General features: G+C 36.9%; 42 protein-coding genes (1 of these 42 running past the window's edge). 26 read left to right on the top strand and 16 right to left on the bottom strand.

Translation table 11 applies throughout. The features are described from left to right. The 3 genes from DFQ08_RS11780 to DFQ08_RS11770 all read right to left on the bottom strand — a co-directional run. Positions 1-959 carry the 5' portion of a DEAD/DEAH box helicase gene (locus tag DFQ08_RS11780; RefSeq protein ID WP_114310232.1) on the bottom strand. It extends 352 nt beyond the left edge of the window, so the window shows 959 of its 1,311 coding nt (coding positions 1-959); the start codon lies at positions 957-959; the stop codon falls past the left edge of the window. Positions 960-961: 2 nt separating this feature from the next. Continuing rightward, entirely contained in the window at positions 962-2,302 is a 1,341-nt protein-coding gene (locus tag DFQ08_RS11775; protein WP_114310231.1) for a DEAD/DEAH box helicase, read from the bottom strand. A 191-nt stretch (positions 2,303-2,493) separates the two neighbouring features. Then, positions 2,494-2,745: a cold-shock protein gene (locus DFQ08_RS11770; RefSeq protein WP_114310230.1), complete on the bottom strand. Its 252-nt coding sequence runs from the start codon at positions 2,743-2,745 to the stop codon at positions 2,494-2,496. A 190-nt stretch (positions 2,746-2,935) separates the two neighbouring features. On the opposite strand from DFQ08_RS11770, the gene DFQ08_RS11765 reads away from it, so the two are divergent. After that, positions 2,936-3,505: a Crp/Fnr family transcriptional regulator gene (locus DFQ08_RS11765; RefSeq protein WP_114310229.1), complete on the top strand. Its 570-nt coding sequence runs from the start codon at positions 2,936-2,938 to the stop codon at positions 3,503-3,505. A gap of 68 nt (positions 3,506-3,573) precedes the next feature. Next, on the top strand, positions 3,574-4,314 hold the full coding sequence (locus DFQ08_RS11760; RefSeq protein WP_114310228.1) for an acyl-CoA desaturase: 741 nt from the start codon (positions 3,574-3,576) through the stop codon (positions 4,312-4,314). A gap of 37 nt (positions 4,315-4,351) precedes the next feature. Here the strand turns inward: DFQ08_RS11760 and DFQ08_RS11755 are convergent, their stop codons facing one another. Further along, entirely contained in the window at positions 4,352-5,269 is a 918-nt protein-coding gene (locus DFQ08_RS11755; RefSeq protein WP_114310227.1) for a mechanosensitive ion channel family protein, read from the bottom strand. 177 nt (positions 5,270-5,446) lie between these two features. Beyond that, a complete protein-coding gene (locus tag DFQ08_RS11750; RefSeq protein ID WP_114310226.1) occupies positions 5,447-6,055 on the bottom strand; it encodes a peptidase associated/transthyretin-like domain-containing protein in 609 nt (202 codons plus the stop codon). 558 nt (positions 6,056-6,613) lie between these two features. Here DFQ08_RS11750 and DFQ08_RS11745 point away from each other — a divergent pair. From DFQ08_RS11745 to DFQ08_RS11695, 11 genes are all read left to right on the top strand, one after another. After that, entirely contained in the window at positions 6,614-7,066 is a 453-nt protein-coding gene (locus DFQ08_RS11745) for a hypothetical protein (RefSeq protein ID WP_114310225.1), read from the top strand. A gap of 267 nt (positions 7,067-7,333) precedes the next feature. After that, positions 7,334-8,650 (top strand): hypothetical protein, encoded by a 1,317-nt coding sequence (locus tag DFQ08_RS11740; RefSeq protein ID WP_114310224.1) that lies wholly within the window; start codon positions 7,334-7,336, stop codon positions 8,648-8,650. A gap of 100 nt (positions 8,651-8,750) precedes the next feature. Further along, entirely contained in the window at positions 8,751-10,211 is a 1,461-nt protein-coding gene (locus DFQ08_RS11735) for a T9SS type B sorting domain-containing protein (RefSeq protein ID WP_114310223.1), read from the top strand. Position 10,212: 1 nt separating this feature from the next. After that, positions 10,213-12,687 (top strand): PorP/SprF family type IX secretion system membrane protein, encoded by a 2,475-nt coding sequence (locus DFQ08_RS11730; protein WP_114310222.1) that lies wholly within the window; start codon positions 10,213-10,215, stop codon positions 12,685-12,687. A gap of 69 nt (positions 12,688-12,756) precedes the next feature. Then, on the top strand, positions 12,757-20,970 hold the full coding sequence (locus DFQ08_RS11725) for a T9SS type B sorting domain-containing protein (RefSeq protein ID WP_114310496.1): 8,214 nt from the start codon (positions 12,757-12,759) through the stop codon (positions 20,968-20,970). 28 nt (positions 20,971-20,998) lie between these two features. Beyond that, positions 20,999-21,982 (top strand): PorP/SprF family type IX secretion system membrane protein, encoded by a 984-nt coding sequence (locus DFQ08_RS11720; RefSeq protein ID WP_114310221.1) that lies wholly within the window; start codon positions 20,999-21,001, stop codon positions 21,980-21,982. Positions 21,983-22,136: 154 nt separating this feature from the next. Then, on the top strand, positions 22,137-27,026 hold the full coding sequence (locus DFQ08_RS11715; RefSeq protein ID WP_114310220.1) for a PQQ-dependent sugar dehydrogenase: 4,890 nt from the start codon (positions 22,137-22,139) through the stop codon (positions 27,024-27,026). 196 nt (positions 27,027-27,222) lie between these two features. After that, a complete protein-coding gene (gene hpf, locus DFQ08_RS11710; protein WP_114310219.1) occupies positions 27,223-27,525 on the top strand; it encodes a ribosome hibernation-promoting factor, HPF/YfiA family in 303 nt (100 codons plus the stop codon). A gap of 12 nt (positions 27,526-27,537) precedes the next feature. After that, positions 27,538-27,984: a hypothetical protein gene (locus DFQ08_RS11705; RefSeq protein ID WP_114310218.1), complete on the top strand. Its 447-nt coding sequence runs from the start codon at positions 27,538-27,540 to the stop codon at positions 27,982-27,984. Between the two features lie 23 nt (positions 27,985-28,007). After that, positions 28,008-28,817 (top strand): DUF1853 family protein, encoded by an 810-nt coding sequence (locus DFQ08_RS11700; RefSeq protein WP_114310217.1) that lies wholly within the window; start codon positions 28,008-28,010, stop codon positions 28,815-28,817. A 3-nt stretch (positions 28,818-28,820) separates the two neighbouring features. Then, positions 28,821-29,390: a pseudouridine synthase gene (locus DFQ08_RS11695; protein WP_114310216.1), complete on the top strand. Its 570-nt coding sequence runs from the start codon at positions 28,821-28,823 to the stop codon at positions 29,388-29,390. On the opposite strand, the gene DFQ08_RS11690 is transcribed toward DFQ08_RS11695, so the two are convergent. Together DFQ08_RS11690 and DFQ08_RS11685 are read right to left on the bottom strand one after the other, a co-directional pair. Then, on the bottom strand, positions 29,374-30,096 hold the full coding sequence (locus tag DFQ08_RS11690; RefSeq protein WP_147269471.1) for a hypothetical protein: 723 nt from the start codon (positions 30,094-30,096) through the stop codon (positions 29,374-29,376). The genes DFQ08_RS11695 and DFQ08_RS11690 overlap by 17 nt on opposite strands. A 111-nt stretch (positions 30,097-30,207) precedes the next feature. Next, positions 30,208-31,722, bottom strand: a complete 1,515-nt coding sequence (locus DFQ08_RS11685) for a DEAD/DEAH box helicase (protein ID WP_114310214.1) — start codon at positions 31,720-31,722, stop codon at positions 30,208-30,210. A 140-nt stretch (positions 31,723-31,862) separates the two neighbouring features. Between DFQ08_RS11685 and DFQ08_RS11680 the strand changes: the two genes are divergently transcribed. Further along, positions 31,863-32,429, top strand: a complete 567-nt coding sequence (locus DFQ08_RS11680) for an ExbD/TolR family protein (RefSeq protein WP_114310213.1) — start codon at positions 31,863-31,865, stop codon at positions 32,427-32,429. On the opposite strand, the gene DFQ08_RS11675 is transcribed toward DFQ08_RS11680, so the two are convergent. The 3 genes from DFQ08_RS11675 to DFQ08_RS11665 form a co-directional block, all read right to left on the bottom strand. Continuing rightward, complete coding sequence (locus DFQ08_RS11675) at positions 32,392-32,838, bottom strand: 3D domain-containing protein (RefSeq protein WP_181858406.1); 447 nt, start codon at positions 32,836-32,838, stop codon at positions 32,392-32,394. The two genes, DFQ08_RS11680 and DFQ08_RS11675, sit on opposite strands and share 38 nt — an antisense overlap. Positions 32,839-33,012: 174 nt before the next feature. Next, positions 33,013-35,325 (bottom strand): T9SS type A sorting domain-containing protein, encoded by a 2,313-nt coding sequence (locus tag DFQ08_RS11670; RefSeq protein WP_114310212.1) that lies wholly within the window; start codon positions 35,323-35,325, stop codon positions 33,013-33,015. Between the two features lie 212 nt (positions 35,326-35,537). After that, entirely contained in the window at positions 35,538-37,538 is a 2,001-nt protein-coding gene (locus DFQ08_RS11665) for an alpha-ketoacid dehydrogenase subunit alpha/beta (RefSeq protein ID WP_114310211.1), read from the bottom strand. A gap of 146 nt (positions 37,539-37,684) precedes the next feature. Here DFQ08_RS11665 and DFQ08_RS11660 point away from each other — a divergent pair, with 146 nt between their 5' ends. The 5 genes from DFQ08_RS11660 to DFQ08_RS11640 all read left to right on the top strand — a co-directional run bounded on the left by DFQ08_RS11660 (position 37,685) and on the right by DFQ08_RS11640 (position 41,768). Then, the gene (locus DFQ08_RS11660; protein WP_114310210.1) at positions 37,685-38,635 is read left to right on the top strand and encodes an isopenicillin N synthase family dioxygenase; all 951 of its coding nucleotides are present in this window, start codon (positions 37,685-37,687) and stop codon (positions 38,633-38,635) included. A 79-nt stretch (positions 38,636-38,714) separates the two neighbouring features. After that, a complete protein-coding gene (locus tag DFQ08_RS11655) occupies positions 38,715-39,044 on the top strand; it encodes a translation initiation factor (protein ID WP_114310209.1) in 330 nt (109 codons plus the stop codon). A 2-nt stretch (positions 39,045-39,046) separates the two neighbouring features. Beyond that, positions 39,047-39,988 (top strand): DUF1835 domain-containing protein, encoded by a 942-nt coding sequence (locus tag DFQ08_RS11650; RefSeq protein ID WP_114310208.1) that lies wholly within the window; start codon positions 39,047-39,049, stop codon positions 39,986-39,988. Continuing rightward, positions 39,978-40,850, top strand: a complete 873-nt coding sequence (locus DFQ08_RS11645; RefSeq protein ID WP_114310207.1) for a nucleoside phosphorylase — start codon at positions 39,978-39,980, stop codon at positions 40,848-40,850. The genes DFQ08_RS11650 and DFQ08_RS11645 overlap by 11 nt, the downstream gene beginning before the upstream one ends. Before the next feature lie 63 nt (positions 40,851-40,913). Beyond that, a complete protein-coding gene (locus DFQ08_RS11640; RefSeq protein WP_114310206.1) occupies positions 40,914-41,768 on the top strand; it encodes a substrate-binding domain-containing protein in 855 nt (284 codons plus the stop codon). Between the two features lie 321 nt (positions 41,769-42,089). Here the strand turns inward: DFQ08_RS11640 and DFQ08_RS11635 are convergent, their stop codons facing one another. Further along, positions 42,090-42,764 carry a uracil-DNA glycosylase gene (locus DFQ08_RS11635; protein ID WP_114310205.1) on the bottom strand — a complete coding sequence of 225 codons (675 nt, stop codon included), beginning with the start codon at positions 42,762-42,764 and terminating at the stop codon, positions 42,090-42,092. Positions 42,765-42,820: 56 nt separating this feature from the next. On the opposite strand from DFQ08_RS11635, the gene DFQ08_RS11630 reads away from it, so the two are divergent. Genes DFQ08_RS11630 through DFQ08_RS11620 form a run of 3 tightly spaced genes read left to right on the top strand, consistent with a single transcriptional unit; the run spans position 42,821 to position 46,980 of the window. Then, on the top strand, positions 42,821-44,314 hold the full coding sequence (locus tag DFQ08_RS11630) for a YfcC family protein (RefSeq protein ID WP_114310204.1): 1,494 nt from the start codon (positions 42,821-42,823) through the stop codon (positions 44,312-44,314). A gap of 48 nt (positions 44,315-44,362) precedes the next feature. Continuing rightward, positions 44,363-46,531, top strand: a complete 2,169-nt coding sequence (locus DFQ08_RS11625; protein ID WP_114310203.1) for an endonuclease MutS2 — start codon at positions 44,363-44,365, stop codon at positions 46,529-46,531. 29 nt (positions 46,532-46,560) lie between these two features. Further along, on the top strand, positions 46,561-46,980 hold the full coding sequence (locus tag DFQ08_RS11620) for a thiol-disulfide oxidoreductase DCC family protein (RefSeq protein WP_114310202.1): 420 nt from the start codon (positions 46,561-46,563) through the stop codon (positions 46,978-46,980). 548 nt (positions 46,981-47,528) lie between these two features. Here DFQ08_RS11620 and DFQ08_RS11615 read toward each other — a convergent pair. The 4 genes from DFQ08_RS11615 to aroC form a co-directional block, all read right to left on the bottom strand. After that, positions 47,529-47,864 carry a TerB family tellurite resistance protein gene (locus DFQ08_RS11615; protein WP_114310201.1) on the bottom strand — a complete coding sequence of 112 codons (336 nt, stop codon included), beginning with the start codon at positions 47,862-47,864 and terminating at the stop codon, positions 47,529-47,531. Between the two features lie 6 nt (positions 47,865-47,870). Beyond that, positions 47,871-48,692: a sulfurtransferase gene (locus DFQ08_RS11610; protein ID WP_245935428.1), complete on the bottom strand. Its 822-nt coding sequence runs from the start codon at positions 48,690-48,692 to the stop codon at positions 47,871-47,873. A 246-nt stretch (positions 48,693-48,938) separates the two neighbouring features. Next, a complete protein-coding gene (locus DFQ08_RS11605) occupies positions 48,939-50,384 on the bottom strand; it encodes a dicarboxylate/amino acid:cation symporter (RefSeq protein WP_114310200.1) in 1,446 nt (481 codons plus the stop codon). Positions 50,385-50,488: 104 nt separating this feature from the next. Beyond that, positions 50,489-51,559 carry a chorismate synthase gene (aroC, locus tag DFQ08_RS11600; RefSeq protein WP_114310199.1) on the bottom strand — a complete coding sequence of 357 codons (1,071 nt, stop codon included), beginning with the start codon at positions 51,557-51,559 and terminating at the stop codon, positions 50,489-50,491. A gap of 212 nt (positions 51,560-51,771) precedes the next feature. Between aroC and DFQ08_RS11595 the strand changes: the two genes are divergently transcribed. Further along, positions 51,772-52,623: a UDP-2,3-diacylglucosamine diphosphatase gene (locus DFQ08_RS11595; RefSeq protein ID WP_114310198.1), complete on the top strand. Its 852-nt coding sequence runs from the start codon at positions 51,772-51,774 to the stop codon at positions 52,621-52,623. Here DFQ08_RS11595 and DFQ08_RS11590 read toward each other — a convergent pair. Beyond that, the gene (locus tag DFQ08_RS11590; protein WP_114310197.1) at positions 52,615-55,542 is read right to left on the bottom strand and encodes an FAD-binding and (Fe-S)-binding domain-containing protein; all 2,928 of its coding nucleotides are present in this window, start codon (positions 55,540-55,542) and stop codon (positions 52,615-52,617) included. The two genes, DFQ08_RS11595 and DFQ08_RS11590, sit on opposite strands and share 9 nt — an antisense overlap. A 140-nt stretch (positions 55,543-55,682) precedes the next feature. Between DFQ08_RS11590 and DFQ08_RS11585 the strand changes: the two genes are divergently transcribed. From DFQ08_RS11585 to DFQ08_RS11575, 3 genes are all read left to right on the top strand, one after another. After that, complete coding sequence (locus DFQ08_RS11585; RefSeq protein WP_114310196.1) at positions 55,683-56,153, top strand: hypothetical protein; 471 nt, start codon at positions 55,683-55,685, stop codon at positions 56,151-56,153. Between the two features lie 65 nt (positions 56,154-56,218). Then, on the top strand, positions 56,219-57,241 hold the full coding sequence (locus tag DFQ08_RS11580) for an FAD/NAD(P)-binding protein (protein ID WP_114310195.1): 1,023 nt from the start codon (positions 56,219-56,221) through the stop codon (positions 57,239-57,241). A 41-nt stretch (positions 57,242-57,282) separates the two neighbouring features. Continuing rightward, positions 57,283-57,671 (top strand): helix-turn-helix domain-containing protein (locus DFQ08_RS11575; RefSeq protein WP_114310194.1); only part of this gene is annotated, 389 nt, incomplete at its 3' end.

The raw sequence follows: 57,671 nt of genomic DNA, 5'->3' as shown, positions 1-57,671 counted from the left end.
GTTCGTCCATTTCTATGAATAAATTCTTCTTTATGGAGCGGAAGCTCATAGTGGATAATGAATTCCATTTCGGGAACATCAATACCACGTGCGGCCAAATCTGTAGCAATCAGTAGTTGGTGGGTGCCATTTCTAAATTTAATAAGGGCACGTTCCCGATCTTTCTGTTCCATACCCCCATTAAAACAACCATGGGTTATACGATGCTTGTTTAGAAAATCGCTAACAGTCTGTATGCTATCTTTTAAATTACAAAAAATAATACCTTGGGCATTCCCAATATGCTGTAATAAACCTAACAGTGTGGTTAGTTTACTTTTATCTGGAGATATAACCAATTTTAAGGCTAATTTAGAAACTTTAGTCCCTAAATAATCTATGACTTTAGGCGCATTAAGTCCAACAAAATTAGGAATATCCACACCTTGAGTCGCAGAGGTTAATACACGTTTGTTTAAATAGGTTAAATCCTTAATGATGGCCCGCATTTCATATTCAAAACCAACCTCTAAAGACTTGTCAAATTCATCGAGAATTAAGGTTTTTATGTGCGCTTTTGTGAAGCGTTCATTTGAGAAATGATCCTCAATACGCCCCGGAGTTCCTACTAAAATAGCAGGAGTGTGTTTCAGGTCAATCTTATCCTTAGACATCGCCCTTCCACCGTAAACAGCATTAACTTTATAGCCAGAGCCCATAGAGCGAATCACTTGTTCTATTTGAATGGCTAATTCTCGTGATGGTACTAACACCAAAGCTTGAATATGCTCACAATCGGGATCTAAACTCTGAATAAGAGGTAATGCAAAAGCCAAGGTTTTACCAGTTCCTGTAGGAGAAAGTAAAATGGTATTGGGATGATTAGGGATAAGTCTTAAAGCTTCCTCTTGCATAGGATTAAGAGCCGAAATGTTTAATTTCTCTAAAATCTCTGCCTGTGTTTTTATAGGTTCTGCCATAATTATTTCTTTTTCTTAGCTTTAGAGTCCGCTGTTGTAGAGGTGGTTTTGCTATTTTGCATTAAATAATTTGCGAGAATTTTATCGACTAACTCTTCCTTAGTTAAATGATGAAATATGGTTTTTACTTTCGCTTTTAAATCTTCAGAAACCTCGCGATTAGGCTTTGTTTTAAAGATTTTTTTAGCCCAAAGTAAGGTGTTATTGTCTTCTAGACTTTGTGCGTCTGCTTTTTGTATTTCGGTAAATGTAATTCCTAATTCGTCTTCAAAATCATCAATATCAATAACTTCTTCTTCCTGGAGTACCGTTAAAGATAGACCTTTCGCTCCTGCCCTAGCCGTTCGTCCACTTCGATGCACATAAGCTTCATAGGTATCTGGGAGGTGATAGTTAACAACATAAGAGATGTCTTTAACATCAATACCTCTTGCGGCTAAATCCGTGGCCACTAAAATAGAAATATGACCTTCTCTAAATTGCCCCATAATACGATCTCTAATCCCTTGAGATAAACTTCCATGAAGTGCTCCAGACGAGAATTTATGAATGGCTAGATTCTTAGCTAATTTATTAACGGCAGCTTTCGTCTTACAAAAAATGATACCACGTTCTCCTTCTCTAGAATTTAAAAAATGCATGAGCACTTCTAATTTTTCTATAGGTTCTACAACCATAAATTGGTGGTCAATGCCTTGATGTCCTTTGGTTTCGGTCTGAGCCTCAATTTGTACTACTTTTTTAGACATGTAATTCTGCACCAATTGTTTAATGGCACCCGATAAGGTTGCGGTAAACAATAAAGTCCGTCTTGTTTTAGGAAGCGCTTTTATAATTTGATCGACGTCCGTTTTTAGAGCGCTTAGCATTTCATCGGCTTCATCTAAAACCAAATAGCGAAGTTGCGTTAAATCTATGGCGTTTCGCTCTATTAAATCTACTAAACGTCCTGGTGTAGCAACAACAAGATGTGTCGGTTGCGTTAATTGTTCTATTTGTGGTTTTACGGGTTGCCCACCAAAAGCGGCAACCATAGAAATTGAAGGGTTATGTTTTGAGAAATCTTGTAGATTAGAATAAATCTGCTGTCCTAACTCACGCGTTGGCGCTAAAATAACCGTCTGAACATTAGTGTTATCGGCATCGATAAGCTGAAGTAAAGGAAGACCGAAGGCTGCCGTTTTTCCCGTACCGGTTTGTGCAATAGCAACCACATCCTCTTTCTGATTCAGTAGAATTGGGATGGCTTTTTGCTGAATATCTGTAGGGACAGAAATTTGTAATTCGGCTAAACTCTGGATAAGTTCAGTTTGGATTCCTAAATCGGAAAAATGCTTAGACATAAATAATAATTTTGGTAAAGATACGCATACCGTTCTCGGTATTATGAAAAATAAAAACAGCCGGCGTTAGATGCTGTATTTTGAACGTGTAAAAGCTATATGTATTAGTCTACTTAGCTTCACACTTCTGAGTGATAACAATTGGGCATAAAAAAACCATTAATTAAAATGGTTAAGAATTTTATCAGGGATTAAGATTTTTTTATCACACGAACATTTGTTGCGATAGGACCTTTTTTACCTTTTTCGATATTAAATGATACCTTATTCTTTTCCCTAATCTTATCCACAAGGTTTGTAGTGTGTACAAAGATCTCTTCGTTAGAATCGTTAATGATAATAAATCCAAATCCTTTTTTAGCATTAAAAAATTTCACGACACCTTCTTTCGTTTCTAACTCCTTATTACTATTAAACAATTTATTTATTAAATTTTTAATCATCTTTTCTATTGTGTATTAGATTTAAAAATGCAAAAAGCAATGGTTTACTTTTAATTGATATGCTGCAAAAATAATATAAATAATAGAGTTAGTAAGAAACATTCTAAAGATATCATGGAATATTATCTAAATTCATTCTAAAAATAGCACGAATATGTATCTTTACGGTTTTAACCGTTAGTAAAAAAGAGTGGAACAAATAAAAGCGTATTTAGACCAGTTAGCGACGATCTCACAGCCGGACTGGGAATATTTTACTTCAAGATTACAGCGTAGAGTTATAAAAAAGAAAACGGTCTTTTTAAAAACTGACGCTATAGAGAATCATATTTCTTTTATAGAATCTGGTGTGGTGCGTTTATTTATTCCGAAAGAAAACCCGAGTAAAGAAATTACCTTTGGTTTTAGTTTTAAAAATCAGTTTGTAAGTGCTTACGATTCTTTTTTAACCCAAACCCCTTCAGCCTACCAGTTACAAGCCCTTACAGATACGACGTTGTTAAGTATGACTTATGACGACTTGCAAGACGTGTATCAGCATACACAAATAGGAAATTTAATTGGCAGACTTACCGCTGAGCGTTTGTTTTTACTCAAATCAAAACGCGAACAAAACCTCTTAAATCTCACAGCGGAAGAACGTTATTTAAAATTATTTAAAGAACGTCCAGAACTTTTAAAGGTGATTCCTCTAAAATATATTAGCTCTTATATAGGAGTAACAGCCCAAGCTTTAAGCCGAATTAGAAAACGATTGTAATTGCATTTAATTGATTTAGGTTCATTGTTTGGCGCAAGACATCAATTTATCTTTGCAAAAAAAATGTTATGATTATTATTTTGTTTGTGCTTGTGCTTTGGTATGGCGGACTCTTTTTCCAGTCTTTTTTTCTTCATCGTTACGCCGCGCACCAAGTGTTTACCATGTCTAAGCCTGTAGAGCGTCTTACTTTTATTCTAACCTGGATTTTTCAAGGCTCTAGTTATTTGAGTGCTTATGGTTATGGTATAATGCACCGTATGCATCATGCGTATACGGATACAGAACAGGATCCGCACTCCCCGTCTTATGACGCCAATGTGTTTGCAATGATGTGGAAAACAAAAACAATCTACCAAGATATTAATCAACAACGTATTGCTGTAGACGAGCGTTTTACTAAAAATGTTCCGCAATGGAAATCTTTTGACGCCTTTGCTAGTTCTCGCTTTTCTAGACTTTTATGGATGGCTTTATATGTTGTGGTTTTTGCTGTTTTTGCTACAGCTTGGTGGCAGTGGTTATTATTACCTGTTACGTTTTTAATGGCGCCTATTCACGGGGTGATTATCAATTGGTTTGGTCATATTTATGGTTATGTCAACTTTAAAATGAAGAATACCAGTAAAAATTTATTTCGTTTCGATTTTTTAATGATGGGCGAAGGCTACCATAATAACCATCACAAGCATGCGAGCCGTGCTAATTTTGGTGTCAATTGGTATGAAATTGATGTCACCTATGTGATTATTAAAATTTTAAACGCTTTAGGTATTATAAAGTTGAAAGCCGTTCCGGTTAAGAAATAAAAATAATGGAAGGTGTTTAGATTTCAGGATTTATAATTTATTCTGAAGCACGATCTCTAGGATCTTTACGGACACGTAAAGGAATATCCTCCTCGTTACCATAGAGTTTTAATTCTTTAATATCCGCTGGAAGATTAAAGCCTTCCTTAGCTAGGACTTCTTTGACTTGTTTAATAACGAGACCTCTTAGAATGCGAGATGATTTTCTATAATCTAAAGTTTCAACCCAAAAGAAGACTTTAAGGTTCACGGTACTTGCCGCGAGTTCGTTTTCTATAACGAAGTTATCGTGGATATCATCATGAACAATATCAGGATGCGAATTTAAAATATGGTCAATGATGGTTTTGGCCGCTTCAATATCATCTTCATAAGAAATTCCGACTATAAATTCATTCCTATAGTAGCCATCGGCTGTGTAGTTTTCTACCGCTTTAGTGAGGACGTCACTATTGGGAATAAAAATATCTCGGCCATCTGGTGTTTTTATATGGGTATATCTAAAATTTAATGCCTTTACTTTTCCAAACAGATCGGCCACCAAGATGGTGTCGTTAACATTAAAAGGACGATTAAAGGCAAGTATAATTCCTGCTAAAAAGTTTTTTCCAATATCCTGAAAAGCAAAACCTAAAACAATAGCCGCACCTCCAGCGGCGGTGAGTATCCCGGCAGCTACTCCACTTAAGCCGGTAACTTGTAAGGCAAGTAATATGGCCATTAAAATAAGGATGGTTTTTATGGCTTGCGCTAGAAAGCGTGCCATCAGGGGGTCTTCAGCTTTTTTTAAGATTCGTTTCTTATAAATATCTGTCAAAAATTTAGCGATAAGAACTCCTAAAATAATGACAAGGATTCCTAAGGCAATACGAGGTAAAACTTCTAAAAAGCGATCGTAATAATCTAAAACGGAATTTTTAACGGTTTCTGAAGGATCCTGGGTGCTTATGAGCATAATCTCGGTTTTATATTAAGATGAGAAAGATCGCAAAAAACCGTCTTGTGCTTTAACCCATTAAATGAGAATTGTAACCCTAATACTTTTAGAATTCATACGTCTTATATTAAGCATAAAAAAAACGCTCTATAGGTGTAGAGCGTTTTTAAAATATGAAATTGTGGTTTATAGAGATTAGCGCATGGCCATAGTATCCGATTTTAAGATGATGTCGTATTCTGCCACTAATAAACCATCTTCAGTTTGAGGTTTTAAGATGCGTGACGTATCTCCGTTTTTCTTCATACGCTTTCTGCAAGATTGCGTTAATAAAGGATCATTATCAAATAATAAGGTGTCTTCCATATACTTTGGCGTTGCCGGTGCTTTTATAGAAGGAAATATTTGTTGTGGTTGGTTATAACGTCGGTCCCCTCCTGGTACAAATGTATATAAGGTATATTGTCCGTTCGCATCCGTTTTAACCCAACTGCGGTGAAACACATAACGTTCATCTCCAGATTTTCTTAAATCAAAATTACCATCTTCATCAGGTTGTTCTATAAATAGAATAACATCCTTTGCTGGTGTTACACCATCGCTTTGATAAATTGTTCCCGTTAATTTAAGCTTGTTTTCTTTTGAATGATATTCAGGAATAGTGTCAACAGATCTTAATTGCTTTATGACATTAGGCGCAATAAGTTGTTCTATATCCGTTTCTAAGTCGGCATCTTGTGCAACAACAGTATTGAACATGAAACATACACTAAGGATCGAAAGGAAGGCGCTAAAATTTTTCATACAAATGGGATTTAATACCTTCAAAGTTGTCAATTAAATATGGTAAAACCTTAAAAATCACATTAATGCAGTTTTTATCCGATAAAGTGAAATTAGAGGTTAAAAAATCCGACGAAAAGCACGAATAGTATTTGATATTGAGTGGTTTAGTTGTGTTGTCTCTTTTAATTAGGTATTACAATGATGAAATTATAGGGTTTGATAAACCTTAAATGAGGGGTATTTTGAACGATGCGAAAGTAGATTAGAAAAGATGATTTTACAGTTTGCTTTTTGTTGTAAAATAACTAGCTTTTAAGAGGCTGTAAAATGAAATTTCATATGGTTTTTTTCGACCACTTTTAGGGTGAAAAATGAATTAAGGCGTGACTAATCTTGAAAAAACCGAAAAAGTATTTCATCGATAAAATATGCGTTTTGTCAAGCGTATTAGCCGTTTATCTGCTAAAACGTGCATTTCATGTGTAGACTTTCTTTTGTAAAATCTTTGAAATAAAGTTGTTTTATTTAATAAATTGTATAGATTTGTGTCCCTAACATGATCTAAAAAGCGTGAATATGAAAACCAAATCTACTTTTTTTTGTGCTCTATTTTTACTCCTTACGAGCCTTACATTTGCCCAGAAAAAAGACCATTCCCAGAGTATTATCAGTGGTAAAGTCAATATAAAGAAATACCACAGTCGTGAGGATTTAAAAAAGATGAAAAAAGGAGAGCTACTGGATCTCTATATCGAACGAATTGAAGTTATCGTAAATATTCTTCCTAATATTGCCTTTGCAACGAAACCGGGAGTAACAATGGAGTCTTTAGGGATTCCGGATACTAAGGACAATAAAAAAGCGCTTGAGGAAAACATAGAGGCTTCTAGCTCGTATTTTGATAGTACTATTGAGTTTCAGAAAAAGATTTTACCTTATTCTGATACTGTAGATTTAATAGCAGCAATCTTGTTCTATGAATCTACATTAAAAGCACTACATACTTATGACGATTTTAAAAAAGAATAATAAGAGATTTAAATTCTAAATCTTGTATGAAAACCTTGACTTTGCGGTCAAGGTTTTTTTTTAGTCTTAAAATGAGCTTCAAATGTTAAAATTATACTTTTATCCGTTCTTTAGTCCGATAAAGAGTTTTTTACTGTATGCTTTTACTTACAATTAGGTTTAATTTATGCATTTCGTCGATATTATTTGTGTTTCATAGATAAAGTTTATATGTTTGATCTTAATTGTATGAAAAGCCTTTATAATCAACATCAAAAGACCCTATTTATGAAAAATATTACACTCACTTCACTTTTCTTCTTGGTTGCTTTTAGTTCGTTGTTAGCACAACAGGAAAAAGGAATTACGGGATATAATAATTGGTTGGACAGCTGGACTGATTTTCAGCCAAATAAAGCTAACTATGATGAGCCTAATCAAATTCTTTCAGGTAACATCACGGAAGACATTACGTTATCTAAAAGAAATACCTATTTATTATTAGGTGATGTTTTTGTTACGGATAGCACTACATTAACTATAGAACCCGGAACCGTAATCTTAGGCGACTCCAAAAGTAAAGGCGCTTTAATTATTACCAATGGATCTCAAATTATAGCAGAAGGGACGGCGACAGACCCTATTGTGTTTACCTCTAATAAAACGGATAAGAAACCTGGTGATTGGGGTGGCTTGTTTTTATTAGGTGATGCACCTACAAATGTATTTGGAAATGTAACCGCACTTAATTATGGGTTTAGACCTACTGAAACCAACCATATTAGTTATGGTGGAGAGCACTTGGAGGCTAATTCAGGTTCTCTTAATTATGTTAGAATTGAATACGCGGGTAAGAAAACTAAAGACTTTGGGAACTTTAGTGGTTTAACCTTAGCAGGCGTTGGTAACCAAACCGCGATTAAAAATGTTATGGTGAGTTATAGTGATGGTCATGCTTATAATGTTTTAGGTGGGGAAATTGCATTATCCAAAGTGGTTTCTTATAGAGCGCGTAAAAATGATTTCAACTTTAACTTCGGGACACAGAGTCGAATTGAAAACTCTATAGCTATTCGTTCTCCATATATTTCAAGCGCAGATGGCTCACGTTGTATGGCTATAAAGTCTTATGATAATAAAGAGAATTCAGATAGTACCAAGAAAGAAACTTTTGTAGATGCTTCTAACCTTACACTTATTAATGTGAGTAACGATCTTAAAACCGATATGCAAATGAGCTTGGTGCAAGAGGCTATTTTTATTGGAGCTGATGCGACTTTTCATATTAATAAAAGTGTGATTTCTGGATTTCAACCTGCGGTAATCTTAGATGATAAAATTCAGATTAATAATGAAAATCTTATTAAAATTAGATTTACACGCTCTTACTTTAATAATTGCAAAGGCAATATTTTTAGAAAAGGCTACACAAATAACGACGATTTAGAAAGTTGGTACGGCTCTAGAGCTTTTGATAATGTATACTCTAAAGGACCAGATGAGGAAACCTTTATAGATTCTGATCATAGCAAGTATCCTGATTTTAGATTGCGAATTAATAAAATTATTGCGTCTAACGATTTATTTGACGATGAAGACAAATAGGCTTAGTGCTGCTAAGGCATTAAGCGCTTAATTATCCTGTTGATACGTTTCATGAAATCCCAAACAAGCTTATAGATTAAAAAACTACAATTCTTCCTCAATGCTTAAACCAACCTACCTCACTCAATTCTTATGCGGAATTTGCTTTTTTATAGTAGCAATATTCAGTGAAGCCAAGGCGCAAATTGTAATTGGGACACCAAACCTCGGATTTACGCAGGCTTGTGCGAGTGCCGATTTTAATACCTACTACGCAACCTTTATCTTTTCAACGGCTGATGATTTATCTACAAATCAATTTAGTGTAGAATTATCGGATGCTGATGGTGAATTTGAAACCACTACCGTGGTATATACCTCTGCTGAAGGTGAAATTACGTCATCGCCGGCGACGGTTGGATTTTCTATTCCTGAAACTACAGCGGGAGAAAACTATAAGATTCGTATTAAGAGTTCTTCGCCGGCAGGGACAAGTTCAAGATCTGTGGGCTTTGCCGCCTATTATAAAGTTCAAGATGAACCCTTCACTATTAATAATTTGGTTTCAACAGGCGCATTTTGTGCCGGAGGTAGTTATTTATTAACAATCGATAATCCTGGAAGCGGTTCAAACAATTCTCCATTACAATATCCAAATCTTACCTATAAATGGTATAAAGAAACAAGTCCGACAACATCGGCTTTTGTCGCAGATGGTGCTACCCTATCTGTGGATACTGAAGGAACCTATTTTGTAAAAACGAATTACGGAAGCTGTACCTCAGATTCATTTTCAAATCGTGTCACTATAAGTGAGGCGGCCTCAGGTGAAGCTAATGCTACTATTGCTTCTAGTTTAGGAAATCCTTTTTGTCCGGAGCAAGGTTATACAACTTTAAGTACTATAGGTGGTGTAAGTTATCAATGGTATAAAGATGGAAACATAATTCCAGATGCTACGTCTCAAATGTATCAAACTGATGCGTCAGGACTGTACTCTGTGATTGTTGATTTAGGCGCTTGTTTAACTTCGGGATCTATTGAGTTGGTCAGCGAATTGTTTGACAGTTCTATTAATGTTCCTGAATTTAATGAGATGTTAGACGGCGAGTCTTTAACAGTAACAGTGACGGATACTGCTTTAGATCCTATATATGAATGGTATTTAAACGGAACGCTTATCACTTCAGCAATAGATGAGACGTTTGAAGCTATAGCCTTTGGAGATTACGAAGTGGTGATCACAGAGACAGCTGGTTGTAATGCTTCAGTAGCTTATACCTTTTATATTGAAGAAACCTTAGATCTTTTTCCTGAAGTGGCTAATATTCCAAATGTAATTAGTCCTAATGGCGATCAAATTAATGATACTTGGATTATTCCAGCGCAATACGTAAGTGGTACAGATACGGAAATTATCATCATGACCAATCGTGGTAAAGTGGTATTTAAAACCAATGATTATCAGAATAATTGGCCAGAAACCGATTTAAATTTAACCAGTGTTAGTCAAGTGTATTATTACGTCATCACGACAGCCGATAACGAAACAAAAAAAGGATCGATTACGGTCGTGAAATAGCATGAAAAGATATTTTCTACTTCTCATATTATGTATCTGCTCATCAGGGCACTTCTATGCGCAAGAAGATGATGGCGTGGTGGCTTTTGATTTGCCAACACGTAATTCTTTAACCTTTAATCGTTTTACTATAAACCCAACGTTTAGTTTTGTAAGAGAACAAACTAAATACATCAGTTTCTATAACAAAAGAGAATGGGTACAATTTGAGAATGCTCCTCTCACCTATTTAGCAAGTTATTCAGGACGTTTTGGCGAAAATATTGGTGCCGGCATTGGGTTGTTTCAGCAAAACTATGGTGTACTTACTACTTTTGGTGGGATTCTTAATTTTGCCTACAATGCCCAGTTGGGATATGATAGCAATCTAACCTTCGGACTTAATATTGGAGCCTATAAAAGCGGTGTAAATACAGCTAATGTTATTACCAATTTTCAAGATCCGTCATTACAAAACATTCCTGATAATTTCTTATTAACCGTTAATCCAGGAATCAATTATGGTACGGAATTTTTAGATTTCGGACTTGCCGTTAAAAATTTAGCTTTATATAATGTAAAGACTTCTACGCTTATTGAGGAGAATCCTAAGCAAAGTTTACAAGCGCATATGTTATACACGGGCTATATACGTAGCCGTGATTTTTTTGATCGTAGTAAATTCACAGGTTTAATCCAATCTGAATTCCAAGAGGAAGAAACTATTCTGTCGGGTGTCGCTATGGTAACGGTGCCAAAAGGAATATGGGCACAAGTGGGCTACAATACGTTATACGGTGTTTCAGGAGGACTAGGTTTGCATATCACGGATCACATTGCGCTAGAGTATAATTATGAAACGGCGTTCGGTGATCTTAATCAATTTGGACCTTCGCATGAAATAACACTGGCTTACCGTTTTAAGAATAATAAGTATTACGATTACAGTCGAGAAGATGAAATAAGTAGTATTCTGTCTTCAGGAAATAAGCGTCGTTATAAAAAGACTAGAAAATCTAAAGTGGCGCGTACCACGAGTTCTAAAAAGAAAGCTCATGAAACAAAGGAGACGGTTTCAAAAATAGAGTCTGAAAAAGAATCTACAGAAACGGTGGTTGTTGCTCAAAATACTAAGGATGATAAAACGGATGAACAAGAAGCACAAGCCGCTGCTGAAGCTGAAGCCAAACGCTTAGCGGAACAACAAGCACAAGCTGCTGCCGAAGCTGAAGCCAAACGATTAGCAGAAGAACAGGCACAAGCCGCTGCTGAAGCTGAAGCCAAACGTTTAGCGGAACAACAAGCACAAGCCGTTGCCGAAGCTGAAGCCAAACGATTAGCAGAAGAACAGGCACAAGCCGCTGCTGAAGCTGAAGCCAAACGCTTAGCGGAACAACAAGCACAAGCCGTTGCCGAAGCTGAAGCTAAACGCTTAGCGGAAGAACAAGCACAAGCCGCTGCCGAAGCTGAAGCCAAACGATTAGCAGAAGAACAAGCACAAGCTGCTGCAGAATCAGAAGCCCAAAGACTAGAGGAAGAACAAGCGCAAGCCGCTGTAGAAGCTGAGGCGCAAACTGTAGTAAATGAAGGTGTTGAAATCCCAGAAGTAGACACTGTGCAAGCGACAGATCAGTTAGGTATGCAGATGCAAGAGCTTGCTGAAATAACGACCGACGCTGAGGCAGTTCAAAATGATTTATTAGCGCAATTAAGTGCCATCATTGACATCAAAGATCAGGACTTAAAAGACCTTAAAAAGGAAAATGATTTAAGTGATCAAGGAATAACCGTTGCGCCTAAAGCTTTTAAAAGTGTAACCGCTGAAAACAATAAATTAAAAGCGGTTAAATTCGATTTAGATAAGGTTATTGCTGAAAGACAAGAGAATATCGATGCCTTAACAAAACTGTACGATACACGTAGTGAGAATAGTGAGTTTGCTATGGATGAAGTTAATCTCTTTTACAAGAAAGAGATTAAGCGATTAAAGTCTGAGCAATTAAAAGCCAATAATCTTCTCGCACAATTAGATGTTAAGCTTGAAGCGATAAAAGTGGCTACTGAATTTGAAAAACGTAGACGTATTAAACGTGCGGCTTATAGCAGTGAAAAAGACCGCTACAGTCAAGATCGTGCCATGTTAAAAAGCATTAGAGAAACCACAAGCTTAAGTGAAACACCATTAAAAGAAGAGGATTTTGATTTTGGAGAGCTTCAAGGCAATAGCATTAAAATATTAAAAAACATCGAGAATATTGAGAGTGGTTATTACCTTATTATTGCGGTGCATAGCGATACGGATCGTAGAAATAAATTTTTAAAGAATGTGGTGGCCTCAGGAAGAACCGATGTCGATTTCTTCCACGATGTTAACACGAGTAAATATTATATTTTCTATGAAAAATTTGAGGATATCGGAAGTGCAACCAACGCTTTATCAGCAAAAGGAAATAGACCATATAATGGAAAAATGTCTATCGTAAAAATTGAAAACTAATTAGAATTAAGCCAACCCTTACCGGAAGCTTTGCCCCAAGTCAACGGTAAAAACCTAAAATAAATGATCATGAAAAAACCTACTTTTTCTAGAATAGCTATTGTGCTTCTCTTATGTCTTATCGGACAACTATCATTTGCCCAAAACTATGTGCCCTTTCAACCGCGGTTCAATGAAGATTTAAAAGGAGATATTGTGCTTATTGGTAACAATATATTAGGTCCGGATAATAATGCCTTCAACAATAATTCCATGTACAACCACTTGGTAGACATGACTTATATTGATATTGATGGCGATAGTTCTACCTTCAGTTCATCAAGTGCAGACTTAGATATCGAAAACCCTAACTGTTACCGTATTATTTATGCCGGCTTGTATTGGGGCGCTGTAAATCCAGGGGATGCGCCTATAACAGATGTGAAATTTAAAGGTCCAGTAGGAGACTATAATGATATTGAAGGAACGGTTATTTATGATGCCGGAACCAACTCTACCGATGGTGGTGATAGTTTTTCATACGCCTGTTTTGCCGATGTAACCTCAATTGTAACCAGTTATGGATCGGGGGTAGATTTAGGAACCTATACCGTTGCTAATGTATCTTCTGCTGAAGGTAGAACGGCCTCTTATAGTCCTTACAATGGTACTGGGCAATCTGCGGGTTGGTCGCTTTTTATTGTTTATGAAGACCCTACCCTACCTGGGAAATCGATTACTAGTTTTGATGGATTTAGTGCCATTAGTATTGCTGGAGGAAATCCTAATGTCGATATTCCTGTTGATGGTTTTAGAACCATCCCTGCTCCTGCTCCAGTTAGAGCAAATTTTGCTTTTGCAACCTTAGAAGGTGATAGTCCTATTTTAGGAGACCGTTTAAAATTGAATGGCGTTAGTTTATCTACAGCAGACCGTCCAGCGTCTAACTTTTTTAATAGTTCGGTAACCCAATTAGATGCAACACCAGTTAACGATCGTGTTCCTAATAGCACCAATACTTTAGGGTTTGACACGGGAACTATTGCTGTACCTAACCCCGGAAATTCGGTTATAGCCAATGATGCCACTTCAGGAACAATTCGTTTAGAAACCAGTGGGGATACTTATTTCCCTTATTTCTTCGCCTTTGCTGTGGAAATTATAGAACCTCATATTGTACTAACAAAAATTGTAGAAGATGATGCCGGAAATAATATTGGTGATGATTACGTAGGTTTAGGATCCTCTTTAAATTATGTTATCGGTTTTCAGAATACAGGAAACGATAATGCAACAAGTTTTCAAATAAGGGATATTTTACCCGTGAATATTATTTTTAATTATCCTGAAGATTTAGTATTGCCACCAGGAGTCACCGTATCTAGCTATGATCCAGCGACAAGAGAGATTATTTTTGCTATTGATGATGCTTTAGTTGAAGAAAATGATCCGGTTTATGAAATTCGTATTGAGGTTGAAGTCGTAGAATCCTGTAATCTTTTAATAGATGCTTGTACGAATATCATTAGTAATCAAGCCTTTGCGAGTTATAACGGATATTATAATCCGACTTTCCATATTACAGACGATCCAAGTTTAAGTAGTAACACAGGTTGTTTAATTTCACCACAAGCCACCAACTTTTTAGCTGATTTAAACTGTACGTTTTCAGAAGAAATTGTTCTTTGTGGCGACAGTGTAGAACTTACGGCGGCCAATGGTTACGATTCTTATGCATGGTCTACAAGTGAAACAGGCACCCCTGTTATAGGAACAACACAAACAATTACCGTAACAGAAACAGGAACTTATTATTCTTTTAATACAGCAGTGGCACCATGTCAATCCATTGTTCAGGAATTTGATGTGGAGTTATTTGGCGGCAACAGCACAAATCCAGTAATTCCTTATGCTGATGAAGTGGTAATCTGTCCTAATGATGGTAAGCCTTTACCTAATATCTTTTTATGTGGGGCTAACGATTATAGATTAATTGAAACAAATATTTCTAATTCCATATCCGTAATTTGGGAACAACTTGATGAAACTAGCTGTGCTGCGGTTACCGATGCCGATTGTGCTAATGAAGACCCCGGATGTATTTGGAATGAAGTGGCTAATGGCTCAAACTATTTAGCGGATACGGCCGGACAATATAGGCTGACCATTAATTATCCAGGAGGATGTTTTGTACAGTATTATTTTAATGTTTATGAAAATGTTCTTGATGCTACTATTAATGCAGAAGATATTATTTGTTTAACACCAGGAAGTATTACAGTTAATGGGGTACCTTCTGGATATGAATATAGTTTAGATGGGAGCAACTACCAAGATAGTAATATCTTTGAAGTAACTATCCCAGGATTTTATACAGCTTATATTAGACAAGCTGGAATTGCAACTAATCCTTGTGTTTTTACAGTTCCTGATATTCAAATTAGAGGTCGTGATTTTTTTGGATCAGCGATTATCACGCAACCTTACTGTCAAAGCGATAAAGGTAGTATCCATTTAGCGGCTAATGATTCAGATCCGCAATATTCTTTCGAGCTATCTCAAGGAAGCACTGTGGTAAATAGTGTTGGGCCTATTGTAGAAAACAATTACACATTTCAGAATTTAAACCCTGGAACATATACTGCACTGATCACCTCGGAAAATGGTTGTACCTATTCTGAAGAGATTACCATTATAGAACCCCCAATTCTAACGGCAACAGTAGCCTTAACGAGCCCTTTAAATTGTACAGAGGGAGAAATAACGGTTTACCCTGAAGGTGGAACACCTCCTTACTTCTATTTCGTAAATAGTTCTACAGACTTTCAAACGGTTCCAGAAATCTCAGTGAGTACTGCAGGGACTTTTAATATTACCGTTACAGATGCTAACAACTGTAGTACGGATGTTACGATTACTGTAGAAGCTATTGCTTCGCCAGAATTCACAGTAGATATTACAGATATTACTTGTGCAGATGCGAGTAACTCAGGAGTCTTAACCATTGATGTTTCTAACCCTAATGGTAATAGTATTTCTTACAGTATTGATGGTGGAACCACTTTTGTAAATTCTAATACATTTAATGGATTACCTGCAGGAGACTACGATGTGGTGCTTCAATATATTTCGGGTCCTGATGTGTGTGAAACCCCACTTCAAACCGTAACTATAGATTCTGGGTCTACTATTGTAGGAACCGTAGAATTATCAACGCCTTTAACTTGTACTTCAGCAGGTGAAATTACAGTAACCAATGCTACAGGTGGCGATGCACCATATACCTACAGTCTTGATGGGGTGAATTTCCAATCAGGTCCTGTGTTTAGTAATTTAACACAAGGGGATTATACCGTTATTGTAAAAGATGCGAGTGGCTGTAGTGCTGCTACGGAAACTATTACGGTTGAGGCTTTAGATCCGCCAACAGATTTAGAATTTGATAATACCCCTATTACCTGTCCAACAAACGAAACTACAGTGACCATTGTGAATACTATAGGTGGAATTGGGATATTAGAATATCAAATAACTGCGCCGGCAGCGGCGGCAACGCCTTATCAAACGGGAGCCTCATTTTCTGGACTTGCTCCTGGGACTTACACGTTCCAAGTAAAAGACGAAAACGACTGTACCTATAGTGAAACTTATACGATTGACCCTATCCCTACCCCTACTCTTGCTGTGGTATTAACGGAAGGTTTAGATTGTACGGCTACTCCAGATGCGCTTTTTTCAGGAACCTTAAGTGGAACCGCGCCTTACACGTATGCTGTAGCTATAGATGGTGGTAGTTTTACAGACTTAGGGAGTACAGGTACAACATTTACCTACGCGACGCCTAATGCAGGAACGTATCAATTTGAAATTACAGATGCAAATGGTTGTACAGCGCAATCGTCTGTGCTTACTGTAAATCCGCTATCCTTACCAGACTTTAGTGTTGTAGCACAAGTAGAACCTATTTTATGTCATGGTAACAGTAACGGATCAATTAATGTAGAAATTGATACCGCAACAGGGACACCACCTTATGAAATTAACGTTTATAATGAAACAACAGGAACGGATTACGGGAGTCAAACCACAAGCTTAACAGCAGGGTCTTATACCATAACAGTTACAGATTCTAAGTCTTGTACAGCTACGGAAACTGTGGTTATTAATGAGCCAGATCAGATCATCGTAGATTATAGTACTGTAGATATCACCTGTACTTCAGGCGGCGTGTCTCAGGGATCTGTAATTGTAAATGGCGTTACTGGTGGGACAGGACCTTACAACTATTTTGTAACGGGTACCAACGGGTATTCTAATTCTGAGCTTAATAATTTAGGAACAACCTCTGTGAATTTTGATGTTGTGGATTTTGGGCTGTATGAAATCAATGTGGTTGATGCTAATGGCTGTTCGGTGTTAATTCAAGATGTTTTAGTGGCATCACCTCCAACAGATTTAGATATAGATATTATAACAACGGTAGATTGTTCTACGGGCGGTGTTGCTGAAGTCAGCATAGGATCTACCCTAACAAGTGCCGGTCCGTTTTTCTTCAGTATTTATGAAGGACCAGGATTTGATTATCCTACAGGAACTTGGTTAGCTGAAGATACTCCAGGGAGTGAGTCAGCAACGTTTACAGGACTTTTACCAGGGGTTGTCTATACGTTTATTGTTTACGATCAGTCTACAAACTGTAGTTATTATGAACCTTCAACAGTGGCGATTCCAACAAATTCAACATTAACGACCTCAGCAGTTACAGCCAATAATATTACCTGTACAGGAAGTGCAGATGGTAATGTTTCATTTACGGTTAATAGTGTTTACGGAACCGCTGTAGATGTCACTTATGAGATTTTCGATTCTTTAAGTTTGAATAGCACTGGGATTTCAGGTTCAGGGACTGTTCCTGCAAATGGAACTTTTGATGTAAGTAACCTTGGTCCTCTTCCTTATGGAAATTATTTTGTGTCTATTATAGAAACTTCAGGACCTAATGCAGGTTGTGGTGTGGTAACGCTTCCATTTAACATTACAGAGTCGGCATTTCTTTTAGAGTTAGCTGTTTCTATTGATCAAAATGCTAATTGTGAAGCTAATTCAGGAATTATTAGTGCTGTGGCCTCTAATGGTACGGCACCTTACCAATACCAAATGACCACATCAGCTACAGCTCCTGCTGCTAACGATACGGCTTGGGGATCTTCAAGTACGTTTTATGCAGATGCGGGAAGTTATTATGTTCATGTAACGGATGCTTATGGTTGTGTAGTAACGAGTCCTGTTCAGGTTTTAGATATGGATCCGACGCCTGTAGTTTCTGCAACCTTAACCAACCAATGTACGGTTGCTGAAGGTGCTTATGAAATTGCAGTGACTTTAGATGCTGTAGGAGTTCCTCCGTATTCAGTAAGTATTAATGGCGGTGCTTTTCAAACACAATCATTTCCTTTTACCTTATCTAATTTATATTCAGGAACCCATAGTATTACAGTGAATGATGTAAATGGCTGTGGAAACACCGTAAGTTTAGATATTGTACCACCAGTAAGTTTAACACCAGAAGTTACCGTATTTCCAACCTGTAATGATAATGATGGTGAAATTAGGATAACCGGTACGGGTGGCTCAGGAAGCTATAATTATAGCATCACGCCTAGCTCTAGTACGATAAGCTTGGTGGGGAATGTTTTTACAGGTGTTCCTTCAGGAGTTTATGATATTACGATTACGGATGCGGTAACGGGATGTACGGATGACGTTTCTGTTTCAGTGGCAACTCCTGTGCTTCCAACATTTACTTTAACACCTACGAGCGTAACTTGTTTTGGTGATAATTCGGGAAGTTTTGAGTTGAATGTCTCTAATTATTCTGGGGCTTACACTTATGAAATATTTGATGCTTCGGGTACTTCTGTTAATGGTGTGGTAAATGCCAATACCGCTACAAACCCTGAATTGGTCTCTGGAATGGAAGCAGGAACTTATACGGTCGTAATTACTGAAACCGACGTACCATTCTGTGAGGCCACAAATGGAGTAACTATTACTTCTCCTTTAGAGGCGCTAGATCTTAGTGTGTCTGAAACGGCTAATGTAACGTGTACAGATAGTGAAGGAACTATAAGTGTTATTGCTACTGGCGGTTGGGGTGATTATGAATATGAATTAAGTGGCGCTGCTACCGTACCTTATTCTTCTAATGGAACGTTTACAGGACTTTCAGCAGGAAGTTATACGGTATCCGTAAAAGATGCTGGTGGTTGTATTCTTACGGAAACCATTCTTTTAGAAACTCCAGATCCTATTACGGCAACCTTTACACCTAGTACTACGATGTTAACGTGTTTCGGAGATCGGAATGCGAGTATTACGATTTCAAATGTTAGCGGTGGTCAAGAATCAAATTTCACCTATACCTTAAATACAATCTTACCGACACCAAGTGTATCAGGTCCTCAAACTTCAAATGTATTTGAAAACTTAGGCCCTGGAACGTATACGGTAACCATTACGGATGGTTTTAATTGTGAAATGACCTCAGAGACTATTGAAATTACAGAACCAGACCCAGTGGTGTCTACCTTGGTAAGAACAACGACCCAAACGTGTTTAACGGAGTCAACATTAACCTTAAGTGCAACAGGAGGTACAGGCGCGTATACTTATAGTGCTAACCCGTCGTTTACACCAATATTAGGAACCTTTACAAGTTCTACGACCTTCTCAGTACCTGATGGAACATATGTCTATTATGTAAGAGATGCTAATGGTTGTGTTACTAATGTGTCTAATGAAATTACAGTAGATCCTTTACCAGATCTAGAAGTTACTTTAGAAGCTTCAAATTTATTTATCAATTGTTCTGGAGATAACAACGGGTCTATCCTTGCTACGGCTACAGGAGGTTTAGGAAATTATATCTATACCTTACAAGACGACTCAGGGAATACAGTAACAGCTACGCAGCCAAGTCCTGGATATTTCACTGAGCTTTATGCTGGAGATTACGTGGTGCTTGTAGAAAGCGGAGATTGTGCGCAAACTTCAACATCTATTAGTATAACAGAACCAGATAATCCAATTGATGCCACATTAAATATTAGTAATGTCAGTTGTGCAGGAAGTAATAATGGTGCTGTTGAAGTGCTTGCAACGGGCGGAACCGGAGTTATTAAATATGCAATTTCACCACAATTAAATCAGTTTTTTGATCAGAATACGTTTGAAAACTTAGCACCTGGTGATTACACCATTATTGTGCAAGATGAATTGGGTTGTTATTTAACGTTCGATATTACTATTACAGAGCCAGCTCCAGTAATCTTAAGTATTGTACCTAATTCACTGTATCCAGAAGTATGTACAGGAGAACTTAATGGTGAGTTTAGCGTAGATATTTCAGGAGGAACGCTTCCATACGAAGTGAGTCTAGATAACTATGATGGGCCATTCACTGTTGGGTCGGCCTCTCAAACCGAATTTGATTTTACCAATTTAGAAGGTGGAGACCATATAGTATTTGTACGCGATGCTCAAGGATGTAGATCGGAATGGAATATTACCTTCCCAGAGTCAGTGACTATTTTACCTGAAGTGTTTATAGAAAGCATTTGTGATAATAACGTTCCTGGAAACCGAGTTACAGTTACTGTAGACGCGTCAATCGAAGACCTTTCTCAACTTGATTACGCTTTAGATGGCGGTCCTTATCAACCCGAAAATGTGTTTACTAATATCCCTGAAGGGACGGATCATTATATTGATGTTAGGCACTCTAATGGCTGTATACAAAGGACAGAATTCTTTGATATAGAAATCGCAGCTCCTGTAACCTTAAGTTTAGAGGAAGGGGAGTTGAATGAGTTTATTGCCTATGCCGCAGGCGGAACTGGAGATTACCAATACACTATGAACGGCGAAGATTATGGCTCTGAAAATTCTTATATCATTACAGAGTCTGGGGTCTACACGGTAACGGTTACAGATGCAAGTGGTTGTTATGCTACAGCGCAAATTGAGTTAGAGTTCCAAGACATTTGTATTACCAATTGGTTTACCCCTAATAATGATGGTGAATACGATACTTGGGCACCAGGTTGTACCGATAACTACCCGAACCTGACCTTTGATATTTTTGACCGTTATGGCCGTAAAGTGGCAACCTATCATGTCGGCGAAGCTTGGGACGGACGTTACCAAGGCAGAGAATTACCTACCGGTGATTATTGGTTTGTAGTTCAAACGAACGACCCTATTAACGATAAAGAGTTTGTAGGACATTTTACACTATACAGATAACAGTTTACAACAATAGAAAAATTGCATTATGAAAAAAATAGCCCTATATATTCTTTTTTTAGTCGTTGCTAACGGTTCTGCACAAGAGTTAAATCTTCCTGTGTTTACACAATATTTAGCAGATAATAATTTTGTGATCTCCCCTACTTATGCGGGTATTGGTGACAACTTAAAAATTAGAGCTAATGGTTTAACGCAGTGGGTAGGGATTAAAGACGCTCCAGATAACCAATCTATTTATGCCGATTTTAGGATTTCGGATCGTTCTGGAATAGGAATCTCGGCCTACAATGATAAAAATGGAAATACACGTCAAAAAGGGGTGAAATTCTCATTTGCGCATCATATTACTTTAGATTATAAAACCAAGCAGTTTCTTTCATTTGGACTGTCGTATAATATCAATAATTTCAGAATCGCTATTGAAGATTTTAACACCTCTTACGATACCCCAATTATCGACCCTTATATCACAGGAGATAAAGGGCAGTCTAATAATAATTTTGATGCCGGATTATTATACCGTTGGAAAGCGTTCTATTTAAGCTTTAACGCGAATAACATTTTAAAGAAAGATATTGACGATTATATTAATGTAGAACCAAGTCTTCTATTAAATTATCAAATTTATAGTGGGGTGGTCATTAAAAGTAAGCAGAATAAAGATGTAGAATTAGAACCTTCTGTGTTTTATCAGATGTTCAGTAGTGATAAGCGTTCTAGTACAGATATTAGTTTCAAATACCGAAAGTTTAATAGAAAAGGAGATTACTATTTTTTAGGGGGCTCTTATCGTTTCCTTAACGATCAGTTTTTAAAACCTTTAAATATTGGACCAATGGCAGGGATTACTTTTAATCAGTTCTTTTTTGCCTATTCTTATCAGGTTACTATGAATGATTTAGCGGCCTATAACTCCGGGACGCATATGGTTACTATAGGTTTAGATTTCTTACAAGGCGCAAGTAATTGTGCCTGTACAAAAGGAACAAGTCAGAGTTATTATCGCTAAGATTAGTGGGCTTGCGTTTACTAGTTTGTATTCATAAGTGACTTATTACGTTTAAGTTATGTTTAACGGTTAATTTTTGTTTATGTCGAAGTAATTGTGCGGTTGTGATTTTTATTGGTTAGGTTTATAAGGCTATTAATTATATACCTTCAATATGAAAAATTCTTTTCACAAGCGTGAATTGGGGAAGATGTGGGCTATTCTAAAGTCGAGAAAATCGTCAATTAAACTCGGTTTTGTAATCTTAATTTCGTTACTATGTCTGGCGGCGTTTCCTTATTTTAATGCCCAAGGGCCTGGCTTGCCGGTACAAAATCACGGCGCTATTAGTCCTTACTTAAATGGAGTCTTTCCAAACCAAGCGAGTATAGATTTAAAAATTGGTCATCGTGTTGCTTATTCTAATTTAAGCTTTAACTCCCCTATTGTGTTTAAACCGGTTCCAAATGAGAATCGTATCATTTTAGCGCAAATCAATGGCGAGATTTACTGGTTTGAAAATGATGAAACCACAACAACTAAAAACCTTTTAATTGATTTAAAAGATGATGTAGGTGTGGTTCACGATGGTGGATTTTTGGGTTTAGCGCTACACCCCGAATTTAATTCGGCAACAAATCCACAAAATTTTGCCTTTGTTTATTATACCTCAGAAAATTGGAATAGTGAAGATGAACCACGTCCGGGGACTCATACAGGGCAAGGTTGTTATTTTAGTGAATCTAATAATGAATACCAAGGGAATTCCATAATTCTAGAACGTCTTGAAATAGATCCGGTGACGATGTCGGTTTTAGCAGGATCGCGGACCAACCTTATCGATATAAGAATGTATGGAACCACGCATTATGGAGGTGGTATAGAATTCGGTAATGATGGTTTTCTTTATCTCACTATTGGTGATCAGGCCTCTTGGAGAAGAGCACAAAATACGACGGATAATCTATCTGGAGGAGCGCTTCGAATTGATGTGGATAAAGATCCTACCAAAAGTCATGAGCCTATTAGAAAGAAACAAGACGTTGGTTATGCCGGCGAATCTTCAGGGATTGAATATTGGATCCCTAACGACAATCCGTTTCTGAGTCCTGATGGTTCTACTTACGAAGAATATTACAGTATTGGTCTAAGGAATCCTTTTCGAATGACTAAAGATCGTGTAACGGGCGATTTTTATATCGGTGATGTAGGCTTAAACAATCATGAAGAAGTTAATGTTTTAACTTCAGGTGCCAATTATGGTTGGCCGCTTTATGAAGGTTTTGATCTAAGACCTAATGGCGGGACTTGTGTTAACCTCCTAAATAATATGCCGCATGAATTACCACTCACCGAATTTGCGCGTAACGACGCGAATGCCTTAGCGGGTGGATTTGTTTATAGAGGAGTTGAAATCCCTGATCTTTATGGGGTCTATGTTTGTGCCGATTATGGTGGTGGAGACGAAATTTTTTCTGTGGATATTACTACCGGAGCTTACGAGCAAATTTCAACATTAGGTAATGTAATTTCATTTGGAGAAGATTATAATGGCGAATTGTACATGTTGCGTTATGGGAATAATCAAAAGATTTATAAACTTATTGAAGGTGTCGATGATGGTTATATACCCATGCCCCAATTACTTTCCGATGTCGGGGTGTTTTCAAACCTTTCAACCTTAGAGGTTATTGATGGTGTTATTCCTTATGAGCTTTACGAATCATTTTGGTCCGATGGCGCCTTAAAAAAACGCTGGATTGCCGTTCCAAATAATGATGGTGGATTACATACAGGGAGTGGTGAGCAAGTCGATTATGATGAATATAGCGATTGGGAATTTCCACCAGGTACTGTTATTATAAAACATTTTGAATTAAAAGTTGACGATACAGATCCTACTGTAACCCGAAAAATAGAAACACGCTTCTCAATTGTAGATCAGTTGGGCGATTGGTATTTTCTCACCTACAATTGGAATGACGATCAGCTCGATGCTGTACTCCAAACCACAAGCCTAAATGAACCTGTGAGTATTGCAACTGATAACCTTGGAGGAACACGAACTCAAACCTGGCATTTTCCTTCAAATTCAGAATGTGGCACTTGCCATAATGACGCCAATAAAGGAAGTTTAGGGCTGAAATCCAGATACCTTAATACGGATTACGATTATTCTACTCATGATCCTGTATATGGACAAATAGGGAATCAATTGGTTACATGGAGTCATTTAGGACTCTTAAATCAATCTATTACCGATGCGGATACGGAATATATTACCACTAACACCGCTATTGATGATCCCTTGGCATCTATAGATGAAAAAGCTAGGTCTTACTTAGATTTAAATTGTGCCTATTGCCATCGCTTAGATCATAATAACCGTACGGATTTCGATTTAAGAGTTTTTAATAGTTTAGAGGCCACACAGATTTTAAATACAGGAATACTAACACCGTTAAACGTGGCGCCAGATGAAAAAGTGATTTTTCCGGGCGATGCTTCTAAGTCTATTTTATACCATAAAATGAATAGTGTTTCGCCTTCTATTATGATGCCTCCGCTTTCCAAATTGGCCATAGATCAACCGGCTGTGGATTTAATTGAGGCTTGGATCAACCAATTAGATAATGATCCTACTACGGAAGACAACAATCCCAACCCTATGAGCAATTTAGCGCTCTTACCTTCGGCAACCGTTGTCGGTTCAGTAGGTTCAGGAGACCCAGGACGAGGAACGCCAGAAGAAATCCTTTACGATCCCATGACTAATGGCTATAAAATGTACTCGCAATATGCAGAATACGGTTGGCCATATAATTATAATGCAGGCCTTGTAGACGAAGCCAATGGTTTTTTTCTTCATGTAGAATGGCCAAATCCTAAATTTATAAATTACATGACTATAGGGGGCGCTTACTCAAGCCAACCTCAACCCAATACCATGTGGCGTGTAAGTTATTTAAGAGCGGGCACATGGCATACGTTAGATCAAGGTCAAGGCGGATGGATAGATGGTGGCATTTATGAATGGGGCGGCGCTACCCAAACTCCTATTTTAGCTGAAGCTGTAAAGGTGGTATTGTACAGTGATGGAAATAATGATTTGTTCAGTATTCATTTAAGGGGCCGTGGAGGGAATTCTGGTGTGGGCGATGCTAATCCTAACAATCCCTATTATAATGATGTGGATACCGAGCCGAAAGCAACGTTATTTCAGTTTGTTCCTTATGATGTTCCAACAATTATTGATAATATAGTGGTAGGGGCTCAACAATCACCTTGTAATACCAATGATAACACCTATACGCAAGAACTTGTGGTGACCTATTCTAATCCGCCTACAACGGGATTTTTAGTGGTCAATGGGCAAGATTTTCCTATAACATCAAGTCCGCAAACAGTTACGCTAACAGGACTCATGGCTAATGGAGAAGATGTTGAGGTTGAAGCGGAATTTTCAGATGGTTATAAAACGAATTATTACAGTTTTCAAACCGTTTTTACAGCTCCAGAAAATTGTGTAGACCTTATTGTTGGTGTGGATGAAACCTTGTTAATCGATTCTGATTACACCGTGCCTAGTGCTGGTACCGTTGAAATTCTCGAAGGAGGTGCGCTAACGATTACAGGAAACTTGACCATTAATGGCGAGGTGATTTTAAATTCTATTTCTGATAAATATTCAAGTCTTATTGTTGAAGGTACAAGTACAGGAACCATAAATTATAAGCGCCATGTAAATGCTTACAATGGTATTACGGGTAACGATCTTATTGCGCCGCCAGTAAACAATCAAACTTTTGGAGAATTTTCAATAAACAACAATGAGAATTTATATGAAAACCCAAATAATACGGCTCAGAAGTTATTTGGACCGTTTGATGAGGTTGCAGGAGCATATCTCCTTTATGATACAAGTAATTATGCCACGACACCCTTAGAAGTAGGATTGGGCTATAGAGCGGCAAGAGATAGTAGTGACGATGCGCTTATGGGAACAACGTTAAGTTTTAATGGTACGGTGGAAACCGGCACAGTAACACAAAACATAAGCTCTACAAGTACGGGTTATAATGGGTGGAATTTAGTAGGAAACCCCTACCCTTCTTATTTGGATTTTGATCTGTTTTTCAATGTAAATAACACACAATTAGATTCAGGTTCTTATCAAGCGGTTTATGGTTATGATGGTGATGAAACTAACGGATGGACGGTATGGAATCTTGCCACTACAGGGCAAAGTATGGCGCCAGGGCAAGGCTTTTTTATTAAAAGTAAATCTGGCGGCGGACAAATAACGTTTACGCCGGCTATGCGAACGGGTGGGAATTCTGACGACTTTGTGCTGGGTAGAGATGCGAATCCGCATATCGGATTTTTAAAATTGAAAGCCAGTACTGCGGAAGCGCAATTTCATACGGATTTCTATTTTAATGCAAATGCGTCTAGTCAGCTAGATCCAGGTTACGATGCGGCCTTGTATAATGGTTATACGCCCGATTTTTCATTGTATTCACACTTAGTAGACAATAGCACGACCCTCCCCTATATGATTCAGACTTTAGGAGAAATGGATTTAGCAAATGTTACCATTCCATTAGGGTTACATGCTTCGGAAGGAGAAAACATTACGATAAGTATTCTTGATCAGGATTTACCGGAAAGTGTTAGTGTTTATCTTGAAGATAGCCTTAATAATACCTATACCCTATTAAATGAACAAGATTACACCTTTACGTCAGAAACAAACCTCTCAGGTATTGGTCGTTTTTATTTAAGATTTGAAGACGGTGTATTGCATCTTCCTGAACATGATTTAGATGGTATTGCTATTTTCGCAAATGAAGCTGAACGTTCTATCAGTATTGTAGGCCCTTTAGAAGCACCAACCCAATTTATATTGTATGATATTCATGGACGCGTGGTGAGTCATCAGTCTTTAAAAACGAATCAATTTGAACAAAGTATTCCGGTACATTATCTTAGTTTTGGGGTTTATATTGTAGAGCTAAAGTCCGATAAAGGTTTCAAGCGTATTAAAAAAGTAGTCTTAAAATAAAAAGTATAAACCTAATAAAAACGCAAAAAAACAACATTTTTGCGTTTTTTTATGGGCTTGTATCTTGGTTTTTTTAATCGTTTCTACTCTGCGGTATATATTAGATATAAGGGATTACGTTAATCAATTTTTCGTTTCAGTCAAATGAAACAAAGGCATCTGTATATCTTAGCTGAAACGAAAAAATAAAGATTTTATGGAAATTATATTTGAATATCATGATGTAGCGTCAAGCGATCGTTTAGAGGCTCACACTAAAGAAAAATTAGAAAAAATTTTTACGCGATACGATTTTGTTATTAGAGCCGATGTCTTTTTTAAAGCTGAAAACACAACGAGTGATCTTACAGGGAAATCTTGCGGAATACGATTAAGTGCACCAGGGCCAAGACTGTTTTCTGAAGCTTCACACGATAATTTTTACGATGCTGTATCGGAAACTGTAAATGAGTTGGTACGCCAATTAGAAAAGCGTAAAGACAAAATGAAAACGTATTAAAAAAAACAAACGATGGGAGTAATAAGTAGAGATAAAGATCAAATTAATTGTATATACGCAAGTGATTCTGATTTTGGAAAACAATTAGAGGGGTATTTAAAGGCCTCTGGAAAAGGCATATTGATGATTAACCTGTCCAATTCAATGCCGACACCAACACAGTGGCAAGAATTGGCTAGAGAACTTGGTGTAGGAATAAATAAGTTTTTAGATTTTTCTGAAATCCAAGGGATTGAAGAAGGTTCGGAATTTGACGCCAACGATTATGTTACCATTTTAGAGCAAAACCCCAAAGCTTTTAAAGGAGCCATCATAATTAATGGCGATAAAACTGAGCATATAAAAACGGTGACTGATGTGTTGAGGTATTTTGATATTGACAGTGCGGGCCTAGAAAAAACAATGCATTCCAAAGCACCTGATATCGATAAATCTACAGAGGACGAGAATTTTGTTTAAAATAAGAGTACTTTTAGTGTGTTATGAAAAAACACACCGAATTACAATTTAGAGGCTGCATTAATACGCCTGCTTTATTTACTACTCAGTTTTTAGATCCCATAAGTGCAATTACACTTCCTTCCAAGTTAAAGCCTATTCCCGATATTGTTGTGTTTACGCAACATCGTTTAGGAAAACTTGTAGAGGAATTTGTGTTTCACCAATTGAAACAAGAGGCCTCTATAAATTGGATCATAGAAAATGTGCAAATTCAGAACGGCAAACAAACCATCGGAGAACTCGATGCACTTTATTATGAAAATAACCAGCCGATTCATTTAGAGGCGGTTTATAAATTTTATTTGTACGACCGTTTAAATACGTACGATAATCCCCTAGAGTATTGGATTGGTCCTAATAGAAACGATCGGCTTTCCTATAAATTAGATAAACTGAAAACCAAACAGTTTCCATTACTTTATAAGGAAGAAACCCAGGTGCAACTAAGCAGTTTGGGTATTGAGGTTAGTGCTATAAAGCAACGGCTTTGTTTTCAGGCGCAGTTATTTCTTCCATACGGAATGAAACCTATAGAAACCGGCGTTTTAAATTCTGAATGTATTTCAGGATTTTATATTCCTTTTGCTGACTTCAATTTGTTTCGTGGTTTTAAGCTTTATATTCCTAGAAAGTTAGATTGGTTAGTCAACCCCCATGATAATGTAGATTGGTTAGACTACGACACCGCTCAAGAGATTATAGGACTTCAAATAAAAGATAAGCGCTCACCGCTAATATGGCTTAAAAGGAATAATGCTACCTTTGAGAAATGTTTTATTACATTTTGGTAAACGATGCAACAACACTCCTATTTTAAAATTTACAAACCATACGGTTATTTAAGTCAGTTTATTAATCACCAGAACAAACGACGCTCTAAAAAACTTTTAAGTGAGCTCGGAGAATTTCCTGAGCAAACCATGGCGGTAGGACGATTGGATGAAAAATCTGAAGGCCTTCTGCTCTTAACTACGGATGGGAAATTTAGTCACCATATTACAAGTCAGCATATCGAAAAGGAATACCACGTTATGGTCGATGGGGAGATCACGCCTGAAGGTATTTTGGCCTTAGAACAAGGTGTCGATATTTCGGTTGAAGGAAAACAGTACAGAACAAAAACGTGTAAGGCGGCCATATTGGAAGACACTTCTCATATTGTGGATCGGTTTGTGCGCGATGAACGTCATGGTAAAACCTCTTGGTTAACCATTACTATTACAGAAGGGAAATTTAGACAGGTACGAAAAATGACGGCCAAAATTGGTTTACCCACTTTAAGATTAGTGCGAGTGCGTATTGGAAATTATACTTTAGAAACAATGCAGCCTGCGGACATTAAGCCAATTAGTTGTGAGATGTAGAACTTGTACTTGCTGTTTTTTCAGTAATAGGGACTTTTTCATTATTAAAAATAATAGTCGCCTTAACCCCTGTTAAGAGATTCCACTCTTTAGAAGAAATAACATTTCCTTTATCATCATAAACCACAAATTCGGCAGTGTTTGGTCCGGAATCCCCTTGATTTAATGCGACAATATCTACGGTATTACGACCATCGGCTAAATTGACTTCTACACGTCGGTAACTCCCGGTTAGTAAGAGGTTGTGTTTTACAATATTGCCATTAATTAAAATCTGAACACGGTCACCATCTGGATATTGGTGATCTCTACAAACAATGTTTACAAATTTGGTATCCACACGGTGTTCGCCTAAAAATTGGTCGGACATGGTTCGTATAATTCCACCTTTTACAGCTTCTTTAGTCCAGCGTTTTTCAAAAATCTCACCAGGGCTTTTTAAGCCATCATCTTCGGTCATAGAAAATGGGCGCTCGGTTTCCCGAATTACAAATTTCTTTTCATTAACGTCACTCCCACTAGATTTTTCCTTGTCATTTTTTAAAATGGGTTCCACCTTAACTTTGGCTAAAGCGGAATCTTTTTCCTTTTTAGAGACTTCAGCAGGAATATGGATTGACTTGGTCTGTTTGTCTTTAATTTGAGCAAAAACCGATGTGCTGCACCACGTGCAGAGCAAGACTAATATAATTTGGAGTGTTTTCAATATTATAAAATTAGGTTCTAGATCTTCTTAAGCTATGTACACAAATAGTATACCTATTCCTTCTTTATATCAAAATAAACGCTAAAAATTAGAAATCCTTACAAAAAAAAGTTAAAACTTACCATTAAAACTAATTCTCAGCTTCCTGTTGTATTCATCAAACAACCAGTCTTTATAGTTTTGTGTACTGTTCATTATGCAGTAGCAGTATTGTTTGATACGAAATGCAATTTCATCTTGAAGCTCCTTAATCAATTCTCTAGCATCATAGACATCTTCACTATTTTCTATACACATTTTAGAATGTTGTGCGATGGAACGTTCAATAACAGTAAAGGATTTTTTGCCTTCATTCATTACCTTTTTATATTCGGCTTTAACGTCGAAATTTAAATCATAAGACTTCTTAAACTTTACCTTTAAACGCTCGGGCATTTTATAGACAAAATCGCGCTCTAATAAATCATCATCAATAATATTTTCTAAGTAATAATCCGGATGTTTAAAGATATGTTGCCAATCTACAGGTTGATCCCAAGGGCCAAAACGGGCTTCGTTATTTCCTAAATCGATCACTTGAAACGTTTTGCGATCTTCAAAAATACGACTACCGCGACCAATCATTTGAAAATATAAGGTTAGCGATCGTGTTGCTCTATTCAGTATAATGGTCTCCACGGAAGGTTCATCAAAGCCAGTGGTAAGAATACTGACAGAAGATAAGACTGCATCTGAGGTGTGTTTAAACCATTTTAAAATTTCTTTACGCTCTTGTTTAGCGGCTGTATTATCTAAATGACGAACGTTATACCCTGCTTTCTTAAACGTATGATACACTTCTTTTGAAGTGGAAATTCCGTTATTAAATATTAAGGTCTTTTTCCCCTTAGCCATTTCCTCATAAGCCACTAATAATTTGGACTGCATTAAGCTGTTAGTGTACAGCGCTTCTGAAGACTTTACCGTGTAGTCTCCATTTATTCCAATTTTTAAAGAGGTTAAGCCTACGTCGTAATTGGTGACTTCAGCTTGAGCCAAAAATCCATTCTTAATTAAGGTTGCAATATCATCCCCAACAATAAGTTTCTTGTAATTGTCCTTCATAGGGAGTTTTATGTTACTACTTAAAGGGGTGGCTGTAACACCAAGAATAAAGCAATTTTCAAAAAACTTAAACAGTTTTCTAAAACTATTGTAATGGGCTTCGTCAATAATAACAAGACCAACGTTTTTGAGTTCAAATTCATTATCAGATAAACGGTTGTTAAGCGTTTCTACCATAGCTACAAAACACTCGTATTCATCTTGGTCTGGTAGTGTTTTTACCTTACTATTAATGACTTTGTTTTTTACATTAAACCCAGAAAGTACATTAGAGGTTTGCTTACAAAGTTCAATACGGTGGGTTAGAATGACAACTTTCTTCTGATGTTGAGCCGCATAACGTCTTACAATTTCAGAAAAAATAACGGTCTTTCCACCTCCGGTAGGCAATTGATAAAGGAGGTTAAAATCATTAGACTCCTCTTGCATAACCTCAAAAATGCGATTTAAGTCCCTTGTCTGATAATCATAAAGACTTTTTTCTTGAACATTTTGTGATATGGTTTCGTTTTCTAATGACATAAATTATAATCGTTAACTAAGGGTTAATTTCGCAAAAATACCACTTTGTTAAGGTTTATGGAATGAATTTTTAAGAAGATTTTCAAGAGATTGGTACTGTTTTTGAATTAACAATGTCTTAACATTTAAACTGATACATTATGAAATCATTTCGAAGACTTCCTGCAACGGTCAATGCAGGTTCTATGGCAGACATTGCTTTTTTGTTACTCATTTTCTTTTTAGTAGCCACCACAATATCCGCAGATAAAGGGATTAACCGGCAATTGGCACCGGTTTGTGAGGGTGTTGACTGTACCACTATAATAGCCGACCGTAATTTACTTCCCATTCATTTAAATAGGAATCATGAGATTATGATTGCCGGTGAAATATATGAGTTGGATGAGGTAAAAACTAAACTTGTGGCCTTTATTGATAATAATGGTGTAGACCGTTGCTCGTATTGTGTAGGTGTTGGCGCTAAGACCTCATCTGATCATCCTACTAAAGCGGTGATTTCATTACGTTATGATGCCTTAAGTACCTACGATTATGTTGTGGCTTTGCAAGATGAGATTACAAAAGCTTATCTATATTTAAGAACACGTTATGCTGAAAATATGTATGGTAAGCAGCCTTATCAATTAACTAAAGTAGAATTAAAATCGGTACAAGAGGCCTACCCGTTTAAGGTTTCGGAAATTGCCGTAAAGCGTTCTGAGTAATTACACTATCGGTTAAGGGGATGCAATATTCAATAGTGAGTTGCTGTCGTCCCCAAGCTTTCGCTTTTTTAATATCCTTACCCATATAGATGTCAATACGTTTTTGCCAACGCTTATTCATTTTATCTTTAACGGTATATAGGCTGTCAAATCCTTGGAGTTTAACTTTTGTATTATGAACCAAGCCTGAATCTATTAAATCTCGAGACACCGCAATATAGCGTAGTCCTGGGTATAAGCTATCGCCAAAAGCCGTAATACTCGGGTTAGAACTTGTTTGGTAAGCTAAGGAGTTGTAGGCGGAGGCTGTGACTTCAAACTTCTTTAAAACACAGGGTGCTGGTTTGCTTTTTCCGCAGGATAAGAGGAGTATGACACTAATACATACAAAACGTTGATGAATCTTCATATGTATAAATATAACCATTCTCTAAGAACTAGGGTTTAGTGAAGAGGAATGGATAACTCTAGCTAAGACTATTGACGCAAGAAGAATTCTATAACGAGCGTCTTGTATAAAAAAACAGTCCGTTTCTAAAGCTAGAAACGGACTATTTGAATTAATAATAAAAATAAATAATTTCTATTTCTTCACAATTTTTTGAGTTGTGGTCCCTGTACGTGTTGAGAGTTGTATAAAGTACATACCGCTCTGATATGGTGCAAAGTTTAAGGTATGTGTTCCGTTAGAAGTGAAACGTCCTGATTTTATACGTTGCCCTAAAGTATTAAATAGTTGGTAATCGACGTCCTCACTTAATTGCTTAAGATCAATGTTCAACTTATCGTTAGTTGGATTAGGGTACACGCTTACAAACTGATCTAAATTAAAGTCGTTAACACTCAAAGGGGCTTCAACATTAAATGTAGTCTCTTCAGAAGCAGAAAAAGATGCTCCAGACACAATAAGATTTCCATTTTCATCAGATAAACTGTAAGAGCCTGATCCGTAATCGCAGCAAATTCCATCAGAAAATTCATCATAAATAATAAAGGTATAACAATCATTAAACTCGGTGATCGTTAAGGTTTCTTGGTACGTTGTATCATCTGAGTAATCAAAGATTGGGCCACTGCTCACTACTGTACCGGCACTATTTACAAGCTCCCATGATGTTTCGTAACCATAATTGTCTGTTGTAAGATCCAAAATTAAGGTTGTGGTGGCATAAGTTGCCGCCTTAGTAAAGTTAAATACAAAAGCATTGTTAGAAGTGTTTTCATCGGCACTGCCATTAGGGTTTGAAACCGTAAGGCTAAATGAATGTGCTCCTGCGCTTAAATTTGAATAGGTTGGTGTAGCCACAACGGTACTTTCTCCTGCTCCTAAACTTCCTGTCCAGTTTACTGTTGTACTTGATCCTGAATCTAAAGTATAGATTACTGTTGCTGATGTAAGTGTTGAAGTTCCTTCGTTTACAAGGATAACGTTTGGTGTATAATCACCATCACAAAGAATAGAATTGGTATTATCTCCGAGGTTTACATGAGCATCAAGTGCATAAGATGTTAACGATGGGTATTGGTCTAAAATTTCGGTACCTGAATTAGAAGGATCTAACCAATCTTTAAGTCGCGTTGAAGACGTACTTCCATAATCCCAAGCCACACCAAAACGACCATAGATATCGAAACCGCCGTTATCTGTTGTTCCTGAGCAAGCTGCAGAACCTCCAGAGAGCATTCCTATTAAGTGACCTGTTTCATTAAATAATCCTGATCCTGAGGAACCACCTTCGGTAACCCCTAAATCCCAATCACTAATAAGCCAAACCTGAGTATTTGGATTGTTATTAAATGATGTTGAGTTTCTTGTAGCGCCATCATCATCTCTGCTCACTTTCTGAATATCACCACTTGGATGATGGATACCAAAGTTTACTTGTGGTGTTTGTGTTGTAGAATTATTCCATCCTGCCCAAACAAGATCGGTGTTGCTCTCAAAAAAGCTCGTATCTGTAATTTCAACCAATTCCATATCCGATTGAGAGCTATTTGCTCTTAATACAGCACCACTTACAGTTTGGTTGTATGTTCCGTTAACACTACTAGTGAACGTTCCGCAAGAGGTGCTTGGACTTCTCCAATTAAATCTAAAGGCCCAACTCCCTTCGCCACCACTACAGTGATTTGCTGTTAAGAAATATGGCGTACCATCATTATTTGTGTTGTTAACTAAGGTGCCAGAACAAAATCCACTACCGCCTGTCACCAACATTCCTGCAGCTTTCTTTACATTTTCTTTTACCGTATTAATACTAAAAGGATCATTTGCTGGCGTAATGTCACAATCTACATCGTAATTACAAGCTCCTGATTGGCCAAAAGCCTTTTCGTACATCTGTGCGGTACGGTAACCATGTACTACAGATCCGATAGTCAGTTTTGCTTCTCCCGTGACATTTGCAGGTTGGTAGTATTCAACCCAAGCTTTATCACCTTGCACTAGCCAGGTTCCTAAAACTTCTTCGTCATTGTTGTTATGTGCTGTAAAAGGTCTTAATAGGTCTGTTTTTGCATCGTTATAAACGTATAACTTCGCTCCTTCAGGAATCTTAAAGACATCGAACATAAAGTTTAAAGAATAAGCCCCTTCTGAGCTATAGGCCATTCTCCAAATGCGATCTCCATTTTTTAAGGTTGTCCACTCTCCTACGTCATTAAAATTATGGTCTACATAAATATCGCTACCAAAACGCCAAGGAATAGATTTGTCTTTGTCATTAATCTCATCTTCCAATTGAAGCTTTTTTAAATCAATAGCCGGTAAAGCATAAGCTTCAAGATCTGTTGTTGTATTTGTGGTCCAACTAGGTGGTTTAATAGCTTCTGGAATAACCTGTGCTATGCCTAGGTAAGAGGAGATTAAACATGCTAATAGTAATTTTAATTTCATAAGGGGTAGTAAAGTTTAAAAGTTAATAAATGAAATATCATTCTCAATTTTGGTGGTCATTTAGGGGCTGAATGGCCACTAGTGTTACCGCATTGAGAATAAAGGGTTAAATTTTAACGCACTAAAATAAAAGAAATCTTAATGATTTATTAATATTTTATACCTAATACGTGTATTTGTCTACTAAAATAAGTTTATCGTCTATGAATCCATTAGTAGGCTAATAGGGAAATGAGGGTTTTTTCAAATTTTCGTTTTCCTAAATATTGGTCTTCTAGCTGGCTTGCGAACGGAATAGGGGTTTCTAAGCTTCCGATGCGTTTTACAGGAGCATCCAAATATTCAAAACAAGTTTCCATGAGTAAGGCTGAGAGATCACTAGCTATACCACCAAATAAGGAATCTTCTTGTAAGATTATGGCACGTCCGGTTTTTTTTACCGAGGCTATAATGGTATTAGAATCTAAAGGTTGTAAGGTTCTTAAGTCAATAAGATCTGCAGAAATATTGGGGTGTTTTTCTAAAGTTTCTAAGGCCCAATGTACCCCGGCTCCGTAGCTTATAATAGAAACGGATTCGCCTTCTTTTAAAATCGAAGCTTTACCAAAAGGTAAAGTGTAGTAATCAGTAGGCACGTCCTGGCGAATACTTCGGTATAAGGCCTTGTGCTCAAAGAATAGTACCGGATTAGGATCGTTTACAGCGGTAGCTAATAAGCCTTTGGCGTCAAAAGGAAAGGCGGGATAGACTACTTTTAGTCCTGGTGTTTTAGTAAACCATGCTTCATTCGTTTGTGAATGAAAGGGGCCTGCGGCAACACCCGCACCACAAGGCATTCTTATAACGACATCGGCAGATTGTGCCCAGCGGTAATGCGATTTTGCTAAATAATTTACAATTGGGTTAAAACCCGAAGTTACAAAATCTGAAAACTGCATTTCAACTACAGATTTAAAGCCTGAAATGGATAAGCCCATAGCGGTCTCTACGATGGCCGATTCGCAAATGGGCGTGTTGCGCACACGGTCCGTTCCGAAGGCTTCAACAAAGCCATCCGTAATTTTAAAAACACCGCCATACTCGGCAATATCTTGCCCCATAATAACAAGATCGTTGTGTTGCTCCATGGATTGTTTTAGGCCTTCAGAAATGGCATCTACAAAACGTAGTTCTTTTAATTTTGTATTCGGTTTAATGTCTTTATATATAGATCCTTTGTAAACATCATTTAATTCATTACTTTCATTAGGTGTAATACTGGATTCAGCATAAGCAGAAGTTAATGCAGATGTGATTTCAAACTTTATTTCGGCCTCAAATTGCGCTTCAATCTCAGGAGTGAGAATTCCTTCTGTATGTAGAAAATTTTTAAAATTATCTATAGGGTCTTTAGCTTCCCAAGCTTTCATTTTGGCTTCAGGAACATACTTGGTACCACTAGCCTCTTCATGTCCTCTTCGTCTAAAAGTTTTAAATTCAATTAAAACAGGTCGTGGGTGTTTTCTAAGGCTTTCGGCTAATTCCTTAACTTTTGTGTAAACCTCTAAAATGTTATTTCCGTCTATAACATAAGCGTCTATGCCATAACCTTTACCGCGGTCGGCAAGATTCTCGCAACGGTACTGTTGCTCGGTTGGTGTGGATAATCCGTAGCCATTGTTTTCAATACAAAATATTACAGGGAGTTGCCATACGGAGGCGACATTTAGGGCTTCGTGAAAATCCCCTTCACTAGTCCCTCCTTCTCCAGTAAATACGGCGGTAACCTGGTTGTTTTTCTTCAGTAAATTCCCTAAGGCAATCCCATCTGCAACTCCCATTTGAGGACCTAAATGAGAGATCATTCCCACTATTTTGTAGTCTTGTGTTCCAAAGTGAAAAGAGCGATCTCTACCTTTAGTAAAACCACTTAACTTGCCTTGCCATTGACAGAATAGACGATGCAAAGGAATTTTGCGGGTTGTAAAAACTCCTAGATTTCTATGCATTGGCAAAATGTATTCTGTTGGTTTTAGCGCCATAGTAACGCCAACAGAAATGGCTTCTTGCCCTATCCCAGAAAACCATTTAGAAATTTTACCTTGCCGTAATAGAATAAGCATTTTTTCTTCTATAAGGCGCGGTTTAAGCATATTATAGTAGAGTTTTAATAAGGTCTTATCGTCTAAATCTTTTTTGTTATACGCAATGTTACTTTCTGAAATGGAAGCCATAAAATAGGATTGAGTTGTCTTTCAAATGTAATTAAAATTGCTGCAATAATTAAAATTAGGCTTTAAATAGTCTCGAAACGCATATGGCATTTTGTACCACTATTATTATTACATTTGTATATTGATAAAAAATAAATAATTATCCCATGGATAGAATACCTAGTGTAGATTTAAAGGATTTCATCTCTGAAGATCCTAAGCGAAAACAAAAATTTATTAATGATATAGGAAAAGCATACGAAGACATAGGTTTTGTAGCTTTAAAAGGACATTTTTTAGATGATTCTTTGGTTGATAATTTATATTCAGAAGTAAAGAATTTTTTCGATTTACCTTTAGATGTAAAGGAAGGCTATGAGATTCCAGGTATTGGAGGGCAACGTGGTTATGTTTCTTTTGGAAAAGAAAGTGCTAAAGGAAAGAAAGAAGGCGATTTAAAAGAGTTTTGGCATTTTGGTCAATATGTAGAAGATGATGAAGAACGTCGCAAACAATATCCCGAAAATGTAGAGGTTAAAGAACTGCCGGAATTTAATAAAGTTGGTAAACAAACCTACCAAATGCTAGAAAAGACGGCAAAGTATGTTTTACGTGCCTTAGCGTTATACCTTAATTTAGAAGAGACTTATTTTGATAATTATATTCATAATGGGAATTCTATTTTAAGACCTATTCACTATCCACCAATTCACGAAGAGCCTAAAAATGCGGTACGAGCAGCGGCTCATGGAGATATTAATTTGATTACTTTGTTAATGGGCGCTCAAGGCCGTGGTTTACAAGTGCAACGACATGATGGTGAGTGGATTGACGCTATAGCAGAGCCCGATGAATTAATGATTAATGTTGGCGATATGTTATCGCGCCACTCTAACAACAAATTGAAATCTACAATACACCGTGTTATTAATCCGCCAAGAGAACTTTGGGGGACGTCGCGTTATTCAATTCCATTTTTTATGCACCCTATTAGCGAAATGAAACTTGATGTTTTAGAAAGCTGTATTGATGATGAGCATCCTAAGCAATTTGAAGATATTACCGCTGGTGAGTTTTTAAATGAGCGTTTGATAGAATTAGGATTGATTAAAAAATAATTTTAGTACATTGTAAAGCCTCTGTTGTGATCTCACTTCACAGAGGCTTATATTTTGAATTAAAGTTTAAACTTAATTTATGGATTTACAAGATCAACTTAAAAACCTTTTTCCAGACCACACGCCAGACCCTACTGAGGAGACGGCAAAAACGGACTCTAATTTATGGTTGCAAGACGACCCCATAATCTGCAAATACGAAAAGCGAAAAGGTAAACCTATTACCATTCTAGAAGGTTATACAGGAGCTACTGAAGATTTTAAGAAATTAGCCAAAGAACTTAAAACGGCACTGAGTGTTGGTGGAAGTTTTAAGGATGATAAAATCATTATTCAAGGAGATTACCGCGACAGAATAATGACACTACTTAAAGACAAAGGCTTTAACGTAAAGCGCGTAGGAGGCTGATTATGGAAAAACAATGTTTGCATATTACCAATGGGAATCATCTTACCGATTATTTAAAAGAACTCGATTTTAAAGATGATATGCTCACTTGGCAAGAGATGTTAGGTGAAGGACCAACGATTGCTAAAATAGATTCTGATGAATTTTTAGAGCTCAGGGTTGCATTTTTAAAGAAATACTACCATGTGGAAGTGGATAAGTTAGAATTGCGAAAAGAGCTTTCTAAATTAGATGATGTCTCCCAGTATTCTGAAATTAATCTTTGGTTTGACTACGATTTATATTGTCATATTAACCTAATAGGAGTCATAAACCTTATTCATCAAAAAGAAATAGATAAGCCACTCTATCTTATTTGTAGTGGACGTGTAAAAGGCGAAAAAAGTTTAAAGGGCTTAACAGAGTTGAGTCCAGAGCAACTTAAAACACACTACAAAAACAAAGTGCGTTTAACTCAAAAAGATATAGATATGGCTATAGCCTTATGGCGTACCTACTGTGGTAAAGATCATAATATTTTTAAGCCTTATATTGTAGAGGAGTCGAACTTTAAATACATGAGCAATTGCTTAAAAGCCCATTTAGAGCGCTTTCCGCATCAAAAAAGTGGTTTAGGTAATATAGAATACAATATTCTTAAGCTCATTAAAGACCATACCATAAAGTCTAAAAATCACCTTTTAGGTTACTGTTTAAATTACCAGGGCTATTATGGTTATAGCGATATGCAGTTAAATTTAAAAATAGAGGCATTAGCACTATTTTACACCCTTACGGAAGACCAAATTGTACTGAACAGAAAAGGACATATGGCTTTGCTTCAACAACATAACTTTGCTAAAGAAATAAATAATGATATGATTTACGGCGGTGTAAATCGTTTAGAATATCAGTTTAGCGAAGATAAAAACCGACTTATTAAAACGATATTTAATGCCAATTAAAAACTCAGAACTTATTTTAAATCCTGATGGTAGTGTGTACCATCTTAATTTAAAACCAGAACATATCTCAGATACCATCATATTTGTAGGGGATCAAGATCGTGTAGAGAAAATTACCAAACATTTTGATAGTGTTGAATTTTCTACACAAAAACGCGAATTTAAAACCCAGACAGGATACTATCAGGGTAAGCGCCTCACAGTGATTTCTACAGGAATTGGTCCAGATAATATAGATATTGTCCTTAATGAACTCGATGCTCTAGTTAATATTGATTTAGAAACAAGACAACCTAAAGAACAGTTAACTAGTCTTAATATTATAAGAATAGGAACCTCAGGATCCTTGCAAAGCGATATTCCTGTGGATGCGTTCTTGATAAGCACACACGGTTTAGATATTAACGGAATGCTGCACTTCTACCAAATAGACAGTATTTCTAATCCTGAGGTTGAAGAGGCGTTTATGGCTCACACAGCATGGGACAAAAATAAAGCAAGACCTATTGTTATTAATAACAGTAAAACCTTAGAGAAACATTTTGAAGGTCCTGATATGTATAAGGGGATGACGGGAACAGCTGGTGGATTTTACGGACCTCAAGGTCGTGTATTGCGTTTACCGCTTAAAGACCCCCTACTCAACTCTAAATTAGATAACTTTGCTTTCAAAACATATAGAATTACTAATTTTGAAATGGAGACCTCTGTAATCTATGGTTTATCTAAACTTTTAGGTCATGAAGCCCTATCTCTAAACGCTATTATAGCCAATAGAGCGAATGGTGATTTTAGTGTAGACCCTAAAAAAACAGTTGATCATTTAATTTCTTACGCTTTAGAGCGTATTGTTACTATTTAAGAGATCGCATCAATAACCTCTTGCCCTTCTTAAGAAACATCACTGAATTAAGTTCAGCAAAATATGAATAAAGTAAACATCGGTGGAGTACCGGAACACTTTAACTTAGCATGGTATTTAACCCTGAAAAATGGGGAATATAAAGATAAAAACATTAACCTAAGGTGGAAGGATTACCCAGGAGGAACTGGCGCAATGACCAAAGCTTTGCGTTCTGGTGAAATTGATATGGCGGTGATTTTAACCGAAGGTATTGTAAAAGATATTATTGAAGGGAATCCGTCTAAAATTGTGCAGACCTTTGTAGAAACGCCTTTAATTTGGGGGATTCATGTGGCTGCAGATTCAAAATTTAAATCCGTTGAAGACATAAAAGGAACGCGTGCTGCCATTAGTCGTTATGGTTCGGGATCGCATCTTATGGCTTATATCAATGCCAAGAATCATGCTTGGGATTTAAAAGAGGACTTAAATTTTGAAGTCATAAAAAATCTTGACGGTGCTATAAAAGGATTAACGGATGAAGAGGCTGATTATTTTATGTGGGAGAAATTTACCACAAAACCTTTAGTAGATAATGGTGTTTTTAGAAGAATTGACAATTGCCCCTCCCCTTGGCCTTGTTTTGTGATTGCTGTAAGACAAGAATTTATTGATGAGCATCCGGAAGATTTAAAAACAATCTTAGAGATTATTAATAATACCACCTCAGATTTTAAATCTATTCCTAGTATTGATAAAACGATTGCAAATCGTTACGAGCAAGAATTAGACGATGTTCAAGAATGGTTGTCACTTACCGAATGGTCGCAAGATGTGATGAGTGAAGACACTTTAAGTCATGTACAGGATCAACTTTTCGATTTAAATATTATTTCTGAAAAAGTGCCATATTCTGAATTAATTCATGAAATTTAAATTTATTTTAAGAATTTGATTACTTAATTAGATGGGTTTGTTTTATTTTTGAAACAAACCCTAAGTTGCTGATATGTTTTTATTTAGAATCATGCTGATTATGGGGTTTTTATTTTAGATTTTGAAAAAAATGGTTACATTTGTTAAATTTATTAACAGAACCATCAATCAAACACGTTCAAATCAATATGATTCTCACTATTACATTAATTTTATCTTCTTTAGTGGTGCTCAACTTTCTATTGTTAATCTTTAGCTGTAATAAAACCACTAAAACGGTCTCGGAGAAGCGGAAAGCTTTAAAAGAGGTTGAGCAGGAACCTACTTTAGTTTCCAATCAATTGAAGCGTCCCCAACTTGCTGCAACAGGGAGTTAGTCTTACTGAAGTGTTTATTTCCAAACCAATACCCCCTATTGGCACTTAAAGGCGAAGGATGTCCGCTCTCTAAAACAAAATGCTTATTGGTATCAATGAGTTTCTTTTTCTTTTTAGCATAACCACCCCATAAAAGAAAAACCACCTTAGATTTTTTAGCACTTATCTTTTTTATTACCGCATCTGTAAATTGTTCCCAACCTTGTTTTTGGTGACTACCCGCTTGGTGTGCTTTTACCGTTAACGTTGCATTGAGCAATAATACACCTTGGTGAGCCCATGGGGTTAAATTACCATGTTTGGGGTACGGAAGTTTTAGGTCTTGTTCAATTTCTTTAAAAATATTAACTAAGGATGGTGGGTGTTTTATACCATCATTTACTGAAAAGCTCAACCCATTGGCCTGCCCAACATCATGATACGGGTCTTGGCCAATTATAACCACTTTGAGTTGGTCTAATTTACAGTGGTTAAAGGCGTTAAAAATTGAAGTGACCTCAGGAAAACACAATTCTTTAGCATAAGCACTTTTTACAAAGTCCGTTAATGTTTTAAAGTAAGGTTTTTCAAACTCTTCCTGTAGAAGTTCTCTCCAACTTTCATCTAAATTTTCAATCATTTTTAAAAAGAAATTAAGGGCTATTAGTCTTATCTTTGGAGGCAAAATCTTATAAAATGAAAACGCTTAAATTTCCTTCTGCACAAACCATACTCTTTATTATCGCAGGTTTGGTAACCCTATTAACTTGGTTTATTCCCGCAGGAAAATATGATACGTTAAGCTATGATGCTTCCACGGACAAATTTACACGATTAAGTTTAGACGAAGAAACAACTTTAGAAGCCTCGCAAGGGACTTTAGAGACTTTAAATATTAAAATTCCTGTTGAAAAATTCACCAATGGCGATATTTATAAGCCTATTAATATCCCTGGGACATATCATAAACTTGAAGCTCAGCCTCAAGGCTTTTTAGATTTTGTAAAATCACCGATTAAAGGTATTATTGAAGCGGCAGATATTATTTTCCTCGTGTTAATTATTGGGGGATTAATTGGTATTCTCAACAAATCTGGTGCTTTTGATGCCGCTATTGCGCAATTGGCTAAAGCTTTACGTGGTAGAGAGGCTTTACTTATTGTATTGGTGACCACGCTTGTGGCTTTAGGGGGAACAACCTTTGGATTTGCAGAAGAAACCATTGCCTTCTTCCCTATTCTTATCCCAGTATTTTTAGCCGCTAAATATGATGCTATTGTGGGTGTCGCCTGTATCTTTTTAGGTTCGGCAATTGGGACTATGTGTTCTACAATTAATCCGTTTTCAACCATTATTGCTAGTGACGCTGCGGGTATAAATTGGACAACAGGATTATATGGTAGAGTATTTATGCTCGTCTTATGTTTAAGCATTACCATAGGTTATATTATTCGGTATGCGAATCGCGTAAAAAAAGACCCTACGAAATCTCTTATCTATGATCAAAAAGAACAGATAGAAGCGCTATTCAGTTTAAAGGACAGTTCTCATATAAAATTTAACTGGAGGTTAAAATTAGCCCTTGCCTTATTTACAGGCGCTTTTATTTTAATGATTATCGGGGTATCTATGCTCGATTGGTGGTTTGTAGAAATGACTACCGTGTTTTTAATAGCGGCTATCATTATAGGATTTGTTATTAAAATCAGTGAAACAGAATTTATTGAAACCTTCGTTAGTGGCGCGAGTGATCTTCTTGGAGTGGCACTTATTATTGGGATTGCTAGAGGGGTGACGGTCTTAATGACTGATGGTCTTATTAGTGATACCTTGTTGTATTATGCGAGTGATCTTACCACAGGAATGAATAAAGGCGTTTTCTCTAGTACCTTAACCATAATCTATTCTGGACTTTCATTTTTTATACCAAGTTCTTCTGGTATGGCCGTTTTAACCATGCCAATTATGGCCCCATTGGCAGATACCGTTGGGATAGGACGAGAAATTGTAGTGAATACGTATCAATACGGATTAGGTTTATTTTATTTAGTCAACCCTACCGGATTAATACTAGCATCGCTAGCCGTTGCCAAAATCAACTACAGTAAATGGCTAAAATTTATCATGCCTTTATTTGGGATTCTTACGCTAGTAACCTTAATTGTACTTGCTGTAGCCTCTTATTTATAATGCCATATTAATAGTTTAACTTTGTAGTTCTAATATTAAAAATTATACATGATTAACATTCATGAAAAAACCTTAAAGGATCTTGAATTCTTTACCGTTTTAGATCAAATTAGTGAACATGCCCTTACGGCTTTAGGTAAAGAAGCGGTTTTAGACATTTTACCTTTTAAAGCGGAAGCGCCTCTAAAAGAAGCGTTGACCTATGTGAATGAATTTCTATCATCTTTTGAAAATGATAATAGAATCCCTAATCATGGTTTTGAAACGATTGCCAAAGAATTAAAGCTGCTTAAAATTGAAAATACCTTCCTCGAGGTATCTAGCCTTCAGAAGCTAGTGAGTATGTCGTTGACGGTCAATTCAATTTTAAAGTTTTTAGAAAAATTTAAAGAGTATTATCCGAAATTACAGGAATTTTCACAGCACATTCCGGTACAAACACAAATTATAGATCAGGTTAATGCGGTTATAGATCGCTTTGGTGATATAAAGGATGATGCTTCGCCACCTTTGGCGGACTTAAGACGTTCTATTAACGCCCTTAAAGGCAAAATCAATAGTAGTTTTGCTTCGGCATTACACACCTATCAACAACTCGATTATTTAGACGATATCCGAGAATCCGTAGTGGATAATAAACGTGTTCTGGCTGTAAAAGCGATGTATCGTAGAAAAGTTCGGGGTTCTATTATGGGGGGTAGTAAAACGGGAAGTATCGTTTATATTGAACCTGAAACCACCCTTCAGCATACAAGAGAACTTAATAATTTAGAATACGAAGAGAAGGAAGAAGTTATAAAAATCTTGAAGGAATTAACGAATTATATTCGGGAGTTCTTACCACTTTTAAAGGATTATCAAGAGTTTTTAACTCAGATGGATGTCATTGCTGCAAAAGCAAAATATGCAGAGCGTATGAATGCTATCCTACCTCAATTCTCCCCTGATCGTCGTATGCATTTGCGCGATGCCTATCATCCACTCCTCTATTTAAATAATAAAGAAAAGGGTGAAAAAACCTTTCCACAAACAATTGGTTTAGAAAAAGACAGTCGTATTATTGTGATCTCGGGTCCTAATGCAGGTGGAAAAAGTATTACACTAAAAACCGTAGGTTTATTACAAACCATGCTTCAGAGTGGAATGTTAATCCCGGTTCATGAGCGTAGTTATGTGTGTTTGTTCGATAGGATTTTAAGTGATATTGGGGATAACCAGTCGATTGAAAATCATCTGAGTACCTATAGTTACCGCTTAAAGCAGATGAACTATTTCTTAAAGAAGTGTAATAGTGAAACCTTGTTTTTAATTGATGAATTTGGAACAGGAAGTGATCCCGAATTAGGAGGCGCCTTAGCCGAGACCTTTTTAGAAGTTTTTTATGAGCGTGAAGCTTATGGTATTATTACTACCCACTACTCCAACTTAAAATTATTAGCTAATGAATTGCCACATATTCAGAATGCGAATATGCTTTTCAATGAAAAAACATTAGAACCTATGTATAAGCTTGTCGTTGGACAGGCAGGAAGTTCTTTTACTTTTGAAGTGGCTCAGAAAAACGGAATTCCTTATAGTTTAATTAATAAATCTAAGAAGAAAATTGAGCGTGGTAAAGTCCGGTTTGATGCAACGATTGCCAAACTTCAAAAAGAACGAAGTAAGCTAGAACGTACCGAACGTTCCTTAAAGGAAAATGAAAAGAAAAAGATTTCTGAAGCCGATAAGCTCGAGGAAGTCAATGCGAAGGTTCAGAAGAAGCTAGAGAGTTTTCAAGAGCTTTACGATTCTAATCAGCGCTTAATTTACTTAGGTCAAAAGATTGACGATATTTCTGATAAGTATTTTGAAAACAAGAATAAGAAAGCCTTAATGGCGGAGTTATTCCGATTGGTTCAAATTGAAAATTCAAAACGAAAGAAAGTATCAGCGAAACAAAAACGTGCTGAAAAGCATAAAGAGAAACAAGTTAAAGCCGAAGCGGAGAAAAAAGTAGAGATTATTCGTAAAAAGAAAAAAGAGGCCAAAAAGAAAGCGGTTAAAACCGAAAAACCGAAACCAATATTAAGAGTTCATGATCGTGTGAGGTTGCAAGATGGCCGTGCGGTTGGGACCATTGATAGTATTGAAAAAGGTAAGGCTAATGTGAATTACGGAATGTTTACCACTAATGTAAGTCTTGATCAGTTAGAATTGGTTGAGGCCATGAAAAAGTAAGTTGAACCGTTAATTTGAATTTTAAGTCTATGACAAATCTTCCTAAAAACAAACAACTCGTTCTTTTTGATGGGGTTTGCAACCTTTGCAATTCCAGTGTGTTATTTGTTATAAAGCACGATAAAAAGGACCTCTTTATGTTTGCTCCTTTAGAGAGTGCGATAGGACAACAAATCATAGACAAGTTTCATATAGATACGGAAGAAACGGACTCCATACTACTTTATAATCCACTTAAGGATAAGTTGTACTATAAGTCTACAGCGGCCTTAAGAATCGCTAAGAAACTTGGGTTTCCAATCGCTATTGGGGCTATATTTTTAGTGATTCCCGCATTTATAAGAAATCTAGTGTACGATTATATTGCTAAGAATCGTTACAGCTGGTATGGTAAGAAAGCGTCTTGTATGATTCCAACACCAGAGCTTCAGTCTAAATTTATAGATTAAAAGCCTTGTTAACCAATGAATAAAAAAAAGCCCTTTCAATTTTGAAAAGGGCTTTTTTATTTCAAACTTAAACTCAAAATATAAATAATAGTGGTTAATAGCATACTATTCTTAAGGACAAATGTAGAGCCCCTTATCTTGAGTGTATAAAATAGTCGTTGAAACTGATGATAATTATGATATGCAGTTTTCAAGTTCAAAAATCATCGACCTAGAACCTTTTAAAAGCTCCTAAAAGGGAAAATTGAGCCGCGAAACCTATTTAAGGTTATGGAGGTCAATGGTTTGTGGTAGTAATGACTTCAACCCTTTTAAGAGAAAGTTGAGATTTTCATTTGTATGGTCGCTCTTGGATTACGATTTTTTCGAATCCTCTTCAGAATAAGGTTTCAAAGCGCTTTTCTAAACTGATGCCCGCTGTGTATTGCGGGCAAATATAAGGCACATAAATCCCTGTCTTTAATGTGAAACTACAAACATCCAAAACGGCATGAAAAAGAACTACACTATAGTTTTAGAGGTAATTTCAGCAAAAGAAAGCTTTTACATCATAGTGTTTTAAATAAACGTTCTAAGCAACGTAGCATGTTTTGTTCCGTGATATCAAAATCGCCATCAGCAAAAAACAGGGCTTTGATATCCTCTAAAAGAAGGTCGATATCTTCTTTCGTGTATAAGTGTTGCTCTAAACTGGCGGTTATTTTTTTTAGACCTTGGTAGTCATTATCCGCTTCAAATTCCTCATGAATTTCTTTAAATGAGGCTGGATCCACTTTAGAGATAATTAATTGACGTTCTTCTTCTGATTCTTTAAAATCAGCATTTGCAGCGAAAAGTAAAATGTAAGCGACGAGCTCGTCTCTAGTCCAATCTATTCTGTTCATTTTTTATTATGATGTTAAACTTCCATATTCGGTCCATGAGCCATCATAGACCACTAAATTTTTATAATTACAAATTGTGGCCGCTAAGGCGACAATACAGGCGGTAATGCCTGAGCCACAGCTAAACACTAACACGGATTGTGTGTCTACTAAAGTAGCAAAGATTTCTTGAAGTTCTGCTTTAGGTTTTAACTTATAACCATTTAATAATATAGTATAAGGTAGGTTTTTAGATGAAGGGATAGTCCCTCGGCGAAGTCCTTCGCGTGGTTCATCTACCCGACAATGAAATCGGTCTTCAGAGCGCGCGTCGATAATTAGGGCTTCCGGTTGATTTTGAAACGCCTGGATGCCTTTAAAATCGGTCATAAGCTCAGACTTGAAATCGGCTTCAAAATTTCCTAAGGGATAGGTTTCCTCTTGATAATGCTCTAAAGGGAAGTTCTGTACTCTCCATTCGGGTAAACCGCCATCTAAAACAGCGACATTTTGAAAGCCAAAGACTTTAAAAAGCCACCATACGCGTGCGCTCGAGTAAATCCCCTTGTCGTCATAAACAACAATGACAGCATCCTTATTAAGGCCTAATAATTGGGCTTCCTTTTCAAATTGGTCTTTAGACGGTAAGGTGCTTGGAAATGGCGCAGAAACGGTGCTGAATTTTTGTTTAATATCAAAAAATCGCGCTTTGGGTATACGTACAGAAGACGAGCTAACCACTTTGTTAATGGTCGCGTCTAGAACCACAAGCTGCTCTAAGTTGCTGTTGGCATAAAGCCAATCAACACTTACATGAGTTTGTACTAATGGCAACATGGAATTAGGCATTTTCTATCGTTTTATGTAAACGTGTGCATCTGTCAAAAGTCTGAAGCCTGTCAAATACTTTATGCGCTACAATGCTTATAACCTTCTCCTCTACTTTTATTTTGTTTTTATACACTTTATTATTGTAGGTAGATCCTTCTGATGACATTACATTAACTTCCACTAATCTTTCTGGTTCAAGCTAAAGCTCGATTTTATTATTTTTCTTAAAGTTAAAAAATAATTTGAAACCATAAAGATTGTTCTCTAAGAATCTAAGTCAAAAGTTTCGGTAGGATTGCTTTGATCGTGATAATCCAGCATGTCTTCACCATCGGCAATTATAGAACATACGGTAGCATCACCTGTGACGTTAACCACCGTTCTAAACATATCTAAAATACGATCTACAGGAAAGATGATGGCAATCCAAGCCGGATTTAAACCTACAGAACTCAATACAATAATAAGCATAACGAGTCCGGCACTTGGTACGGCTGCAGATCCTACAGAAGCTAAAGTAGCGGTCAGTACCACGGTAACTTGTTGCCCAATGGTAAGATCAATCATGTGCATTTGAGCTAAAAAGATCACAGCAACAGCTTGGTATAAGCTCGTTCCATCCATATTTACAGTGGCTCCAATAGGAAGCACAAAACTGCTAATTTTTTTATTGACGCCTAAATTCTCTTCAACACACTCCATGGTTACAGGAAGTGTAGCCGCACTACTCGATGTTGAAAAAGCTAAAGTCTGCGCAGGACTCATAGCTTTAAAGAAGCCTTTGTAAGGAACTTTTTTAACAAAGAGTTTTAGAATTAAGGGATAGATTACAAATATCATTAGTAATAAGCCTAATAAAACGGTTAGTGAGTACCAACTTAACCCTTTAAAGATTTCTACAACTTTACCGATATCATCACCGGCCATTTTACTTACAACACCTGCTAACAAAGCAAAAACAAAAAACGGTGCTCCTTGCATAACGATATCTACCATTTTAAGGAAAACTTCATTAACCCCGTTCACTAAGTTTAAAACAGGAAGCGATTGCTCGGTCGGGATAAATAATAGACAAACGCCAAAGAAGATGGCGAAAAATATAATTTGCAGCATTAATCCATTATTTGATAAGGAATGAAAAAAGTTGCTTGGTACAATATCAATTAAAGGCTGTAGTGGCGTGGTTTCTTTACGAGATTTTACGGTTTCCATCTTATCGGCTACGGAAGCCTCTTTAAGCTGGCTTTTGGATAATTCTGAAATTTCCTGAGCGCGTTCAAAGAATTCAGGTTTTTGAAGGTAGTTGATACCGTCTTTAATTTCATGACCTTCACTGTCGGCCCAAATCTCATAGCTAATACGGTTGTCTATTCGGCTTTGTTCATCAATAAGCTTTCCAGGCTTAAAAACATTAACCAAAACCAATCCTAAGGAAATAGCCATAATTGTGGTTAGCAAGTAAATCCCTAAGGTTTTACCACCCATACGACCTAAGCTTTTAGGATCTCCAATATTAGCGACACCACCTATAATTGAAAATAAAACGAGCGGAACAGCGATTAACTTTAAAAGATTAATAAAAATAGTACCGAAGGGGTCTATCCAATTAATGGTAAATGCACTCCATCCCATGGTGCTTGATAGTAATGCCCAAAGGATTCCAAGAACCATTCCGATAATAATCTTCCAGTGTAATGCCAATTTTTTCATACGCTATATTCCTTTTTAAACAGGAATTGTTTCATTTTTAAGGGTTGTTGTGGCAATCGTTATATATGGTATTACTCACAATTATAATTAGGTTTAGGGGTTAACTACCAATCGCGAGACTCTTGTCTACGCAACAAGATTTGATCGGCAATAACCATGGCTGCCATAGCCTCTACAATAGGCACTGCTCTAGGAACAACACAAGGATCGTGTCGACCTTTACCTTGCATTTCTACAAGTTCCCCTTGACTATTTAATGCTTCCTGTTTCTGTATAACTGTAGCTACAGGCTTAAACGCCACTCTAAAGTAAATGTCCATACCGTTGCTAATGCCTCCCTGTATACCACCTGATAAATTGGTTTGTGTAGTACCGTCGCTATTAAAAAGATCATTGTGGTCGCTTCCGGTCATTTTAGCCCCACAAAATCCACTTCCATATTCAAATCCTTTTACTGCATTTATGGATAGCATCGCTTTACCGAGTTCGGCATGTAATTTATCAAAAACAGGCTCTCCAAGACCTACGGGTACATTTTTAATCACACAGGTAATGGTACCACCAATGGTATCGCCTTGCTTTTTAATGGCTTCAATTTTAGAAATCATTTTAGCAGCTGTCGCTTCGTCTGGACAACGGATAGCATTAGATTCTATAAGGTCAAAATCTAAATCTTGATAAGGTTTATCTATAAAAATATCCCCTACTGAAGAAGTAAAAGCATTGATATCAATTGTACTTATAAACTGTTTGGCAATAGCACCAGCGACAACTCTAGAAGCGGTTTCACGCGCAGAGCTACGCCCTCCTCCTCTATAGTCTCTTACACCATACTTCTTGTCATAAGTATAATCGGCATGACTCGGACGGTAAACGTCTTTAATATGCGAGTAGTCTTTAGATTTCTGATTGGTGTTATGAATTACGAACCCAATTGGTGTTCCGGTAGTGACACCTTCAAAAATTCCCGAATAAAACTCTACCGTATCGGGTTCCTTACGTTGGGTAACTATTTTAGACTGTCCGGGTTTACGACGGTTTAACTCATTCTGAATTGCTTCAAAATCAAGTTCTATTCCTGCTGGACAACCGTCTATTACACCACCTATTGCTGCGCCATGAGACTCCCCAAATGTGGTGAGTTTGAATAGCTTTCCGAATGAATTTCCTGCCATTAAATTAAAATTTTACGCTAATGTAAATCTTCTAAGACAGAAACAAAAATAGAAGTCGCCTTTTTACGGTGTTATTTCAATGTTAAGGTCTTTTTTTAATTGGCCTGTTTTCGTAACAAAATGATAACAATTCTCTGATAGTTAATTAATTGCTTGCCTTTAGAAAAACAAACTTAATTATAGTTCTTTGTAACACACTCAAACCAAACATTGTGAATTTAAAACGAAAAGTTGAAATAGCGGTGATATCAGACGTGCATTTAGGAACCTTTGGATGCCAAGCGAAACAGCTTCTCACATATTTAAATAGCATTGAGCCCAAGACGCTTATTTTAAATGGTGATATTATAGACATTTGGCAATTTAAAAAACGGTATTTCCCAAAGTCCCATCTCAAGGTTATAAAGAAAATTATGGATTTTGCAGCTAACGGCGTAAATGTGGTTTACATAACCGGAAACCATGATGAGATGTTGCGCAAATTTGCTGATACTGAAATTGGAAATATTTCTATTGTAAATAAGTTGGTTTTAAACTTAGACGGTAAGAAAGCTTGGTTTTTTCATGGTGATGTTTTTGATATGTCTATTCAAAATGCCAAGTGGCTCGCTAAACTCGGTGGTTGGGGATATGACTTTTTAATTATAATGAATGGTTTAGTTAATTGGTGTTTAGAAAAGCTTGGAAAAGAGCGTTACTCCCTGTCTAAAAAGATAAAAAACGGAGTCAAAGGTGCGGTGAAGTATATTAATGATTTTGAAGAGGTAGCCAGTGATTTAGCCATACAAAATGGCTATGATTATGTGGTTTGTGGCCATATTCACCAACCTAAAATGCTGATTAAGGAGAATAAATATGGGCAAACCACCTATTTAAACTCTGGGGATTGGGTTGAAAACTTTACGGCTTTAGAATATCAATTTAAACGCTGGAAAATTTACAGTTATAACAACGATAAGCTCTCCCCTTTTTTTGGCGATGATGATATTAAAGAAATGAACAACCAAGATCTTATTGCGGCCATAACCATTGTAGAGCAGCCCAAAACCAAAAAATCAAAGTAAAGCTTCTCTTAAAATGGTGATGGGGTGTTTTGCCACACGTCCGGTACCATCCTTAATTTGGTGCCTGCAACTGGTTCCGTTTGCTGAAATTAAAGTCGTTTCTGCTGCTTTACGAACCGCAGGAAATAAGGTTTGCTCCCCTATTTGCATGCTGATATCATAATGCTCCTTTTCGTACCCGAAACTTCCCGCCATACCACAACATCCGCTAGGAATAATGGTCACTTTATAATGCTCTGGAAGGTTTAAAATATCAAAACTCGATTTTTGATTGGCAAGAGCCTTTTGATGACAATGTCCATGAAACTTTATGGTTTTAGGGGCTTTGGTAAATTGTGCGGACGTTATATGTCCTAAAGCGATTTCTTGTTGTATAAATTCTTCAATAAGAAAGGTGTGCTCCGCAATGGATTTTGCAGCAGCTTTATCATCGGCGAGTTTTAAATATTCGTCCTTAAAAGTTAATAGCGCTGACGGTTCTATACCTAATAAAGGGCGGTCTACTGAGATGAGCGATTTAAAAATAGATACATTGGTATTGGCTTTATTTTTTGCGTCTTTCACAAGGCCTTTAGAAAGCATAGCACGACCTGATTCTGAGTGAGAAATCATTGTGACTTTATAATTTAAGGCCTTTAAAAGCGTTAAGGCATCGACGCCAATTTCAGTATCTAAATGATTGGTAAATTCATCATTAAATAAAAAAACTTCTTTAATGTAATTTTTATTAACTAACTTGTTGTTAGATTTTTTGTAGTGTTTGCTTAAACTTTTAGTTGAAACTAAAGGCAAGCTTCGATTCGGAGCGATACCTCCAATTTTCTTAATGAATGTACTTGTTATTTTGTTCGAAAACATAAAGTTAGTCAGTTTAGGAACATGACTCGCTATGGCATTCATTTGATTATTATAGGCGAACAATTTAGTCCGTAACGGCACCCCATTTTCCTTCTGGTATTGGTATTGAAATTCTGCTTTTAATGTGGCGATATCTACACTACTTGGGCATTCGCTTTTACACGCTTTACAACTTAGGCAGAGGTCAAAAACATCCTTTAATTCTTCGTGATTAAATCGGTTAGACTTTTCAGAATTCGTTAAAACTTCCCGTAAGGCATTGGCACGTCCTCTTGTGGTGTCTTTTTCATTCCTCGTGGCGCGATAACTTGGACACATCACGCCACCAAAGTCTGGTAATTTTCTACAATCCCCAGAACCGTTGCATTTTTCTGCTGCACGCAAAATACCTTGAGATTCCGTAAAATCCATGAGCGTTTCAATCTCTGGCGTTTCGCGATCTGGGGTGTAGCGTAAATTTTCATCCATAGGATAAGCATCTACAATTTTCCCAGGATTAAAGATGTTTTCAGGATCGAAAGCACTTTTTATTTGTTTTAATAGGTTGTAGTTCTCATCACCGATCATTAACGGGATAAATTCTGCCCGCACTATACCGTCTCCATGTTCTCCAGACATAGAGCCTTGGTATTTTTTAACCAAATGCGCTACATCGGTGGTAATTTTCCGAAATAACTGAACATCAGAAGCTTGTTTTAAATCGAGTATAGGTCGTAAATGCAATTCTCCAGCACCGGCATGGGCATAATACACCGCATTTTGGTTGTAAGACGCCATAAGGGCGGTAAACTCATTAATATAGGTTTCTAAATCTTCTAGGGTTACCGCTGTATCTTCTATACAGGCCACCGCTTTTTTGTCGCCAATAATATTTCCTAAAAGCCCTAAACCAGCCTTTCGGAGTTCCATGGCTTTATCTATAGCTTCACCTGTTAAAACAGGCATGGCATAAGCTAAATTCAAAGGTTTTATAGCACTTAGAAACAAGGTGATGTCTTGGGTTAAAAGCGCTTCTGTTTCGGCTTTTAATTCGCACATAAGTATGGCCTCAGGATCGCCTTCAACAAAAGTCCGGTTTTCTTGTTGAGTTTTATTGTGTTTGGTAAGATTAAGAATGGTGGCGTCCATCATCTCGCAGGTGTGGAGATTATGGTGCATTACGGTTTCCACAGATTTTAAACAGTTGGCAATACTATCAAAATGTAAGGCAATGATGGCACTTTTTTCAGGAGGCAAGAGATCTAACTGTAAAGTGATCTCCGTGGTAAAAGCCAAGGTTCCTTCACTTCCACAAAGCAGTTGACACATATTAAAGGAACGGTCAGAAGCTGAGAATATCTCGCTATCGATTAAAGCATCTATGGCATAGCCGGTGTTTCTTCTGTGGATTTCAGGTTTTGGAAATTCCTTTTTTATTTGCTGCTGAACAGGTTCAGGCGCTAAGGTGTCATAAATAGTTTTGTAAATATGACTTTCTAAGTTGTTTAATTTTAGTTTCTCTTGAAAATTGGCTTTAGTTAAGCTGCCAAATTCGGCTTCGCTCCCATCGCTTAAGATGGTTTTTAGACTTCGGACTTTATCGCGAGTAACTCCATATTGAATAGATGTGGTTCCGGATGAGTTGTTCCCTACCATACCTCCAATCATACAGCGATTTGAGGTCGAGGTGTTGGGGCCAAAAAATAAGCCGAAAGGTTTTAGGTAAAGATTAAGTTCATCTCTAACCACTCCAGGCTGTACGGTTACGGTTTTGGCGCCCTTATCTATCGCAATAATATTTCTAAAATATTTAGAAACATCCACAACAATCCCCTCGCCTACACATTGCCCGGCTAAAGAGGTTCCCGCCGTTCGTGGAATTAATGAGGTGTTATGGGTATTTGCAAACTCAATCAATAATTTTAGATCCGTTTCATCTTTAGGTAAAGCCACGGCTAAAGGTAGCTTTCGATAGACTGAAGCATCTGTAGCGTAAAGGGCTTTTGTTAAAGTGCTGAAAGAGAGCTCTCCTTTTAATTTAGCTTGTAAATTTTTGAGAGCTTGAAGGGTTTTACTTTTCATTAGCGTTAATATTCGATTGAAAGGAGTTATAATTTTATCTTAAAAAAATGGCTAAAGCGCCTTTTAAGAATTAATTTTGGCCTTATGAAGGTTAGCATATTTCAAGATGCTAAAATTATGAATATAAACTTAAAACTATTATGAAGAAATTATTTTTATTAGGATTATTTACAATTGGATTTATTGGAGCTTCTAGCGCTCAAGAAATCGCTGATAACGCTATTGGTCTACGTTTAGGTGCTGGTGATGGATTTGGAACTGAGGTCTCTTACCAACGTGCTTTAGGGGGGAACAACCGTTTAGAAGTTGATTTAGGATGGAGAAGCGCCGATGATTATGATGGTTTTAAATTAGCTGGTTTATACCAATGGGTTTGGAATCTTGACGGTGGATTTAACTGGTACGCGGGTGCCGGTGGTGGTTTAGGGTCTTATGAAGATAATGGTGATAACAATGAGACCTTTGTTTTTGCTGCAGGTGATGTTGGACTAGAATACAGCTTTGATTTTCCTTTATTATTATCTTTAGATTTTAGACCAGAACTTGGATTTGGCGATTATAGAAATGATCTAGATTTTGATATCGCTTTAGGAATTAGATACCAATTCTAAACTTAATAATTTATATATAGAAAACCACCTTTAACGAGGTGGTTTTTTTGTTAATTTTAAAGCGTATGAAACAACTTGCAATCATAGGAATGGGGCCTCGAGGGCTCTATGCTTTAGAGCGACTGCTTTTAGAGCTCAGTAAACAACAACTTGAAATCGGTTTGCATATTTTTGATGCCACCCATTGTCCGGGAACAGGTACGGTTTGGGATATGTCGCAACCCGATTCTAACTGGATTAACATTACTGAGCGTGCCTTGGTGGGTATTGAACAACGCCAAGCGATCTCTTATGCGGGTTGTACAATTCCTGAATTCCCATCGTATCACGAGTGGAGTAATTATAATCAAGGGGTTTATGCGCCTGATACGTTTCCTCCACGCCAAAAAATAGGACATTATTTAAATGCGCGTTACACGTCTATTGCAAAAGCATTAGAAAATCTAAAAACCTTTGAGAGTTATAACGAAGAAATTATAGATCTTAAGCCGAAGGACGAACGTTTAGAAATTATCGGCCACGATCAACAATGGGTTTGCGATGCACTTGTGCTTACTGTAGGGCATCAGTCTACGGTCTTATCCGACCAATTACAATCCTGGACATCTCACGTTGCTAAGCATCATACACCACAACTTTTTGACACCTCCTACCCGATTACGCAATTGGAGACGCTTAAAAACGAGATGGAAATGACCGTAGGGATTCGAGGTTTTGGTTTAGCAATGATTGATGTGATGCGTTATCTCACCATAAATAACTTCGGAAATTTTAAGGTGATAGACCCGAGTACTTTTGAAACGGTATATTACAAAACCCAAGCCCAAGGCTTAAAAATTGTTCCGTTTTCATTAGATGGATTGCCTTTAGTTCCAAAACCGTTGAATGAAGTGATTGATGTAAAATACCAACCTACAGATGAAGAATTAGAACATTTTAAAACTGAAATTGAAGCTGTTTCGCAATCCGATTCAGCGCTGTCTCATCTCGATTTTTTAATACAGCCTATAGCGCAAATCAGTGCAAGAGTTTATCTTGAGCTAAAAGACGACGCTCAATTACATCATTTAAACCATGAATTTTCCTGAAATAGGTTGACTAAAAATTAAACCTTTAATTATAGTCACTTATGAAAACACAAAATGAACACTGGCGAAAAAAAACCTACCAAAAAGTAACCTTAGAAACAAAATTATTCGTCGTTGACCAAATCTTAAACGGTCAAGTATCCAGAAACTTTGCTTCCAAAAAATACGATGTTCCTAGAACAACTATTTCCTATTGGATTAGAAAATATAGTACCTTAGTACAACAAAATACTGGTATGAGTAAAAATGATGAAATTAAAAAACTCAAGGAAAAGATTGAAGAACTTGAGTTTCAAAAAGACTTCCAACAAGACATTATCGCTGATATGGAACTCATTACAGGCGTCGATATGTCAAAAAAGTCATTACCCAAAACATTAGCAAAAGAGATAGAGCTAAAGAAAAAACAGCGTATAAAAGAAAATGGCTC

It is taken from the genome of Winogradskyella arenosi (genome assembly GCF_003337305.1).
Taxonomy (GTDB): Bacteria; Bacteroidota; Bacteroidia; order Flavobacteriales; family Flavobacteriaceae; genus Winogradskyella; species Winogradskyella arenosi.
This window is presented reverse-complemented; position numbering and strand designations above follow the sequence as displayed.

Excerpts from the sequence above, each read along its gene's own strand:
- DFQ08_RS11615 (WP_114310201.1), bottom strand. The coding sequence starts at position 47,864 with ATGAACAGAATAGATTGGACTAGAGACGAGCTCGTCGCTTACATTTTA.
- DFQ08_RS11720 (WP_114310221.1), top strand. The coding sequence starts at position 20,999 with ATGAAAAAAATAGCCCTATATATTCTTTTTTTAGTCGTTGCTAACGGT.
- DFQ08_RS11670 (WP_114310212.1), bottom strand. The coding sequence starts at position 35,325 with ATGAAATTAAAATTACTATTAGCATGTTTAATCTCCTCTTACCTAGGC.
- DFQ08_RS11645 (WP_114310207.1), top strand. The coding sequence starts at position 39,978 with ATGCCAATTAAAAACTCAGAACTTATTTTAAATCCTGATGGTAGTGTG.
- DFQ08_RS11630 (WP_114310204.1), top strand. The coding sequence starts at position 42,821 with ATGAAAACGCTTAAATTTCCTTCTGCACAAACCATACTCTTTATTATC.
- DFQ08_RS11625 (WP_114310203.1), top strand. The coding sequence starts at position 44,363 with ATGATTAACATTCATGAAAAAACCTTAAAGGATCTTGAATTCTTTACC.
- DFQ08_RS11755 (WP_114310227.1), bottom strand. The coding sequence starts at position 5,269 with ATGCTCATAAGCACCCAGGATCCTTCAGAAACCGTTAAAAATTCCGTT.
- DFQ08_RS11695 (WP_114310216.1), top strand. The coding sequence starts at position 28,821 with ATGCAACAACACTCCTATTTTAAAATTTACAAACCATACGGTTATTTA.
- DFQ08_RS11775 (WP_114310231.1), bottom strand. The coding sequence starts at position 2,302 with ATGTCTAAGCATTTTTCCGATTTAGGAATCCAAACTGAACTTATCCAG.
- aroC (WP_114310199.1), bottom strand. The coding sequence starts at position 51,559 with ATGGCAGGAAATTCATTCGGAAAGCTATTCAAACTCACCACATTTGGG.
- DFQ08_RS11700 (WP_114310217.1), top strand. The coding sequence starts at position 28,008 with ATGAAAAAACACACCGAATTACAATTTAGAGGCTGCATTAATACGCCT.
- DFQ08_RS11760 (WP_114310228.1), top strand. The coding sequence starts at position 3,574 with ATGATTATTATTTTGTTTGTGCTTGTGCTTTGGTATGGCGGACTCTTT.
- DFQ08_RS11730 (WP_114310222.1), top strand. The coding sequence starts at position 10,213 with ATGAAAAGATATTTTCTACTTCTCATATTATGTATCTGCTCATCAGGG.
- DFQ08_RS11725 (WP_114310496.1), top strand. The coding sequence starts at position 12,757 with ATGAAAAAACCTACTTTTTCTAGAATAGCTATTGTGCTTCTCTTATGT.
- DFQ08_RS11715 (WP_114310220.1), top strand. The coding sequence starts at position 22,137 with ATGAAAAATTCTTTTCACAAGCGTGAATTGGGGAAGATGTGGGCTATT.
- DFQ08_RS11605 (WP_114310200.1), bottom strand. The coding sequence starts at position 50,384 with ATGAAAAAATTGGCATTACACTGGAAGATTATTATCGGAATGGTTCTT.
- DFQ08_RS11590 (WP_114310197.1), bottom strand. The coding sequence starts at position 55,542 with ATGAAAAGTAAAACCCTTCAAGCTCTCAAAAATTTACAAGCTAAATTA.
- DFQ08_RS11770 (WP_114310230.1), bottom strand. The coding sequence starts at position 2,745 with ATGATTAAAAATTTAATAAATAAATTGTTTAATAGTAATAAGGAGTTA.
- DFQ08_RS11585 (WP_114310196.1), top strand. The coding sequence starts at position 55,683 with ATGAAGAAATTATTTTTATTAGGATTATTTACAATTGGATTTATTGGA.
- DFQ08_RS11675 (WP_181858406.1), bottom strand. The coding sequence starts at position 32,838 with ATGAAGATTCATCAACGTTTTGTATGTATTAGTGTCATACTCCTCTTA.
- DFQ08_RS11745 (WP_114310225.1), top strand. The coding sequence starts at position 6,614 with ATGAAAACCAAATCTACTTTTTTTTGTGCTCTATTTTTACTCCTTACG.
- DFQ08_RS11650 (WP_114310208.1), top strand. The coding sequence starts at position 39,047 with ATGGAAAAACAATGTTTGCATATTACCAATGGGAATCATCTTACCGAT.
- DFQ08_RS11640 (WP_114310206.1), top strand. The coding sequence starts at position 40,914 with ATGAATAAAGTAAACATCGGTGGAGTACCGGAACACTTTAACTTAGCA.
- DFQ08_RS11655 (WP_114310209.1), top strand. The coding sequence starts at position 38,715 with ATGGATTTACAAGATCAACTTAAAAACCTTTTTCCAGACCACACGCCA.
- DFQ08_RS11705 (WP_114310218.1), top strand. The coding sequence starts at position 27,538 with ATGGGAGTAATAAGTAGAGATAAAGATCAAATTAATTGTATATACGCA.
- DFQ08_RS11680 (WP_114310213.1), top strand. The coding sequence starts at position 31,863 with ATGAAATCATTTCGAAGACTTCCTGCAACGGTCAATGCAGGTTCTATG.
- DFQ08_RS11750 (WP_114310226.1), bottom strand. The coding sequence starts at position 6,055 with ATGAAAAATTTTAGCGCCTTCCTTTCGATCCTTAGTGTATGTTTCATG.
- DFQ08_RS11735 (WP_114310223.1), top strand. The coding sequence starts at position 8,751 with ATGCTTAAACCAACCTACCTCACTCAATTCTTATGCGGAATTTGCTTT.
- DFQ08_RS11580 (WP_114310195.1), top strand. The coding sequence starts at position 56,219 with ATGAAACAACTTGCAATCATAGGAATGGGGCCTCGAGGGCTCTATGCT.
- DFQ08_RS11685 (WP_114310214.1), bottom strand. The coding sequence starts at position 31,722 with ATGTCATTAGAAAACGAAACCATATCACAAAATGTTCAAGAAAAAAGT.
- DFQ08_RS11620 (WP_114310202.1), top strand. The coding sequence starts at position 46,561 with ATGACAAATCTTCCTAAAAACAAACAACTCGTTCTTTTTGATGGGGTT.
- DFQ08_RS11660 (WP_114310210.1), top strand. The coding sequence starts at position 37,685 with ATGGATAGAATACCTAGTGTAGATTTAAAGGATTTCATCTCTGAAGAT.
- DFQ08_RS11635 (WP_114310205.1), bottom strand. The coding sequence starts at position 42,764 with ATGATTGAAAATTTAGATGAAAGTTGGAGAGAACTTCTACAGGAAGAG.
- DFQ08_RS11740 (WP_114310224.1), top strand. The coding sequence starts at position 7,334 with ATGAAAAATATTACACTCACTTCACTTTTCTTCTTGGTTGCTTTTAGT.
- DFQ08_RS11665 (WP_114310211.1), bottom strand. The coding sequence starts at position 37,538 with ATGGCTTCCATTTCAGAAAGTAACATTGCGTATAACAAAAAAGATTTA.
- hpf (WP_114310219.1), top strand. The coding sequence starts at position 27,223 with ATGGAAATTATATTTGAATATCATGATGTAGCGTCAAGCGATCGTTTA.
- DFQ08_RS11610 (WP_245935428.1), bottom strand. The coding sequence starts at position 48,692 with ATGCCTAATTCCATGTTGCCATTAGTACAAACTCATGTAAGTGTTGAT.